Raw genomic sequence first — 57,671 nt, 5'->3', positions numbered from 1 at the left:
AACAGCGTTGGATCCAACAAGAAAGTTGGTATTCTCACCGCAAGTAAGAAGTTGCTGATGCCTTCACCTGCCCTCAAAAACGTTGGAGTAACTGCTGAGGGCATGAAACGAATAGTAGTCTACGGGAACGAAGACGGTGAGCAGATGAAAAGAATCACGGGTGAAACGGGCGCATTTAATCCCAAAGCCTTAGAGAAGGAGTTAGTCGAGTTGACAAAAACAATGATGAAAGAACATCCGGATGTTGGAGCTGTGGTGCTCGAATGTACAGAGTTCCCTCCCTATGCCCACGCCATTCAGGGTGTTTGTCGCCGCAGCGTATGGGATTTCACAACAATGGCAAACTTCATGCACGCCGGGGCCATGAGGGCGCCATTTACAGGATGGATGTAATTGATCAGCGATAATATAATACATTAATACCTCAATGGAAAGTCATAAAAGTGATACCTGCGGGGCTATTTGGATTCCTTAATATAACTATTATGAAAATAAAATCTAGTCGGGAACAAACAATTCCATTTATTTTAAATCGCATAACAAGTAATAAGCTGTTTGGTATCATAACTGGTCATTCAGTAGTTCGAATAGCATCCCTTGCTTGCTGGTTCGTGATCGTATCAATGTTCACGGGATGTCATGTCGGGTCTAAGTTATATAAAACCAGCTTTACCCAATACAACGATGCTGTCCGTACTACACTTGATCAGCAGATGCTGGCCAACCTCGTTCGGATGCGCTACTTACAATCGCCTATTTTCCTGCAGGTTTCGAGTCTAAACACCTCATTTGTTGTTGGAGGGAATGTTGGGGCTTCGGCCGGTAATGGAGGTGCATATGGCGCCAATATTGGTGGTTCGTATGAGGAGCGCCCAACCATTTCGTTTTCTATGCCAGAATCTAGGGCGTATTATGGTCGGCTGTTGGCGCCGCTCAGCGCTGACCAGGTTACTTCCCTGGTGTTAGCAGGATTTGACAGCGAACTTGTGTTCCGAACGGCGGCAAGGGGAATAAACGGTTTGAGGAACATTAACGCCGATTACGGAAATACATCAGAGGAGACTATAATGTATGCTCAATTTAAGGAGGCGTTTGGGCTCATCAAAAAGCTCCGGACCACGGGAATCGTTGATCTGGAGTTGGGAGGTAAGGAAACGTCCTGGTCGAGCCCTGTTAAGGTAGACGCGAAAGGCGAAATGTCCCAAGTCCTTTTACTAGGAGCTGCTAGTTACGCTATGTCGAATGACGCAGAAATTGTCTCTTACCCTGACGGTAAATGGCAGACGCATAGGTATGAAAAACACATGGCTTTGCGGTTTGCTCCTGCCGCGATAAACTCAGCAGATGCACAGCGCTTGAAAAAGCTTCTTGGATTGGATATCCATCGAAATAATTTTTCCATCGTAGAAGCGGAAATGGTCAATGCCGAAAAAGCGCGAGGTGTGCTTGGGCAATCGCCGGGAGCACTGGATTCTAGCGTGGTTTGGACTGAGGTTGGCCTTCGTGGGCGCTCAATGCTTGAGATCATGCAAGTAGCATCAAAGGAAGTACGCGTTCCGCAAACGGATATCGAGCTTGGTATCGCAAGTGCCAACCAATCACGGGACCAATCAAATGACACTGGTGAAGCCGATTGGCTTGTAATTAAAAGTTCAGACTCTAAATCTTCAAGTGGTAGTTTGATGGTAGAATATCGTGGCCATTGGTTCTATATTGATGACAGTGACCTTCAATCTCGGGAAACATTTGCTATGATTACTGCTCTTTTCGCTGTAGTTGGCGGAACAGTACCTGGTGCGCATCCGGTCCTGACGTTGCCAGTGAAGTAGATTTCTGAAAAATGAAACTATGAAGACAATTAAAAAATGGCCTCATTCTTTAAATTTTAATACTAGTAGATCAATATGAGATATCATAGATATGTACTATGGCTTTGTGTGATTTAGAAAATTAATTATGAGTTGCGAAGATGGACCTGAGTTCTCTGGAGCAATCATGGCAAATACTGGTAGGTATAATTCGGCAAAAGCAGAAAATGAGATTATTGCAGTTGCTAAACAAATGGTTAAGGAAAATAAAGATATTGGCACTATTCTACTGGAGTGCACTGAGCTGTCCCCACATGCTGTTGCTGTTCAGCATGCAGTACGCAAGCCAGTTTGAGATTATACAACATTGACAAACTGGATCTATTCGGGCTGTGTTCGCCTACCTTTCACCGGTCATACCTAAATTAATCAAGGAGAATTAAAAATTTTTCTGTAAAAAGCGGCTTGCCTGGATATGTTAGAGAGGTGTTTGTATAAAAGGTTTACTATTAGATTTATTATATACAACAATAGTTGAAAAATCACAAATAATCGATGTTTTATAGATTTAATGAGGGTTAAGTGTAACACTATTATGTGTTGATTACTTTCCTTTCTAAAAACTACTATTCCAAAGTTTGCTGATTCTTAAAAAGATTAAATCCAATTTATCGTTTTATTAGGGTAAATGCGGTCCGTTTCCTATTTTTGTCTCTTAACGAACATAAATTTTATTATGAATCTTCACGAATACCAGGGAAAAGAAATTTTAGCAAGTTTTGGAGTACGAATTCAACGGGGTCTCGTTGCCCATAACCCAAAGGAAGCCGTAGATGTAGCAAAACAACTTACGCGTGAGACCGGTACTAAATGGTTTGTGATAAAAGCACAGGTACACGCAGGAGGAAGGGGTAAAGGAGGAGGCGTAAAGCTGGCAAAAAGTTTAAAAGAAGTAGAAGAAGTTTCTGGTAATATTATAGGAATGAATTTAGTTACCCCTCAAACTTCGGCGGAGGGTAAAAAAGTGCATCAGGTACTGATTGCGGAAGATGTCTATTATCCGGGAGAAAGTGAAACAAGTGAGTTTTATGTGTCCGTTTTACTGAATAGGTCTACTGGAAGGAATATGATAATGTACTCCACAGAAGGGGGTATGGATATTGAAGAAGTAGCGGATAAAACTCCGCACTTAATTTTTACAGAGGAAATAGATCCTGCTGTTGGATTATTGCCATTTCAGGCCAGAAAAATAGCCTTTAATCTGGGGTTATCGGGAATTGCTTTTAAGGAAATGACCAAATTTGTTACAGCCCTTTATAAAGCATATGAGCAAAGTGATTCTAATATGTTTGAAATAAACCCGGTTCTTAAGACATCGGATAATTTGATAATGGCTGTTGATGCCAAGGTTTCTATAGATGATAATTCGCTATACAGGAGAAAGCAATATGCTGAAATGCGGGATTTACGTGAAGAGAGCCCTATTGAAGTGGAAGCACGCGCTGTAGGATTGAATTACGTGGATCTTGATGGAAACGTAGGTTGTATGGTCAATGGAGCCGGATTGGCAATGGCTACAATGGATCTGATTAAAATGGCAGGCGGGGAACCGGCTAACTTTCTGGATGTTGGAGGTACGGCTGATGCCAAAAGGGTGGAAGAAGCCTTTCGTATCATATTGAAAGATACTGCTGTGAAGGCTATCCTTATAAATATTTTTGGAGGTATCGTCAGATGCGACCGGGTAGCACAGGGGGTAGTAGATGCGTATAAAAATATGGGAGATGCTATCAAAATTCCTATTATTGTTCGATTGCAAGGTACTAATGCCGAATTGGCCAAGGAGATAATTGATAATTCTGGATTGGCCGTGCATTCAGCAGTTCAATTCCAGGAAGCCGCTGATAAAGTAAAAGAAGTTTTAGCTGAAATATAAGTTTACTAAGATTCGATTAAAAAGGGCGATGTGATAAACATTGCCCTTTTTTAATTAGGATTGGTTGGTTAATCAGAATGAAATTCTTTATTAAAACTATGTTAAAATGGGACAGTATTTGTAACATCTTTAAGCTAATGGCGTCTATTGTTACATATTCATCAATTATTAAACAAACAAATCATGAGAAAATTCAGTTTAATTTTAGTAGCTGCAACACTGCTTGCTTCAGGAAATCTTTTTGCAAATGACATGGACAAAACAAACCCTCAAAAAAGTCTTGCGACCCAAATAGGGAAACTTTTAAAAGAAAACACATTACTGGCTGAAAATTATGATTTGACAGCTAAAATCCTTTTTACTGTGAATAGTGAAATGGAAATTGTTGTCATTTCTGTAGATACCAAAGATTCGGATTTAGAATCATTTGTCAAAAGTAAACTGAACTACAAAAAAGTTGAATTGGAAGAAGTAACAGAAGGCAAAATGTATATGTTGCCCATACGCGTTCAAGCGTAGTGAAACTTTGTGAAAAAAAGTCCTGAAGAAATTCAGGGCTTTTTTTTGTTTTTGTATTTGACATAACTAAGATCCGGTTTTTTCTTTGTCTTTTCGTATTTCTTGGCAGGAGTGCCTTCCGGTTTTCTTGTTTGTTTTAAAACCTCTATTGGGATTTTCGGATTTTCTTTTGTACCTCTTAAATGAATAACTAAACCATTGAGGAAATTACGCAATACCTGATCTCCGCATTCACGGTATTTAGGATGCCCTTCTTTTCGGCAAAAGGCACCGATCTCACTTTTTGAAATTCGAAAATCAACCAATTCAAGAATTTCTACAATTTCATCATCCCGAAGCATTAATGCCACCCGAAGTTTTTTTAATATATCATTATTGGTCATACCAGGCATTTTATGCAAGGTATTACAAATAACCAAGCCATTCCCCATTTTAGGACTTTTGGGCCAATTTTTATACGAAATTGGGCATTTTGGTGTTATAGATATGATTAAATTAAGGGAGGGATTAACAATTAAGGGTATGAGTTCCTATAAAGAAAAACTTAGCATATTATCCGAAATGATTGCTTTTGCAAAGGCAGATCATGCTTTAAAAGATACTGAATATAATTTTCTGTTCGGTGTGGCGGTTAGTTTGGGTATTGATAAGGAAATATTTAATTCGCTTCTCGACAAACAGGTAAAAATAATCGTGCCTAAAACACAGGCTGATCGTATTCTTCAATTCCACAGACTGGTACTGTTAATGAATGTTGACCAGGAACAACATCAAATAGAAATTGGTAAATTACACGATATTGGATTGGGCATGGGTTTACCTCCATCTGCCATAGAACAGGTACTTACCGTTATGCACGATTACCCTGATATGATAATTCCTCCTGAAGTGCTTATCAATATTTTTAAAGCACATTACAACTAAATTTAAGTATCAATCTTCCATTAAATTCATTCTTCCTTCTAAGAATTTAACATGTAATTTAAAAAAGCCTTTTAGCAACAAAAAGTTTTTGCTTTGTAGTTAAGTTTATGCGCCATAATGGCACTAATATAATTCGTTACCAAGCCAAAAAGGCAGTTAATTGAACTTGGTATATGATTTGACTATTATTAAACAAGTAAATAAGTTTAATAAAAAATATATCACCATGAGTATAGTTAAAAGAAATAATTTGGTTTTTCCTTCCCTAATGAATGAAATCCTTAAACCGGATTGGTTTGGGGGACTGGAAAATTATGGGAACACATTTCCTCCAGTAAACATTCAGGATAATGAAACAAGTTTTGAGTTAGAATTATCTGTTCCAGGAAGAGTAAAAGAAGATTTCAATATCGAAATTGATGAACAGGTTTTGACAATTAGCAGTGAAGCGAAAAAAGAAGAAGTAATTAAAGAAGAGGGTTACACGCGGAGGGAATTTTCTTATTCTTCATTTAAAAGATCGTTTACGCTTCCAGAAACGGTTAATGAGGAGGGAATTAAAGCCTCTTATGAAAATGGTATTTTAAGTTTTAATCTACCTAAGAAAGAAGAGTCACTTCCTAAACCCAAAAGATTAATTGAGATTGAGAAATAAGTATTAAAAATACTATGTGGTGCCCTCTTAAGGGTATTCATAATGGTTGGTTTGTTTAGTTGGTTAGGAAGAGCGCCTTGATTATTCAGGGCGCTCTTTTTTAGCTTTGGTGTTGCAGCATTTTTATTTCATCTCTGAGTTTTGCGGCATGCATAAAATCCAAATCTTTAGCTGCTTTTTCCATTGCTTTTCTCTTGTCTCGGATCAGCTTTTCCCTTTGCTCTTTCGTAATATATTGTAAGTCAGGTTCTGCAGCCCTAATTTCTTCTTTTATAAAATGGTAGGTCGAGACAGAATTCTTGGCCAGTGCATTGTCTAAACTTTTATTAAGCGCCTTAGGAATGATATTATTTGAAATATTATACGCTGTTTGTTTTTCCCGTCTATAATTCGTCTCATCAATCGTCTTTTGCATGCTTGCTGTAATTCTGTCAGCATACATAATTGCTTTGCCGTTTAAATGGCGAGCTGCTCTTCCAACAGTTTGCGTTAATGAGCGGTTACTTCTCAGAAACCCTTCTTTGTCTGCATCCAATATGGCCACAAGGGATACCTCAGGCAAGTCTAAACCTTCTCTTAACAAGTTAACTCCAATTAAGACATCAAAAACCCCTTTTCGTAAATCCTGCATTATTTCAACCCTCTCCAATGTGTCCACATCACTATGAATATATCGACATCGAACATTGATTCTTGCAAGATATTTAGCGAGTTCCTCGGCCATTCTTTTGGTCAGTGTTGTTACAAGGGTACGTTCGTCTAATTCTACCCGTTGTTGTATTTCTTCTACCAGATCATCAATTTGATTTAAACTTGGACGGATATCTATTTCCGGATCTAAAAGGCCTGTAGGACGAATTATTTGTTCAACAAAAACACCCTGACTGTTCTGCAATTCATAATCTGCAGGGGTAGCACTAACATAGATTACCTGATTCTGAATTGCTTCAAATTCTTCAAATTTTAAAGGACGGTTGTCCATGGCTGCCGGCAAGCGAAATCCATACTCCACAAGATTTTCTTTTCTAGACCTGTCACCTCCATACATTGCATGCACCTGAGGTATTGTAACATGACTCTCGTCAACAATCATTAAGTAGTCATCCGGAAAATAGTCCAGTAAGCAGAATGGTCTGGTGCCAGGTTCACGACCGTCAAGATACCTTGAATAATTTTCGATACCCGAGCAGTATCCTAATTCTCGGATCATTTCCAAATCAAAATTGGTACGCTCTTCGAGTCGTTTGGCTTCAAGGGGTTTAGGAATACTTTTAAAGTATTCCACCTGATTTACAAGATCTTCCTGTATCTGATGAATGGCTCCCTGAAGGATGTCGGGTGAGGTCACAAACATATTTGCCGGATATATATTTAGGTTTTCATATCGCTCCAATGCCTTATTTTTATATGGATCAAATGCTTCAATTTCTTCTATCTCATCCCCAAAGAAATGGATTCTATAGGCGTGATCAGCATAGCTTGGAAATACATCTACGACATCCCCCTTTACTCTAAAATTTCCATTTCGGAAATCTGCTGTCGTTCTTGAATAAAGACTCTGTACAAGTTGATGGAGGAATTTGGTTCTGGAAATAACCTGATCTTTCTGAACTGAAACTACATTTTTTTGAAATTCCACAGGGTTACCAATACCGTATAAACAGGAAACGGAAGCCACTACAATAACATCTCTTCTTCCGGATAACAGAGACGAAGTAGCACTAAGTCGCAATTTCTCTATGTCCTCATTTATAGAAAGATCCTTTTCGATATACAATCCAGAGGTAGGAATATAAGCTTCAGGCTGATAGTAATCATAATAGGAAACAAAATATTCAACGGCATTTTCAGGAAAAAACTGTTTGAATTCAGAATATAGTTGAGCGGCTAATGTTTTATTGTGTGCCAAAACCAGTGTTGGCCGTTTAACTTCTTCAATTACATTGGCCACTGTAAACGTTTTACCAGATCCCGTAACTCCTAATAATGTTTGATAACGTTCACCAGTTTCTATACCTTCTGTCAGCTGTTTAATGGCTTCAGGTTGGTCTCCTGTTGGATCAAATTCCGATACTACCTTAAATTTCATTTAGCAAAGTTACAAAAGGGTAATTATTATTCTTAGAAGGATATATATTATGTATGTTTTACCTTTTCAAGGCAAAAAATCCCTGGATTTCGTTATTTAAGTTATCCCTTGCCTTAAACCAATAACTGGAGGCGGGTAGTGGCTGTCCGTTAAATGTGCCATCCCATCCCTTTGAAGTGGGCATAATCTGGGCTAATAATATCCCATACCTATCAAAAACATGAATATAGGAAAGTTGAATTTCATTGCTTTCACGAGGGGAAATATATTGCCAATAGTCGTTGATACCGTCCCCATTGGGAGTGAAAAACTTTGGAAAATCATCAGGGTTCAATTCCCTTTCAATGATCCTCTGCGCAATTCCGCATCCATTCTTATCATTAACATAAATAGTATGGGTGCCTTCAGTAAGCCGGTTAAAGATGGCCCTATCCTGATAAGGACCCTCTATATTGTCCAGCGCATACTCGTAATCCCCAAGTCCGCTGACCTCAATCTGTATTTGTCTTCCATCTACTTCCTGAGAGCTACTAACTGAAGTAATCTGGGCTATTTCAGATAATATTACATTAAAATCTTTAGATATTCCGCACTCAAATGTTTCCCCTCCCTGTAGAACGAAATTATATGCCTCATAGCGATAAGACCCTACTTCAGAAAGTGAAACTTCTGAGGTTGAGGAAAGTAAAGATTCAGTGCCATCTTCATTTATTTTAAACCATCTAAAACCTTCTGCTGCATCATCCGTACTAATCAGTGTTGGGATGTCATTCTTACACAGCCCAATCTGACTTGGAAAATTGCTTTCTGGTTTTCTTGGGATAATTTCCCCACTTACTGCATCAAAATAGGCATTACAATCAACAACAGCATTCCCTGTTGTAAAACTTTCTTCTGCGCAAGATCCGGCATCCCCGTTTTCATTATATGGGGTAATTGTTACAAAGACAGGACTATCCTGTGGAAAATCACCCAAAGGATTAAAGGTTAATACATTCCCTACATCCAAATTATTCAATAAATCGGTAGCTCCTGCCGAAGTGCCAACCGATAATCTATAGCCTGTAGCAGTCGCAGCATAAGCCCATTGGATTTCACTCTTAACAGATACATTTCCTTCATTATTTACTGGTTCAACTAATGAGGTACAGGGCGGAGGTGTCGTTACTTCTTCCGTGGTAAATGATTCACTTGTACATATGATAAGTTCTCCATCAAATAAAAATAAGCTTATAGTTACCCAAATTGTCGTGCTTTCAGGGAGACCTACTTCGGGAGTATAGCTATTGGTAAGACCTGCTGAACGTCTGTTCAAAATGTCCACGCCCCCAGGTGTGGTTCCAAGGGATACCAAATATCCAACGATACCGGGAACAGGTGGCCACGTTATAGTGGTGTTAACTGGTACTGCCAAAGAACCATTAGTAGGACTGGTAATAGTGGGACAGCTCTGTCCCATTGCCAAAACTAAGTGAAATATGAATAGTATGCTTAGTGCTAACTTTTTCATTTGATAAAAACCATTAATCGGAACATTTTTCATAGCTATTATCTTTTTAATGCAAAATGTCCTTGTATTTGACCACTACTCTCAGAAATTGCCTTAAACCAATAATCAGTTGAGGGTAGGGGTCTCCCATTAAAACTTCCATCCCAGCCATTAGAAGCAGGTTCTATTTGAGCCAAAAGCGTTCCATATCTATCAAATATTTGTATTACTTCTATGCTTAGTTCACCTGTGAAAGGGGTTGGAATAAACTGCCAAAAGTCATTAACCCCATCGCCATTGGGGGTAAAAAATTTCGGAAACCCTTCCAGTGTTAAATCCTGTTCTATGCTTTCTTGTGCTATTCCGCAGCCGTTTTTATCTCTAACATATACTGTATATGAACCAGCAGGGATATTGTTAAAAACATTACTGTCCTGATAAGGACCATTTATATCATTTAAAGCATATTCGTAGTCGCCAATTCCACTTACTTCCACCGTAATTCTAATTCCTGTTTCTAAGGTTGCTATTACTACGGAATTAATAGTTGCCAATTCCGATGATATCAGGTTAAAAATTTGAGATGAAGGACATTCCACAGTACCACTGGCTTGCACTACTGTATTGTATGCTTCATAACGGTACTCACCTGTTTCCGTAAGGGTCGCATTAGATGTGCTTGAGATCAGGGTTTCATTCCCAAATTGATCTATCTGAAACCACCTGAATCCTTCCGCTGTATCTGTTGAACTCACTAAAAAAGGAAGTTCATCCTCACAAATAGAAAAAGTGTCGGGAAAAGATATTTCCGGATTTATGATGATAAGTTCCCCTGTAACTGAATCAAAATAGGGACCGCACCCAATAATAGTGGAGAAAGACTCCTGGGTACAATCTATGGCATTTCCAGCTGCATTAAAAGGAATAATAGTTACAAAAAAAGTCAGGTTTGGTTCAAAGTCGATTACAAATGTTGAATTCGTAGTGAATATGACATTGTCTAATACTTCTGCCGTAAAGGGCGAACTTCCAATAGTTACCCTATATCCTTCAGCATCCGCGACTTCTGTCCATTCTATTAAAGGTGTAACGGGAACATTTATGGCACCGTTTAAAGGGTTAGTGAGAGTTGTACAAGCGGGTGCTATGGCTATGGCGCCGGTTGTAAAACTTTGTTCCGGACAAGGTGAAAGATCACCGTTTTCATTGTAAGGCGTAATTTGAACAAAAACCTGAGTACTTGGTGGCAAGTCCAGAATGGGATTATACGACAGGACATTACCTAGGTCCTGATTATTCACAATATTACCTAGTCCCGGTACTGTACTCATGGAAATTCGATAGCCAGTAGCCGTAGGCGAATAATTCCATCTAATGTTTGTAGCTATGTTTACATTGGTGGCACCATCTACAGGGTTTGTAACCACAGTGCAGGCAGGGGGAATGATAACATCTTCAGTCCGAAATGTTGAGCTTGGGCAGACCACATCAGGGATATCGGCATCAAAAAAGAAAAGTGTAAGGCTTACATATAAATCTCTATTTTCAGGTAAACCGAAAGGGGGAGTGTAAGAAAGGGAATTTCCCAGATTTTCTTGATTAACTATATCCACACCCCCCGGCGTGGTGCCAATAGAAATAACATACCCCGGTACACCTACTACGGCGTCCCAGGTAATGGTTGCGTTAACAGGCACGTTCACAGATCCATTGGCAGGAAATGTCAGTACTGGAGAATTACATACCTGTGCTGATAAATAAAATGACCAGCATAGTAATATATATAAGACGGTATATTTCTTATCTATTCCCAATTTGTATTTTCTAGTTCCAAGTTCAAAACAATTTTATAATTACTTTTTATTTACCTTTTTAGGGTAAAGTGACCCTTAATTTCTCTGCCATCCTGCAATCTTAGATTAAACCAATAATCAGAGGCAGGCAATATGTTAGAACTTGATGTGCCGTTCCAACCTTGTTCTTCGGGATTGATTTGTGTAACAAATTTTCCATAACGATCAAAAATAGAGATCATGGCATTAGGTTGAAATTCTTCATTTATTCCTGTAATTTGCCAGTAATCATTAACTCCATCCCCGTTTGGAGTAAAAAATTTGGGATAGCCCATAACAGAAATATCTTTTACTGCTTCTCCACAGCCATTTGTGTCCCTTACTGTAATGCTTAAAAAACCTGGTTCAATGTTGTAAAAAACATTCTCTGGTTGATAGTTAATCCCATCAAGTGAATATTCATAAATACCCTCTCCGATCACCTCAATCTCCACGGAATTAATATCTGAAAAATCAGTAATATTGATATTCTGAATTATTGGCCTACCCGAAGAAATTACAGCGAATTTTGCGCTATTTTCACAGCTTATTTCCACTCCTCCAATCTCATAAATAAAGGTTGTTTCAAGTATATAATCCCCTACTTCTTTTATACTGACCTCTGGCTTTTCAGATAAAAGTTCTTCCCTGTTGTTTATTTGCTGTGACCATCGGTAAGAACTAAAACCTTCCGGGCCATTTACAGAAAGCTCCTCACCCTCACATATTGTATAATTCTCTGCTAGGAATAGTTTGGGAGATTCAGTAACCACTAATTCTATAGCATCCACGCCCAAACACTGTCCGGAGCTTTCCCGCAGGCCATAGATGGTCGACGTTTCGGAAATGTAAAGATTGTCTACTTCATTTTCTTCAAAAGCCACATCCTCAAGCGTTTCATAAAATCTAATTTCTTCATTAGTATATTTTTCCGCAATAGTTTCAAGGTCAAAGCTGCTCAGTAGAATATCGTCTTCCGAAATTTCGTCGCAACTGTAAAACGGACCAAATGGACTTGCCTCAATACTAACCGGGTATATTTCAAGGAGTAATTCCCCTAAGTATGTGCAACCCAAAATGTTTACAGCTTTGTAATATAACCTTTGGTTAAATGCAGAAGTATTATAATACTCTGTAGTATTGGGAATGCTGATGTCATTATCCCTGTTAGAGATACTTTCATAGAAATAAAAAAGTATATCCGGATCATTATTAATTTTTTCTAAATTAATTGCAGCTATACCATCGGTTGAATTGCTAACATCAAGATCACATTTTGTCAGAGTGATAATCGGGTCTGGAACAGGAATTATTTTCACAAGGGCCTCACCAAGAATAGGACATTCAGAAGGATCAGAGGGTATAATATCCAAACTGTAGCGCCCGGAATCATCAATATCTGCATTTGTTATTTCCAAATAATAACCTGTAGGGACGGCAATTGGAGCTCCATTCTTTAACCAGGAATATGTTGCCCCTGGAATTTCTTCGGCTTCCAGTCTAAAAGTTTCCCCTGTACATATTGTTAGGGTACTGCTTCTCGTTCCATCATTGTTTAGAACCAATTGTGTTTTACCAAAAAACGACTGAATAAAAGGGGGTAACCCCTGGGTAGCGTTCTTTTCCAAAAATACGGCATTGTGTTCATAATTGGCAGCAGCTCCCTTTTCATCAGGATTATTGATAGCCCCTAAATAAGGTGTGCCCTGAAAATAAGTATTCGCTATCGTTCGGTATATTTTTCCATTAATTGCTAATTGCAGTGCCCCTCGAAATATTGTTCTTGAATCTAGTATTACCTCTGAAGCAGAAATATCAGCGGCATTCAAGTCATATTGTAGTAAGTTGGATTTATGCCCTGAATCTTGAAGATTATCGTTTGAAGTATGTACATAAAGATAATCTCCTTCGGGGGAAAACTCCACCCCATAGGGAAATTGGTTCTGTTCAGATGTGGTTATTAGTTGTTGATTAGAGAGTATTCCAGTTGATGTATCAAAATCATAAAGATACAGCCCATCTCTAACATTTGCACTTGCTATTTTAGTACCGTCTGATGAAAATTTCAAGTACCCTCTGGGATCTGCAATGGCTATATCATCAAAACTTGTTTTTACCGGGTCATTTAGCACACCTGCTGCATTTATTTCGTAGGAATAATATGTATTTAATATGCCTGAACCCCCTCTGGCGGAGCCAAGTGTTAGTACCCAGACTGAATTATCTGCACAATCCTTTAGTACAGCTGTTATTTTTTCTGAACTGTCTTTTAATAATTTAACATTTTTTTGAATTACGGCTCCATTTCCATTGTTCAGAGAAATATCTACTACGGTATAATTAAATCCAAAATCGGGATCAACTTCGGCAATTGATGTATCTACCGTAAATATGTAGAATTGATTTGGGTCCTCGGGTTTGGGAACAATAAGTGCGGATTGGGTGCTGGTTGGATCCCCTAACAGGCCTTCACCATTTTGCATTATTTCATTTGTCTGATCATAAACCGTAATCCCATCTGTATAGAAAAGTAAATTACCGAAAGTATCAGAAATGGCCGCACAGCCTTCAAAGGTATTGAGTTTACCATTTTTAAGTGCCGTAACGCTGCCGTCATTATTAAATCTTAACCCTGCTTCATTTCCAAAGTACCAATTGGACGCTTCGCCCTGACCTGAGACAAAAAGGGGGCAAATAATCAGAAAGAGCAATAATGTCCCAATCTTTTTCATAGTGTTCTTCCAAACACCACAAGATACTACAAATCCCTCTTTTTTAGTAAAGCATACGATAAATAGACAAAAATGGCTGTCCAACCCGTGACTATAAGAATCTCATAGAATTGAACATGATAGTCCAGTGCAAGTTCTTCACCAATTTGATCGGCTACTGTTTGTACCGCACTCAATCTTGAAAAAGGTTCTTTAATCAGATTAAACATGGAATTTAAAGGGAAAAAACCCATGATGGCATCAGTAGTTTCACCATCAAAAAGTTTCCATCGGATCATACCCCGTACAAACCCTTCGAAAACCTGCCACAAAATTAGAAAACCTAGTGCAAATGCGGAGCGTTTTACAAGTATTCCGAGAAATAAACAGAATGAGAAGAATCCGACGAGTTTTATGAAAAAAGCCAGTAAAAATTCCATATCAGAAAAAATGATGGAGATTTCATTATAATCTGAATAGATAAGCCCAAGTATCATTGAAACTACAAATACAAATACTGTCGAAATTAACGCAAATGAAATAACGGTAAGAAATTTCGAAAGAATAAATTCCTTTTTAGAAAGCCCATCAATTAAGTTCTGCTTTATTGTTTTATTGCTGTATTCATTTGCCATCATAGAGACTATGACTATGGCTAAGAAAAGTTTGAAAAACGCGGTTATAAACGTGTTGAAATGCCAGATATAGGGAAAATTAAATATCCCCTGTTCCGCTAAATGAAATTTCACAGGTCCAATATCAAACTTTATGGCCGCTACTAATGCAATTGAAGTAAGGAGCACAAAATAAGCAAGGATAAGTGCCCTGCTTGCCTTATTATTCCAAAGTTTTATAAATTCTATCTGTAATAACCTTTTCATTGTTTTTCGATTTGGGAATTTAAACAGTTTGATTTTCAGTAAGTGTTAGGAATTGTTCTTCCAGACTTTCTCTTCTTTTGACCAAATGCGAGAGGACAATACCTTTTTTAAACAGGGAATTATTCAATTCGCGGGCGTTCATCTCCTTTTTTAGAAAGGCCGTAATAAGTCCGTTATACGTTTTAATTTCACCAAAATTTGGATGTTCCTCCAGAAAATTTATTAACACCTCGTTGTCATCAGTTTTAAGTTCAAAGAATCCAAAACTCGCCAACATACCGTCCACACTACCAGAATAAAGTTTTTTACCTTTTCTTAGAATGACTACATGACTGCATACTTTTTCAACTTCATCCAATAAATGCGACGCAAGAAGGATAGTTGTGCCTTCAGAGGCAATCTTCTTTATAATTTCCCGAATTTGATGAATTCCCTGAGGATCCAAACCGTTAGTAGGTTCATCTAAAATGAGAATTTCTGGATCATTTAACAAGGCAGAAGCAATGGCAAGACGTTGTTTCATTCCAAGTGAGTATGTCCTGAACTTGCTGTCCTTCCTTTCCCATAACCCTACAAGTTCCAATTTATCTTTTATTTTTTCTACAGGAACGTCTTTAATTTTACAGACCAATTTTAAATTTTGAATTGCGGTCATATAAGGGTAGAAGTTAGGCCGCTCTATTATAGCGCCGACTTTTTTTAACGCTTCATGGGTTGTGGTATTTCCATCAAACCAGGAAAAACTTCCATTTGTACTATTGACCACATTTAAAACGATTCCTAGCGTGGTTGATTTCCCACTTCCGTTGGGTCCCAGAATACCATAAACATTGCCTTTTTCAATAGAAAAAGATAAATCCTGAACTGCGGTAAGATAACCGAATTTCTTTGTAAGATTGCTTACTGTTAGAATCGTTTCCAAATTAGATGGAGTTTTTAGGTTGTGTTTAGTATACTTGACGAAGAAATCGTTATTTTGTTACAAAAGCAACAAAATTAATATTTAACGTATGTCCGGAGAAAGATTAATGTCGAAGAAGAAACCCGCCTATCCTGTAAGCCCAAAATTGGATGCCTATTTGGACCAGTATAACAGAAAAATTGAAATACCTATTTTTTATGAAGACCTATTGCGTTTTGCGGGTTCGGTTGTAGTGTATGATGATGATGGGAATGATACCCTATGGGTTAGAGTTTATTATTCTGATTCTGAAAGACTTGAGATTGATCAAAGTCTTAAACAGGTATACTCTATTTTACACTCTGATGGCAGTGATAGGATCTTCCAATATTTGAATATTGATGCGGTAGACTATTGTACTTTTGGTAATTCTAAACCCTTCCGTATCAAAGTCAGGAACATTCTCAATGATAACTTTCTGTATTTCTATATCAAGAAAACAGATGCGTCCCGTATTTACGGCCTGGAACTGGAGCATATGTTATCGCCCTATAATTTAAATTTTCTGGTACATAGGGATACCCTGATAGAGGAGCACATTGCCGGTATTCCCGGGGATGTATTTATTAAAGATATGTTACCTAATTGTACAGAATCTGAAAAGGCTCAGCTTGCAAAAGAATTTGTAAAATTTAATGAGCGCTGTATGATCAGGCTATTGGGGGATATGAGATCTTATAATTATGTAATTGTTCCCATGCATGATTTCGATCATGTAGTTTACAAAATAAGGGCTATTGATTTTGACCAACAGAGTTTTGAAGGTAAACTCAAAGTATACCGTCCGCAGTTTTTTAAAGAGAATTACATAATGGTTCAAATGGTACAAAACAAATTACAACGTGATTCTGTTGATCAATATAAGATTGAAGAGCGCTCTATAGTCGCGAAGAGGATTATAAGTTCAGGAGATAGAATTAACCAATTGGTAAATATTTGTAAAGCTGATAACATATCACTGCCAGAAAACATTGAAGCGCTTAGCAAGCAGATTTATGAACTTACATTAGACGTTAACTTTAAGAAATGCAAAACCATGGGGCAATTATTGGATCTTGCTCTCGATTTTGTAAAGCGTAATTACGAAGATGTGAGTATGAAGCAAATTATTGAGAAAAAGATCAAAATGCCATAAAACTTATGTTTTCTGTTCCTTATTAAAATATACAAGGTAGTAATACATTTGCCGTTCCTCATCCCATCCCTTTTCCACGAATTTTTCTGCTGATTCAGGATTAATAAAATCCATCTTAATCTGAATATTCGTGTCCAGCTGAATGATATTTTTTATTTTTTTACGAGTATCAGACACAGCTTTATTCGCTATATCAAAATTGGAAATATCTTCTATACTATATTTTGGTCCTTTCTCTGTTTTATAATGCTTAAATTCGGGGATCAAATCCGGATTCTCTATTACTTCATTCAGGAAATTACTTTCCTCGAAAGCATCATTTTTAGCAAAATGGTTAACAGCCCTGTTCATGAACATAACTTCCTGTTTTTTGTCTTCTGCAGGCAGTACGACATCTTTCGCAAAGTTTTGACAAAATTTCAGATAGTTTTTGGTGTAAAAATTATCGTCAGCCAGGGCATCTACTCCAAGAAAACTCTCTAACCAATATTTCGTATCATACCTATTGCTATCAACAGATAGTACCTTATAACCGTCAGACTTATTTACATTAAAGATTAGGCAGCCTTTATCCAGTTTATTGATATTGATTCCTTGTTGTACAATTAAATCGAGATTGGTTCCATTTTCTGAAAACTGTAAAAAATCCTGTTTTATTTCGCTTTTAAAGATCCCGATCGCATCCGTTTTCTCATTATCGAGAAGTATATCGGTCAGATATGTAATATATATCTCACCACTTTTTATATGAGGATGATTGGATTGATCATATAAATGTTTAGTCAGATTTAGTGATATCTCATGAGTCCGCTCCGGCTTTTCAAAAATATCAGAAACAAGCTTATACACCTCATTAAATTCAATATCAATCTCATGCGTAAGACGATAATAATTTTCCTCTTTTTCTCGAAAGGGCTTAAAAAAGTATTCCTTTAATAAACTATTAGTTTCGTCGTCAAGGATAAAAGGTTCTTTAGAGAGAAACATTGGTTCTGCTTTGCTTTTATTTCCTATACGGTGCAGTGATACACCTTCAATTTGGGTGGCATAGAGATTGATCATAGTAATTCTTTGGGATTAGTCTTTTGGTTTTGTTCGATATTTATTGTGGGGAAGAGATTAGGCATTGATTAAATAGGCATCTGCTTTTTTATTTAAGTCAAATAATATTAATTCCAATTTTCATCAAAATCCATATCATCATAGTTTTCCAGAGGTTCATCAAAATCCAAGGATGGATCCGACTCAAATTTCTTTTCCGGAGGAGCTTCAGGCAATTCACCAAAGCTGAATAAAACATTGGGATAAGGCCTTCCATCTTCTTTTTCAGCTACATCAGCCAATTCAACAAAAAATGTCCACATACTTAAAAAATCATATACATAAATGAGCTTAGGGGTTTCTTCCGTCAGAATATCCTCTAATGAAATCTCGTTCATTAAGCGAACATTGGAACCATTTTCACTAGTGTCAAAAAGAGGAATTTCTTCATCCTGGTTCCACAGCTCATCGCAGGTGTAAAAAGAGGCCATCTCATTTCCTAAAAAACCAAAGGACTGAGTAATAGTATTGTGTAAATCTTCCAGAGTAACATGGCGTTCTATTTCTATATCCCTAAAGATGTCTTCTTGAGTATCCAGGATTATCCTGATTTTATAAATCATTAACTCTAATTTATGCGTGGGGGCAAAGTTACAAAGTTTTCTGACTTATTTTTCCTTTTGTGGCTTCCAAAACTAAATAGAATTGTATCCCAAATAGAAATGCGGCCAATATCAAATGCAGTGGTTGACTGGCAAACGGGAAATCGAAATAATACATTACAATCCCTGTAATTACTTCAAGTAAAAGAAGACCTAAAACCCATTTTATTTTTGAATACCCCAACCTTTTTTGAGATATATAATATGCTAAGTAGAGATTAATGAATACTACTAAAATTGAAAAAGAGCGATGGATATAAAATTGCAATGATGGATTGACGAGCCAAATATCTTTGGCATTTTCCCCAAATAAATCTATTTGGTGGTCTACAAACTGTCTTACTTGTGTTCCTAAAATAATTTGTATTAAGGTAAGACCTAATGCGATCCATATGATTAATGTTGCTTTTTTATCATATTTCTCATTTTGAGAAATGGGATCAGTTTTAAAAATAAGATAGACCAGCAATGCTACAATGAAAAGGGCCATAACCATATGCACCGTTATTTTTACAGGTTCAAGAACGGAATAAACCACTGTTGCACCCAACCAGGCTTGAAAACCCATAGAGAACACAACCAGCCAGGATATTATAGTAATTCTTTTCTTTTTTTTCCAATATCCGAATGAAGCGATAGCCAGCACCAAGGTGCCGAGACCGGCCAGGGCGCCAAAAAGCCGATTTATAAATTCGATCCAAGTATGCCAGGGATTAAATTCCGCATAATCGTGTTTGGTATAGGTTTCCCAATTATTGATTTCGAAGAAATCAGAAGTCTTTAAATCATTTTTAGCTACCTGGAGGGTTTCATTCAGAATTATAACTTGTCCCTTTTTATAATCTTTGTTCGGTTGCCACTGTAGTTCAGATTCATTGGTAGGAGGTATATAATGACCGAAGCATTTTGGCCAATCGGGGCATCCCATACCGCTTCCTGTCATGCGAACCACAGCTCCTGCTATGATTACCAAATAAACAAGTACCAATGAAATTTTGGAAATTTTTCTAAAATTCTTTTGCATAGGAGCTTAAAATTCTAAGCAAAATTACTACTCTTTTATTCAAATACTTGCATAATCCTTTTAAGAGAAATAATAAATATTAGTAATTAAACTCATTGGATTAAAACAAAAGTTCTCATTTACGCTTTACAACTTTTCTAAAAATTTGTCCTAGTTATTTTTCGTGAAAACCTAATTCTGTGCCTTTTTTGATCATAAATTTATAAGCGGGTTCGTATTCATTTAGAATCTCACCTTCCAGAATAGCCTCTTTTATTGCATCTTTTATGATGCCAATTTCTTTAGAGGGTTTAAGGTTAAAAGTTTTCATAATTTCCTCACCACTTATTGGGGGTTGAAAATTTCTTAAATGATCACGTTCTTCTACTTCAATTATTTTTTGTCTTACAATCTTAAAATTGTTTTTATACTTTTTCTGTTTATAAGAATTTTTTGTAGTAATATCAGCCTCACATAGGGTCATAAGATCGTCTACGTGCTCTCCGGCATCAAATACCAATCGTCTTACTGCTGCATCAGTTACATTATCCTGTGAAAGAATTATCGGCCTTGAACTCATTCGTACCATTTTCTGGACAAATTTCATTTTGTCGTTTAATGGCATATGCAATCTTTTAAATAATTTAAATACCATTTTAGAACCTACAAATTCATGTGCGTGAAAGGTCCAACCTATCTTATTATCAAACCTTTTGGTGGGTGCCTTGCCTATATCATGCAGCAGTGCTGCCCATCGTAACCATAAATTTTCGCTAGTCTCAGCAATATTATCAACAACTTCCAGAGTGTGCCAAAAATTGTCTTTATGGCGTTGTCCCTCAATTTCTTCAATACCTTCCAAAGCTGTTAATTCAGGTAGTAAAAAGGGTAATAATTCGGTATTATGTAAAAGTTTTAGACCAATAGATGGCTGATTACATGCTAGAATTTTATTTAATTCATCAACAATTCGCTCCTGAGAAATTATTTCTATTCGTTCCTTATTTTCTATAATAGCTTGAAGCGATTTTAATTCGATGTTAAAACCCAGTTGTGTAGCAAAACGAATAGCTCTCAACATTCTCAAAGGATCATCAGAATAGGTTACGGAAGGATCTAATGGGGTCCGAATTAATTTATTATTCAGGTCTTTAACTCCATCAAACGGATCTAGTAGTTGGCCATAATCTGATTCATTAAGTGATATAGCCATGGTATTTATAGTAAAGTCACGTCTTTTCTGGTCATCTAATAGTGTTCCATCCTCAACAACAGGCTTTCTACTATCTCTTGTATAACTTTCTGTTCTGGCGCCTACAAATTCTATTTCCCAATTATGATGTTTTATCATCGCGGTCCCAAAATTCTTGTAGACCGAAACATTGGGTTTTCCCTTGAGTTTTGAGGCTACCTTTTTAGCGAGCTGAATTCCACTACCTACAGCAACAATATCTATATCCTTAGATTTACCCCTTTCCAATATAAGATCTCTAACATATCCACCAATTACATAGCTGTCCATAGAAAGCTCCTTCGCAGAGCTTGCAATAATTGGGAAAATGGAGTCTTGTAAGCTTTTTTTGTAATTTGTCAGCGTCATAATTTAGATCACTTCTGAATCGAGTTGCCAAGGTGGGTAGAAATCCGGAATAATAAAACTAGGATTTTTTGTTGTTCTACTTACGGATAATTTTTACAGTTCCATCATTACCCAATTTAATAATGGAAGAAGGTGATTTAATAGTTGTTTTCTGCTCCAAATTTACCACATAGTCCACACCTTTTAAAATCAAATCACTTATTTCTGTAAAATTCTCCGGTGTAGGTTCCCCACCTAAATTTGCAGAAGTAGAAACAATGGGTCTTTTGAAATTTTGAATTAAGCGTTGACAGAACTGATCAGACGCGACTCGTATAGCGAGCGTGTTATCCTCGGCAATAAGATTCCGAGCAACACCTATTGGGTTATCATAAATAATAGTAACTGGTCTTTCAGATAGATCCATGATATCATAAGCTGCTTCAGGAACTTTTTCTACATATTGTTCCAGCATAAACTGATTAGAAACCAGGCAGATCATTGTTTTTTTATCCGATCTTTTTTTGAGTTTGTATATTTTCTCTACTGCACTCTTATCTGTAGCATCGCAGCCAATACCCCAAACCGTATCGGTCGGATACAGTATAATTCCTCCCTCTTTTAAAATTTCTATTGCTGCCGCTATTTCTTCTTTGATCATTACTGTTTAAAAAGGGATAAAGTTTTTTTCGACTTAATTCAGTCCTAATTTATGGCAAAATACGTTGTTCTTGTTTTAACGATTTTCCCATTGGAAGTCCAATTAATATACGATGGAATAATTTAAAATATTTAGGTTTTACAATAGAAACCAGACCATAGCGCAAAATAAAAAACAGTCTTAATATTTGATAATGAAAATACCCGTAGTTCTTTCGTATAACATAGAACATTGACGTTTTAAGTTCAATTTTTGTTCGGATATTCCAGGCGGTTTTTTGAATACTCACTCCTTGATAATGAAGATATGAAGCAGAGGGAACAAAATATGTTTTTCTATTTTTCTTCTTTAACCTATAACAGATATCACTCTCCTCAAAATACAAGAAAATAGTTGTATCAAATCCCCCTACGGAATCAAAATCCTTAGCCCTAAAGAACATAAAGCTACCATTTACATAATCAACTGATAATGGTGTTGCATACTGTTTTCGTCTGTTAGGCTTCGTTCTTGGAAAAACTAATTCCAACATTTTTTTACCAAAAATTTCCCTTCCAATAGAAGTGAAATGATCAAAGCTAACTTCTTTCTTTTGGTGCTCATTAAAAATTTGAGGTCCGCATAATGCTGCATCCTCTGTTTTTTCCATAAAATCAAAACATATTTTTATAGGATCTTTTATAAGTAAAGTATCATTATTTAAGAATAGGTAATAGGTGGCATTAGCATACTGAACCCCATGCATATTACCACCGCCAAAACCAGTATTTATCCTGCTTCGGTATAGACTTATATTGGTGTTTTTTAACTCAGAAATATAGTTTTTCAATACTTCATAATCTTCATTTTTGGAGGCATTGTCTACTACAATAATTTCGCACGAAATTGTACCTGTCGTATTTTCCAAAACGCTTTGAATACACTTTTTGGAAAACTCAGAAGAATTGTAATTAATAATGATTATGGCTAAATCAAATTTAGTACTTCTCATTCAACGAGTTATCTGTTATTGCTCTATTGCAATATTTATTTAGGAAAAGAAGTAATTGATCTTCAAAAAGAATAGGTGTAAAATATTCGTAGAGGGATCTTATTACTTTTTTAATTTTCTTTTTATTCATATTTACAAATAATTCCGGATGATAGTCATTTAGATGGATGGCAATATTCAACTCAGATGAACTATCATGCCACGCCTCTTTAACAATAAAAGGACTAAAGAGGCAAAATGTTGGCACCCCCAGGGCTTTAGCTATATTAGCGGCCCCTCCTTCATTTCCAATTAGGGCATCACACTGTGAAAGTATCAGAATAAACTCCCTTAAAGAATTTGCGTAAAAGTCAAAATTTATTAATGATTTGGACACTTCGTTACACTGTTCATAAATGGCCCTGGCCTCATCTCTTTGATTCGGTAAATAATTAAAAAGGACCATACCGTCATTGTTTGAACAAATTATGTCAACAACTTCGGACATATATTCAGAGGGGTAAGTTTTTAAGGCACTACTCCCCAAAATACTTATCATGATCAGTTTCTGGTCAGAGTTTCTTTTTAACTCCCCAACTTTGTGTTTAGCGAAAGAAATTTCTTCCTGGCTAAGATATAATTTAGGAGAGATAGAATAATCATCAAATTCAGATGCGATAGGATTAAGTAATTGCAATCTGATTTTATTAGCAAGTGAATTCTTGTTATCAGCTATTTGGCTTTCTATTACCGTATCAGTATATATCCAGGAAGTGTACCATCTATGGTGAGCAATTTTCTGTTGGGATCGGGCAAAAATAGAAATCAGGTTGCTTTCCAATTTCCCATAAGCATCTATAACTGCATCGTAAGATTGCGTTCGGATCGATTTTAAAAATGAATAAAAGGCCATTTTATTCTCGCTATATTCTTGTTTAAAAACGATGATATGGTCTATATTTGGATTATTATTCAATACCGCTAATGTATTTTCATTTGCAACATAATGCACGGTACATTCAGGGAATAATTGTTTTAAAGTACCACAAATAAGGGTACTTGCTAATACATCCCCTATCATTTTTTGTTGAATGACAAGAAATTTCATTTTCCCCCCATTCCTACTAATAACTTCAGGTGTTTTTGACCTGCTTTTATGATCTAAATGCACACAGACGGAACTATATCGAAGTTGTTTAGACTTAATCCCGTAATTGTGTAAAAGTTCTCTAAGTTCCCTGTCTTCAACTTCATCTCCATTTCCTTCGTCAAAACCATTAACTTTGAGAATATCTCTTTTCCATCCCGAAGAATTGTACTTGTTCCAACTGTATTTTGTGGGTGCGAAAGAATTAAGGACTTTTGAAACTAATCCTCTTGAGGATAGCCTTGAGTTAATGAATGATTTTTCTATTCCTTGCTCTTTAAGCCAGTTGATTTTAAAGCAATTTTGTTCTTCAATGTCCTTTTGTGTCAAAGTCCTTGATATATTCAAAGGCAGCAAATAAGAGACTCCTGAAATAAATGTTTTGGGTTCCTTATTTATATAGTGAACCTGCACAAAATCCTCTCTTGGAATACAGTCACCTTCAGTCATAATTATGTAATCCGTATGGGATGATAAAATGGCTTTATATAATATTTTGCTTTTCTGAAAGCCATGATCCTCTTCCCAAATATGACTTATTGGAAACGATAACCTGGTCTTTATACGATTAATCAATTCCTTAGTTTGGCCCCCCGATCCATTGTCGGCAATGATCAATTCGAAATTCATGAAAGTCTGGCAATTGAATCCCCATAGAACCTTTTCCAACAATTCAGGTTGGTTGTAAGTACTTACTATTACACTTACTAAACTCATTTGAGATTATTTATTTTCACCATTATTACAAATGTAGTTTTTTGCATACCATATCCAATATGCTTTCCTAACTAATACGGGATTAATGCAGATAAAAAGGTCATAAAGTTCAATAAAACAAAGATATCTGCTAAGTATTTAAAATGCGAATATGATGGAATATAATTAAAGGGGTTACGATGTGGATTTGCGCTAAAATAAGTAATAATAATAGCGAAAATTAAAAAAATTGACGCTATTAGCCAGGTTAATATTATTCCTTTCCGGTAATTAAGTAATGAAGTAAGAGAAAAGTGGAGTATCTGTACTTATTCTGGCATAACCAAATAATAAGCAAGGTTATTCTTAGTCTCCAATCTCTTTAATTCCCGAAAACGCTCTAGAACGCCTAGTGAATCGAGATAGCAGATAATAATTCCTTTTTTGCCATCAAGTATACCTAATCGAAGGAAATAACGATGTATAAATTTCCAACTTGGCTTAAGGACCATGTATGCGTAATTGAATTTTTTCTCTTTGAAAAATGACTCTTTAGCCTTTAATCGACCATAACTTATCATTTTCTCTTTGTATTCCTCGAAATTTTTGTAGCAATAATGAATTAGTTTTTCATTTAAGATTCCCGAAGACCCTTTAATATCCAAGGTCTCATGTACCAATTTTTCTTCAGAAAATTTAACTCTACTCTTTCTAAACAGCCGATAGTTCTTATCCGTTTGCCATCCGCTAAAGAGTAAAGTTTTATTCTGGAACATAAACTTCCTATAAAACCAGTACGCTGAGTGTTCAGGGTTGGAATTTAGTGTTTCTAAAATCTCATATTTAAGATTTTCGGAAACAACCTCATCTGCATCTACAAAGAGAACCCAATCATTTGAAGCTTGTTTTAAGGCAAATGATTTTTGTAAGGTAAAGTTATCAAAGGGATGTTGCATTACCTTTACATTATCCAGATTGGCTAAATATTCATATGTCCCATCTGTACTAAAAGAATCAACAACGATTATTTCATCGGCAAAAGCTATAGATTGGATACATTTTTCTATGTAACCAATTTCATTATAAGTAATAATTAATGCTGATATTTTCTCCTTGGAACTCTTCATTTCAAAAATGATATGTAGGTATTATTCCTAAACAATTAACAAAGTTATAACTATTAATTAGAGAAAATATTATCCCAAACAATATTTTTAAAAAAATTATACAGCTACGTTATACTCCCTGAGTGCTTCATTTAAGGAAGTTTTTTTGTTTGTGCTCGCTTTGCGTACACCAATAATAAGAGCACAGGGAACCTGAAATTCTCCCGCAGGAAAATTCTTCGTATAACTACCGGGAATTACTACAGATCTTGCGGGGACCAGACCTTTTCGCTCTACTGGAGTAACACCGGTTACATCAATAATCTTTGTGGAAGCAGTTAACACAACATTTGCTCCTAAAACTGCCTCCTGCTCAACTCTTACACCTTCAACGACAATACATCTGCTGCCAATAAAGGCATTATCTTCAATTATAACCGGCGCGGCCTGTAAGGGCTCTAAAACCCCTCCTATACCAACACCACCACTTAAATGTACGTTTTTTCCAATTTGCGCACAGCTCCCAACGGTGGCCCAGGTATCAACCATAGTACCTTCATCTACATAGGCACCAATATTTACGTAACTGGGCATTAGGATTGTGCCTTTTGAAATGTACGCACCATGTCTAGCTACAGCGTGAGGAACCACGCGAATCCCCTTTTCCTTGTAGCCTCTCTTAAGAGGAATCTTATCGTGATATTCAAAAATCCCTGCTTCCAGAGTTTTCATTTTTTGAATAGGGAAGTAAAGTACAACTGCCTTTTTCACCCATTCATTTATCTGCCAATCTCCCTTCACAGGTTCAGCACATCGTAATTTCCCATCATCAATTAATTGAATTACTTCCCTTATAGCATCTTGTGTTTTAGTTTCTTTCAGGAGTTCTCTATTTTCCCAGGCTTTTTCAATAGTATTTCGAAGTACATTCATATTATCAGAATAATTTGCGCAAAGATAGGAGGTAACTATTAATAAATCTTTAATTTTTATAGGCGTAACAATTTATCCCTTATTTTTGCAAAAAAATTTGATTTGGCAAGAATTATTGCACTAGATTTTGGCAAACAGCGAACGGGGATAGCAGTTACAGACGAGTTACAGCTTATTGCCTCTGGATTAGCTACCGTTAACACCAAAGATCTTTTACAGTATCTGAAAGATTATACGGCCAATGAAAATATTGCAGGGATAGTTGTTGGTGAGCCCAAGCAGCGAGACAATACACCATCTGAGTCAGAAGCTTCAATTCAGGTATTTTTGAAAAAATTAAAGACTTCTTTTCCATTAATTCCAATTGATCGGCAGGATGAGCGATTTACATCAAAAGTTGCATTTCAATCCATGGTAGAAGCAGGGCTTAAAAAAAAGCAACGGCAGAAGAAGGAATTGATAGACGAAATAAGCGCAACCCTGATTTTACAGTCATATTTAAACAGAATACAGTAGAATGACTTTATCTATATTAGCATACGGAGATCCAATTTTAAGAAAAGTAGCGAAATCTATAAACAAAGACTATCCCCAATTAAAGGAATTAATAGTCAATATGTGGGAAACTATGTATAATGCAAATGGCGTGGGATTGGCTGCTCCACAAATTGGACTGCCAATTCGATTATTTATAGTAGATACAGGACCTTTTGCAGATGATGATGAATTAACTCCGGAAGAACAGGAGGCTCTTAAAAATTTTAAAAGAGTATTTATTAATCCTAAAATTGAGGAGGAATGCGGCACTAATTGGGCTTTTAATGAAGGTTGTCTTAGTATTCCTGATATCCGTGAGGATGTTACCCGTTTGGATACGATTGAAATTAGCTATTTGGATGAAAATTTCAATCCTCATAAAGAGACTTATGAAGGTCTTTTGGCTAGAGTTATACAACATGAATACGACCATATTGAGGGAATTCTCTTTACGGATAAACTGTCCAGCCTCAAAAAAAGATTGCTGAAAGGCAAGCTTACTAATATCTCAAAAGGTAAAATTAATGTGGAATATAAAATGCGTTTTCCAGATTTAAAAAAAGTACGTTAAACCGGTGGATTAATTCCATAAAGAGTAAGATTTATTGTTTTAAAAATACATATGAGTTTAGATAAAATACTATCAATTGGCGGTAGGCCAGGACTATACAGAATGCTTACCCAAACCAGAACAGGGCTTGTCGCGGAATCCCTGATGGATAATAAAAAAGTTACTGTGGGTATGAGTAGTAACGTGAGCGTGCTTTCCGAAATTGCTATTTATACTTTAGAGGAAGAACTTCCATTAAGAGCCGTATTTCTAAAAATTCAAATCAAGGAAAATGGAGGTAAAACCTCCGTTAAGCATAAAGATGATAAATTAAGCCTTGAGGAATACTTTTTTGAAGTATTACCTAATTACGATGAAGACAAGGTCTATGTAAGTGATATCAAAAAAGTTATTCAATGGTATAATATTTTACATGATCATGGAATTACAGATTTTACTTCACCAGAAGAAGATTCGGATAAAACGGTGAAAGAAGAAAAGCAATAACAGGTTTTTAAAACTAGTCTTTTTGGATGGTTTTATATGTAAACTTACTTTCCTTCCAATCAATTAAGTTGGACCTATAAAACTTAACATTCATTCTGTCCATATAAGGTGCCTGGTTTGCAAGGCGAACTTTGAAATTGTCCCAATTTCTGTTTTCTTCCGTACTCCAGCTCAGTTCAGAATACCCGATAACCCTTGGAAATGCCAGATATTCTAATTCATCAATATTGCTTATAGTTTCGGACCAAAGTGGTGCTTCTACGCCTAGAATGTTTTCCTTTGGAATACCTGCATAACCCTCCGGTGACCATACATATGCCGTATCAACAGGAATATATGCTGCCCAATCGAGCCCGTATTTGGAAAGAGTGTCGTATTGCATATCTAAATACGCTTTGGTTGCAGGTGAAAGAATTACTTTCATACCTTTTTGAACCGCTGTAGTAGCATTTTCTGTACTAGCCCAAAACTGAGCTATAGACGTACTATCCAAATCTGCTGTTGCCACTTCATCCCAGCCAATCATTTGCTTCCCATATTTCTGAACAATCTTTTCTACTTTATTTACAAAGAAGTTATAATCATTCTTTTTGGTAACATGGCTTTCATCCCCGCCAATATGGAAATAAGGACCGGGTGTTATCTCCGAGATCTCACGTACCACATCATCAATAAAAGCATAGACCGTATCTTTTCTAGTGTCAAAAGTGCTAAACCCTACAGCGGTTCCCTCATACAATTTCGGGGTTTTTCCATTTCCATTTAGGATGGGATAGGATACTGAAGCCGCATTAGTATGTCCGGGCATATCAATTTCTGGTATTATCATCATATATCTTTGTTGTGCATAGAATACAATATCTTTATAATCTTCTTGAGTAAAGAAGCCACCAGCTTCTCCACCAACTTCGGTGCTACCCCCAACTTCGGTCAGCTTTGGCCATGATTTGATTTCTATCCGCCAGCCCTGGTCATCTGTCAGATGCAGATGCAGCACATTTATTTTATAGTAGGCCAGGATATCAATATATTTTTTTACATCATCAACACTAAAGAAATGACGGGCAACATCTAACATAGAACCCCTGTATTCAAAATTAGGTTCATCTAAAATTTTTCCTGTGGCTATCGGCCATAACGACGTTTCGGCAAGTGTATCATTACTGCTTTCCGGGATGAGTTGTCTCAGGGTCTGTACTCCACGAAATGCCCCTTCAGATGTCTTTGCATTAAGTATAATTGAATCTTTAGAAATATATAATTGGTAAGCTTCCGGGCCTTCAAGCTCGTCGCTATGAGATTGATTTATATAGATCATTCGGGTAATCTGTCCGGGATCTGTTTTGTTTACCGCAAGTCTTAAATTCGTTTTCGATTTTATTTTTTCGGCAAGAAAAGAACCTACCTCTTCAAAACCCTTGTCGGTTTGTGATGTGAAAATCGCGGTGGTATGATCTAAGCCAAAGGCGCCATGGGTAGGAACTATCTTCAGAGGTTTTGGAATCAGATTTTCTGAACTCAGGTCTGTTGGGGGAAATGCAATTTCTCTCATCTTATTTCCTTGACATCCAATAAAATTGGCTATTACGAAAAGTAGTACAAACGATTTTAAAAGAGTTGATTTTATCATTATTACAAATTTTATTGAACATAATTACTAATTATCTGATACCATAATTCATATCCTTTTGAATTAAGGTGAAGACCGTCCTCAATAAAGATATCTTGTCTTAATTTCTTCCCATCGAGCATGATATCCCAAATATTGGCATAATCCAGGTCTAGTTCGTTTCTACACAAACGATTAAACCTACGATTAAGGCCTTTATATTTTCTTTTTAGATGCCAGCGGGCCAAACTGGGTTTGGCAGAAATAAGAACAATCCGGGTGTCCGGATTATAGTTCCTTATTTTGGCTATTATTTCTTTAGTCACCTGAATAATTTTCTTAGGTCTTTTATGATCACTCAAGTCATTATCTCCCTCATATATAAAAACTTTTTTTGGATTGTATTGCAATATCAATTCATCTGTATAAGCTAATAAATCCGATGCCTGAGAGCCACCAAAACCCGAATTAACTATCTGGTATTCAGGAAAAATTTCCTGCAGATTATTCCAAGTTCGTATACTGGAACTACCCGTAAAAACTATAGTCTCTTTGGTACTGTCCAATAGTACCTCGTATTTCTTTTGAATTGCCAGAATATCTTCCTGAAAACGGGAAGCATCCTGGGCCACAGTTTCAAGGCCCATGAACATAAAGAAAACAATTAAGGGAATTCGCATGCTCTATAAAAGAAAGCAATATACTTTTAATTAAGGGAATGTTCAACAATTTTGGAATAATAGAAAGTAGCCCTTTCCTCAGAAAAATGGTCCAGCACAAATACATAAAATGATAAAAGCATTAATGATATACCAATTGCTCGGATATTTGGGGCATGTGATAACAGCAAAAAAAGCATACCCAGGATCATAATACCAAAAAATATTTTTTGTGTAATTGGATACCATCTTATAAAATCTGCTGTCCTTTTTTTTTCACTCTCTAAAAAATGTTGTGGATTTTCTTTAAACCGTATTTCATATGTCGGCATACGTTTCTGGTTTGTACTCACAAGGTAGATTCCTGCGCTAATGGTCAGGATGGCAATTACAAGCAAAGGCAAAATCATGGCCCGTGCAGCAGGGGTACTTCCCCATTTAAAATAAGCCAGACTGATTATTAATACGGACACTCCAAATAAAAGACTCATTTTGCCTTCAAAAATTTCTCCTTTGCACCAGTTGATTGTGTCATTAATGACTTCCATCTCTTAAATTCAATTTATTCAGTATTAACGGAAACTGTAATTCCTTCAGCAACAGACCAGTCATAAAATCTTGAAATCCAATTATCTGAAGGTAACCCTTGTTTTCTCATCCCAAAACCATGTCCGCCTTTGGCATACATATGAAGTCCAACCTTCTTGCCTGCATTTAAATAAGAAGAATATAGTTCAATACTACCACCTGCCAATCCTAATGGATCATCAGTCGCACAAATAATTAGCATGGGTGGTGCATCACTTGGGCACTCCATTACTGGCATAGCAGAAGTCCATGGATATACCGGAACCAGAAAATCTGGTCTGTTATCCTCAGAATAATTATAACCTACTCCCATTGTCACCGCGCCGCCTGCAGAGAACCCCATGAAACCTATTTTTTTAGGGTCAACACCCAAGGCCTCTGAATTTTCCCTAACATATGCAAGGGCGGACAATCCGTCCTGAACAGACAAGGGCAGCACTGGTGCTACTGTTTCAATAATCTTTTCACCAATTTGCATTGCTTCCTGAACCCCATCCTCACCGGTGGGCACAAGCCTATATTTTAAGACAAAAGCCGTTATACCTTTTTTGTTTAACCACTTCGCTACTTCATTTCCTTCACTATTAATACTTAAGGCATAAAGGCCACCGCCGGGAGCAATAATTACGGATGTACCATTGGATTTGGCCGCATCAGGTTTAAAGACTTGCATTGTTGGAATGGAGACATTAGTCACAACCTGTGTCTGCCAGATCTTTGAAAAATATTCCTTTTCGTCACCAATCCATTCAACTTGCCCGGCCTCGTCGAAGGGTAATTCAATAATTTCCTGTGAAAAGGCAATTCCAATTTGTAAAAGGCATAATAATGCCGTGAAAGTATTTTTCATAAAATTATTTTATATGGTTATATAACTTTGCTTAGTTTTTATCTACCAAAGCCTGGTATACAAATTGTGAAAATTTGGAACCATAATAGTTGCTATATGGCTGAACCTGAGTCATTAAGATGGCTATTAAATCTTCCTTTGGATCAATAAAAAAGTAGGTGCTATAAGCGCCACTCCAATAAAATGCTCCTTTTGAACCAAGAGCTTTACTTTTAGCGACATCTGTGGTTATTCCAAAACCAAGACCAAATCCCTGTCCAGAATATAAGTCTCCCACCTGATTCATAGTCATTATTTCTACAGTCTTGGGACTTAAAAGTCGCTTTCCATTGCCCTCACCTCCATTGAGAATCATATGACAAAATTTCATATAGTCATCTGCTGTAGAAAAAAGTCCGTGAGTTCCACCGTAGACCATATTCCCTTCAATAGGGAGTTGTTGTTCTGAGTTGACTAGTTTACCATCTTCGTTGAAATTATGAACAGGAACCCATCTATCCTGGTCATCAGCAGGAATATTATACCCGGTATCTCTCATTTCCAAAGGATCAAAAATTCTAATTTGAAGGAATTCAGCGGTAGTCATGCCGGAAAAATGCTCAATTAGTAGCGATAGTACATCTGGGGAGGCGCTATAATGCCATTGCTCTCCGGGATGTCCTATAAGGGGTAAACCTATAAGAGTGTTTACCCTGCTTTCAATGGAAGTTTGAGGCTCAAAATATATGGCCTGAGCAATTTCATTGTCCAAAGTTGTACCCCCAATACCGTGGGTAAAGCCTGCAGTATGTGTTAGCAGTTGATGAATAGTTATTTCAGATTTTGCAGGCTCGGTAGTACCATCTATTCCATTATTTACATCAAGAGCTACCTTAAAGTCTTTAAACTGTGGGAGGTATTTGGAAACAGGGTCGGCGAGGAAAAAATGTCCTTCCTCATATAACATTAAAAAGGCAGCGGAGATTATTGGCTTGGTCATAGACATTATATGAAAAATATTGTCTTGTTGCATAGGTTTCTTGGCTTCCCAGCTGCTGTATCCCAAAGCTGCTTTGTGTACTATCTGTCCGTTCCGATATATATAGGAAACAGCCCCGGGTATTCGTCCTTCAGTTATTTCAGTATTCAAAAAAGTTGAATACCTATCGAGGCGTATTTCTGAGAATCCAGAGATTACTTCATTGGAGGCCGTTGAAGACTGCCCGTAGGTGAATACCAGAGAAAACAAAAGAAATAGAAATGGAAACAGAGGGTAAAAGCGCTTTTTCATAATTATAGTTATAATGGTCCTTAAATATAAAAATTTTAAGTTGGTTTACTGAAGAACTAAATTGTTTTGTCAGCTTAATTTAAAATATCACAATGACAAATAATACTTCAAACAGGTTTAATCTATTTACTAAAATAGTATTACTTTTATTTTACCTGATTAACCACCAGCACATGCGGGCAGCTTACATTATATTTATTATTTTATCAATTCTATCCAACACAACATACCTATATTGTCAGGTTACTGAATCTACTTATAACACTGCAGATCGTCCAATAGCCAGGGCAATACCTATTAAAAAGGAACCAATAATAGATGGTGAAGTAATGGACGATGAAATATGGAAAGAAATAACTCCCTTTGGCGACCTTTATCAAGTTCAACCTAATTTTGGAAATCCCGCATCTGAGAAAACTGAGATTAGAATCGCATATACAGATGAAACGTTTTATCTCTCTGTTATTTGCTATGATGCACAACCCGATAGGTTGGTGGTCTCTGATCCGCGAAGAGATGCAAATTTGGATAACACTGATGCCTTTATTTTTGTTTTGGACACTTATAAAGATGGACAGAATGGTTTTGTGTTTGGAACAAACTCGCTCGGAATTGAATATGACGCCCAGGTAGATAATGAAGGACAAGGCAATAGAAATGTAAACAGACAACAATCAGGGACTATAGGAGGTTTTAACCTTAATTGGGATGCCTCTTATAGAGTAAAGGCACAGGTCAAAGAATATGGTTGGAGTGCCGAGTTTGCGATTCCTTTGCGAACAATTCGATTTCAGGCCGGCAAAGACTGGGGAATCAACTTTCGTAGAAATATTCGCAAGACTAATGAAATTGTTTATTGGGCACAGATGCCTATCGGAATTACATTGTATCGTCTTTCGCTTGCCGGGACATTAACCGGATTGGAACTTAGAAGCCCCGGGAACCTTAAAATAATACCCTACGTTTTAGGTAGGTTGGACAAGGACTACACTTCCAGTGAGCCTAAAAATGAATTTACACCCGAAATTGGTGGGGATATAAAATACAGCATTACACCAAGCCTCACTCTTGATCTGACATATAATACAGATTTTGCCCAGGTTGAGGTGGATGATCAGCAGGTGAACCTGGATAGGTTTAACTTGTTTTTTCCTGAAAAACGACCTTTCTTTTTGGAAAATGCCGGTTTATTTACGGTAGGTAGCCCGGGGGAGGTAGATCTGTTTTTTAGTCGGCGAATAGGTATAGGAGACGATGGAAATATTGTGCCAATCATTGGTGGCGCAAGACTTTCGGGTAAATTAAACAGAACCAATGTTGGTTTACTTACCATGTTTACAGATGACGTGGACGAAGAAGGTATCGAAAAAAATAATTTTACAGTAGCCAGAGTTAATTACGAGTTTAAAGGAAGAAGTGCTTTAGGCGCCATTTTTGTAAATCGTTCAGGTTTGGAATCGAACGATGATTATAACCGAACTTATTCTATTGACGGGAAACTTGGTCTGGGTAGAAAGGCTAGATTATCCGGATTTTACTCTAAGACTTCAGGTTCGTACGATTCCATAAATGAACATGCTTTTAAACTACAGGCAGACTATAATTGGGATAATTGGGAAATGCGTGCGGCATATACAGAAGTTGGCCAGGGTTTTAATCCGGAGGTAGGATTTCTTTTGCGTTCAGCATTCAGAAAACCAGAGGGCCTGGTGCTCTATCATCTCAGGCCTCAAAATGAAAATTCAAAGATTTTGGAATTAAGGCCACATGTATCCTACAGAGGATATTGGAATTTTGATGGATTTCAGGAAACCGGTTTTTTGCATATAGATAATCACTGGGAGTTTAAAAGTGGTACGGAAATACACACAGGTTTAAACTTAACTACAGAGGGCCTTCTTGAGCCGTTTGAGATTAGTGAGGGGGTAATTGTGGAGCCCGGCACTTATAAACATGCAGAGGGACAATTGGTATTTTTTACGAATGGCTCTAAACCAGTATCTGTTAATGTCAGGTCTGTATTTGGAGGTTCATTTGGTGGTATGCGATCCCTGAATACCCTTGCTTTGCAATTTAGAGCAGGTGAAAAATTTAATGCAAATCTTTCTTATCAATACAACAAATTCGAACTACCCGGAGGTGATTTTACCGCAAATGTTTTTCAAACCAGACTGACCTATGCTTTTAAACAAAACGTCTTAATTCAGGGACTTGTACAAAATAATACGGTAAACAATCTTTGGGCATTCAACTTTAGATTTAGTTGGCTACAACGGGCAAATACAGGTTTATTTATTGTGTATAATCATAATTTGCAGGATAACGATCCCTTGAACAATAGTATAATTGTAAAATATACCCGAATGTTTGATTTGGTTAAATAGACATCATTAATTAGATTTGATGGAGTTTCTATTATACCTATTTGGAATGAGATTTAATGCCTATACATTCTCTTCCAAGATCAAACATCTTTAATTTTATGTATTAATTTCAAATGTTTATAATTATATCAACTTAATACTACTAATTATGATTAAAAGTTTTACATGCTACTTGCTGTTTGGATTAATTCTAATATTTAATGCATGTGGTTTAGGTGAGAGTGCGGAGACGGATATTTTCGTTAAGGATTCAAATGATTGGTTTCAGAAAGGAAGGGCATCCTGGAAATTTGATGGTGATCAGTTGGTTGGGACCTCATTAGGTGGATCGGGATTTGTTATGACGAATAAGAAATATAAAAGTTTTACACTTTCACTTGAGTTCTATCCCGATACAGGGATTAACTCTGGAATATTTGTAAGATGTAAAAACAAAGAGATCTCAAACAAGGATTGTTATGAAATGAATATTTGGGATTACCACCCAGACCAGGAATCGAGGACGGGATCAATTGTTACCAGGGCAAAACCATTGGTAAATGTACAAACACTGGGAAAGTGGAATAGCTATAAAATAACTTGTGAAAGTAACCATATCCGTACCTGGATAAATGGTAAACTTACAGCAGATATTTACAACGATGATTTATCTGAGGGTTATATTGCGCTTCAGGCTGCTGAAACTGGCAGAATCAAATTTAGAAATGTAAAAATAAAAGAGTTTTAAAATAATTACTCCAGAAGATAAATATTGCAGCTTTAATAACCTTGATTAATTTTTCACGATTGATTATGAATAATTATAGGGAGGATATTTCACACAAATGTGTTATTCATCTTCTGAACTGCCAGGAACTTCCTTTGATTGAATTTCTTCTTTATTAAGATTATGTTGCAGAATGTTCAGATTTTTCAACTTGGCTTTCCACGTTGCCAAGGTTTCTTTCTGACGGTCAATGTTCTTTACAACATCTTTAACAAGAGGATTGTCTCCTGAAGTATTTGAGAAGAATAGTAAATTGTTTTCTAACTGACGAATTTCATTAAAGCTTTCATCTATCTTTCTTCGGATGAATGTTCGCTCATTGATCAGGGCTCTTTCATTATCTGCGTTTGCAAGTTTTTTAAGCTTGTCGCCATATTTCATTAGCTCCGATTCTTGTCTACTAACATCAAGTTTTTTGAAAATAGCATCCAGAATGGTGTTAAACTTGACATTTATATTCTTTTTATTAAAAGGAACCCTGCCATAAGACTTCCATTCTTCAATAAAAGACTTCACTGTAGTCAAATCTTTGTCTTTATCACCACTCAGTTCAAATGCTTTAAGTTTTTCCAGACAAGCGAATTTCTTATCAAAATTTGCAGACTCTTCACTGTGAGCTTTATTTTTTATAGCGTGCAGCCTGTCAAAATAATGATTGCATGCATTTTTGAAATCATTCCAAATTTTATCAGAATATTTTCGGGGTACATGCCCTATAGTTTTCCATTCCCTCTGAATTCTTTTCATTTCAGAGGTTGTAGTATCCCAGTCTTCACTATCCTTTAAAGATTGTGCTAAGCTTAGAAGGTCTCTTTTTTTGTGTAGATTCTCCTGCTGATCTTTTTTGAGTTTTTTATAATAGGCATTTTTATTTCTGTTAAACCCTCTAACTGCTTCTTTAAACTCTGCCCAGGTTTGTTCATTCACATTTTGAGGTACTTTTCCCGCTTTAAAGAAAGCTTCTCGTTGCTCCTCTATATCTCTTATTTGTTGTTGCAAATTTTTATGGTGGCTGGCAACATGAGACCCTATTTCGACAATCTTTTGAATAATGCTTTTTTTCTTTTCTAAGTTTTGCTCATAGACTTTGTCAAGATCCTTAAAATAATCCTGCCTCCTTTGATGCATGACTTTGGTAGCATTGCTAAAGCGTTCCCAAATTTCTTCTCGGTGTTTTTTATCAACTGGCCCAATATCTTCTTTCCAAACCTTATGAAGAGTTTGTAACTCCCTAAATGCTTTATTGAGGTCTTCTTCTTCTGCTAAGGCTTCAGCACATTCAACTAGTTTTAACTTTTCCTCTAAATTATGCTTAAAATCCAGATCTCTTAATTCCCGGTTAAGATGTAGAAAGTCGTAAAAAATCTCAATATGATGATGATATGTTCTCCATACATCATTGTAGTTATTTCTTGGGATTGGTCCGGCATTTCGCCATCTTTCCAGAATGTTTTTAAAATTTCTGTAGGTGGTATTTATATCTTCTTCAACATTCACGAGCCCCTTAAGTTCAGCAATAATTTCCAGTCTGTTTGTAAGGTTTTCTTTTAGATTTTGTTCGAGACTCTTATAGTATGTATTTCTTTTATCACGGTATTCAGAATAGACCTCATTGAATTGCCGTTTGGTAACAGAATTATATCTGAAATCAATTTCGTTACCACCCTTGGCAATGAAATCTTCTTTTTTATGTTCTAAAAAATCAAGGAATTTTAAGTCAAATTCGTGTTTTATGCCATCAACATGTTTTTTAATGGCCTGCACTTTCTCATTTCTAACCAATCTCTGTAATTCCCCAACCAGATTTTCCATAGACATGGCGTGATAGTCCAGGATGGGAATATGATGCCTCCGATGATTGTCTTTGTCTTCTGCGTCTTCAGCATTAGATTCATTTATTTCTTCATGGACATTCTCTTTAGCAGTTTCCTTTTTATCGGCTGTTATTACTTTCTGGGATTTATCTTCTGGTTCAGTGCTTTTCTCTGTTTCCTGTTTAGATTCAGTAGTTTCTGATTTTTCTTCTCCCTCTACAATATCCTGTAGTTTATGGTCTTTATTTTCCAACATTTTATTTAATGTTACTTCGGATTTGTTAGATCCTACATTGTAAGATACTAACAGCTATTATAACTACAAAGATAATCAAACTAGATTTATGCATCAATTTATACCTCATATGTTATGAGGTTTGCCTTATTTTAAAACTTCAGGTTCAGAATATTAGGAATTCCATATTTGCCAAGCCTTTTCGGCTTGTAGTTCCAGCATCTTTGATCCATTACAAATAATAGCGCCTTTGCTTTCTCCCGATAACAGAAATGGAGTTTTTACCGGATTATAGATAAGATCAAAAAGTAAATGGTTTGAAGTAAGAAATTTATATGGAATATTTGGTTTGGCATCAGTATCCGGGAAAGTACCTAATGGGGTACAATTAATAAGGACAGTGTGCGAACTAATAATCTTCTTATTTAAATCTGTATAGCCAATCTGATCTCCTATTGGGTTTCTTGAAACGTATTTGAATGAGATACCTAATTCTTTTAAAACAAATGCAACAGCTTTAGAGGCCCCGCCCGTGCCAAGAATCAAAGCTTTATTGTGCGATTCTTTTAAAAATGGTTGGAAAGATTTTTTAAAACCGTAAACATCCGTATTATAGCCTTTGAGACCTTCCTTTGTAAATTTTATTGTGTTCACAGCACCGATGCGCTCCGCTTGTTCATTTAAACTATCCAAATAGGGAATTATCGCCTCTTTATAAGGGATTGTAACATTTAAACCTTTTAGCGTGTTATGCTTTTTTATAAGAGCAGGAAATTCTTCAATTTTCGAGAGGTCAAAATTTTCATAGCCATGGCTCACGAGGTTCATTGAAGTGAACTTGTTGTTAAAATATGTTTTAGAGAAAGAATAGGAAATATTCTTTCCAATTAGTCCAAAACTATGTATTTTTTGCTCTGTTTTTGCCATATCTTTCTAACCCTATTAACAGGCCAATTCCTAATACTATAAACATCATTGCCCACCAGGTTTCACCAATGTTAAAATCCGGAATGTATCTTTCATAGTTCATTATTATTTTATCGCCATTTGAATCGATTGCTATTTTTCCGGCTTCATCTTTAACATAAAGAGCATTTTTCCAGGGCCATACCACACCCAGAGAACCGGTAATAAACCCTATTATAACTGCAGAAGTAATATGTTTGTAATGTTTTAACACATACCCAAGGAGATGGGATAGAGTAACCAATCCTGTAGCAGATCCCATCGTAAATACGGCAAGAATTTTCAAAGTTCTTAACCGCGTCTGGTTCTCAATGAAGCTAAAATCACCTTTTATCATTTCAGCCATAGTATCGTATAAGGAATTTACAGAATCTACCAATAGCAATACGTAATTACCCAATAATATCAGGATAAATGATCCAGATAAGCCCGGAAGGGTCATTCCAGAAACGCTTATAATGCCACAAAGAAAGATGAATAACAAATTGTCATTTTCCTTGGCGGGGCTTAAAAAACTAATGGAAATGCCTACTATAAATCCTAGCAGACCAACCGTGATGGTTCCTCTATTCCAATGCTTAAAGTCGTTGGCAATGAAATAAATGGAGCCTATTATCATTCCAAAGAAAGTAGCCCAAACAAACAATTCTTGTCGTTCAAGAAAATAGTCCAGTATTTTAGAGACGCTAAAATAGCTAACTAACATTCCAAATATCAGAAGCGATAAAAATTGTCCGTTTACGTAACGGTAAAAACTTTTAAACCTGCCATTAAATAGCAATTTAAGAGCTTTTAGATTGATTTTTCGCAGTGAATAAATAAACTCTTCATAAAAGCCCGCGACAAAGGCTACAATACCGCCTGAGACACCGGGAACTTTATTAGCGGCGCCCATTCCCAATCCCTTAATAATCAGAAATAATTTATCAAGAAAAGTTCTTGGTTTATGCATTAGAGTTATTTTTTACTTTTTGTAGCTATTTTTTCAAGTACAAAAATAACGCAAAATCCAAGTAAAGCTAATAGGATGGCATAGTGTAACTGGTTATCACCTTCATATTGAAAAGGAAATACGTTTACTTCCTTTACAGGTATTACTTTGTCACCAAATGTCTTTGTCTCCAAAACTCTTTTCCATGGCCATATTTTGCTTAGTGATCCCAAAATAAAACCTGTTAAAAGTGCCAAAGTAGTGTTCTTGTAATTTTTAAACATCCATTTTAAAAGTCTTGCAAAGCTTAATATGCCAAATATAGCCCCAGCAGCAACTGTAGCAATAATATAGAAGTCTTTTTGGTGAACAGCATCCAAAATGGTTTTATAGGATCCGAGAAGTACCAAAATGAATGCCCCTGAAATTCCTGGTAAGATCATTGCGCATACAGCAAGAGCCCCGGATAGAAATAAAAAAGGCAGACTTCCGGTATTTTCTGAAGGTGGAAGGTTCGTAATATAATACGCCAGAATGGTTCCCAAAACAAAGGCAGTTATAGTACCTAAATTCCATTTCTCAATGGCCCGGGCAATAAAAAAAATACTGGCAAATACCAGCCCGAAAAAGAAGGACCACAACAAAATAGGTTGGTTAACTAAGAGCCAACTAATAATCCTGGCTAAAGAAAAGACACTAATGAAAATACCTAAAAAAAGAGCAAGCAAAAAATTTCCATTAATAGCTCGCCAGAAGGGTTTGAATCCCTCTTTTTGTAAGATTTTAAACTGAGAAAAATTTATGCCATTTATGGAGGTAATAAGTTCTTCGTAAATCCCTGAAATAAACGCTATAGTACCACCAGAGACTCCCGGTACTACATCTGCAGCACCCATGGCGACTCCTTTAAGAGAAATAATAATATAACTTAATAAATTGCGATGACCCATTAAAAAAATAAAAAAACAAAAATAGTTCTTTTATTCGGAAGCCTTTTTAATATTACTAATTATGTTTTGGGTCCAAATAGAGTTGTAATATTCGGGATATGCTTCTTCAAAAATGGAAAGTTTAGAGATGTCTAATTTTAGTGCATTAATGAATCTGAATCTTGCTTGTTCAGAATCACTTAACATAAGATATAAGCCAGTCATTCTATATTCAATTTCAGCTTCTTCAGGGTAAAATTGGAGTCCCTGGATCAAAATTTGAACAGCAGAATCAATATCACTATTCTTTGTAACCACTTCTGCCCAATTCAACCAGGTGTCTAACTCATAATTTCCAAGATCTACTGCTTGTTTATATGAAAAATCAGCTTCGTCAAGGTTTTGAAGGGCGTAATGAATTTTGGCGCATTTTTTCCAATAAACGGCATTTTCACCATCAATATTGATCGCCTTATTTACATAATACAGAGCCCTTTCATAATTATCTTTACGAAAGTAAAAATCAGTAATTGCCAACCAACCTTTATCGAGCAGTGGATCCTCATGTACAGTCTGGTAGAAATAGAATTTTGCAAGCTCGTCGTTGTTTAGTTTTTCATGACATTTTCCAATCCTCAAGTAAGCATGTGAGGTAGGGTCCTCTATTTTTATTGTTGTTTCGTAATTTTCAATTGCCTCGTTGTGTTTTCCCATTTTTTCCAGAACCTTTCCTTTCTCAAAATAAGCCCCTATAAAGGAATCATCTGCAATTATGGCAAAATCGAATGCCGCTAAAGCCTCGGGAAGCATCTCTTTAGTGTAGTATTGTTTTCCCAGTTGATGCCAAGCCACCTGGCAATATGGATTTCTTTCAAGAAAATCGTTCAAAAAAGTTATGGCACCTTCATAATCCTCCATGAATTCAAAACAGTAGACCACATTATAAAGAGAAGAATAATCCTGTTCATCAAAAGACACACATTTAATAAAATTATCTTTAGCCTTTTCAAAATTATCCATGAATAAGTATTCCATGCCCAATAATGAGTAAATGTCAAAACTATCTTCAGATAGGTCCAAAGCTTTTTTTAACATGTCTACTGCCGCTTCATGATTGTCTTTTTTTGAATAGATATTAGCGCGTTGAATATAAATTTCTTCATTAGTGCTATCCATCAATTGGAGCTCATCTAGCAGCTTCTCAGCAACTACCAAATTATTTTCAAATACGAGCACTTCTATATCCAAAAGCCTTAAATTCATGGCCCCCGGATGCTGTTTAAGGCCAATTTTAATAGCCTTCTTAGCCAAAGATATCTTGCCGTTGTTTAGGTAGTGATGAATTATGTCTTCGAAATCTTCTGCGTCAAAAAAATAGACGTCATCCGTCTTAAGCATGGACTCAAACTTCGCTATTGGTTGATTTTGACTTTCGTTAGGATCTAACGCCATAGGAACGTGCTTGGTTAATCTATGGATTTAAAAATAGTCTTTTGGAACTACCTTTAATTCCACTTTAGGGCTATATTATTAACAAAATAGTTAACAAATTATTGCTATAACTCATTTAAAGTTTGCATTATAATATCGCAGCCACGGTCAATTTCCTCTGCGTTTATAGTCATTGGAGGAGTAATTCTAACACCTTTTGATTCAAAAAGCAGCCAAAAAAGGATTAAATTCTTTTTTGCACAAGAAAGAATAAGTTTATTGGCAAGTTCTTTATTTTTCATGATAAGAGACAGCATTAGTCCCTTTCCTCTAATCTCTTTTATATATGGGTGTTTTAATCTGGATCTGAAATGTTTTTCCTTTTCAATAGTTTCCGGAATCAAATTGCTATTGGTCAATTCCTTGAGTGTTGCCATGGCAGCGGCGGCTATAACTGGGTTGCCTCCAAAAGTCGTTATATGGCCTAATTTGGGAGAATCACTTAAAGAATTCATCATTTCATGCGAAGCCGTAAATCCGCCAATAGGTAAACCCGAAGCCATACCCTTACCCATAACGAGTATATCCGGTACGCATTGGTAGTGCTCAAATGCAAATAAATTACCAGTGCGCCCAAATCCAGGTTGTATTTCATCAAGGATTAATAAGGCACCCACTTCTGTGCAACGATCCTTCACTTTTTTAAGATACCCTTCTTTTGGCATAATAAATCCGGCACCACCTTGAATAGTTTCAAGTATGACCGCCGCTGTATCCTTAGAGATTTTATCAAGATCATCTTCAGAATTAAATTCCAAAAAAGAGATATCCGGAATTAATGGACGGAAAGGAGCTTTTCGTTCTTCAAAATTCATTAAACTTAAGCTGCCTAAAGTATTTCCGTGATAAGCATTCTTGGCAGCTATGAGGCCGGAGCGACCGGTAAAGCGTCTTGCCAGTTTTATTGCTCCTTCAATTGCCTCCGTTCCGGAATTTACGAGATACGTTGTTTCTAGTTTACCTGGTAATAGTGCTGCTAAATATTTACTGAACTCCACTGCGGGTTGCTGTATGAATTCACCATATACCATAACATGCATGTACTTCCTGGTTTGTTCAACTATCGCATCAACTACTTTTGGATGGCAATGACCTAAACTACAGACCGATACTCCTGCAACAAAATCCAAATGAGCATTTCCCTGCTTGTCATAAATATAGCTACCCTTGGCATGTGAGACTTCCATTGCCAGAGGATGGGGAGTGGTTTGAGCCTGATATGTAAAAAAGTCTTTTTTCATAGCTACTTCATTCGCCCATTACCCGAAAAATCCATGTTTCATCCATGTATTGACCATTAAGCTGGTTATCTCTGGCCTTTTTTGCTTCTTCTAATGTATCAAAACGCTCCAGATACACATATGTATACTGGTTCAGTTTTCTAAAGAAAGATTTAGGTTGTAATCCGTGATCTGATAAAATGCCCATGAACCTTTCAAAGTTCTGCTGGTTTTCAAACACATTGGCAATAAGATAATAGCCCGGAATAAGATCTTCTTCTCCTTGATCTTCTTCAAATCGTTGTTCGGGTACTGGACCCGCGGTCTTTTCTAATGATTTATCCAAGAGATCTTTTTTATATTGTGTTTTCTCTCCTGTACCGTTAGAAGAATTAACAAAATCCCGCGCTTTTTTTTCCACCAATGAAGTAGCCAAATCAATATCGGTATCAATAGGATGGTCAACTCCACTTATTTTTACTAATTCAATATTGTTGTCATCTTCATCAAAAAGATCATCCTTACTCCGGATTCGTTCATCTCCTCGCCAGATAAACCCCTTTAACTTTCTACTGCTTTTCGGAAGATCTTCTTCCGGAAAAATGTCTCCATCCGGATTGGTATAAAAAGTTATATCCTCAATATCATTTTCGGCTAAGGTCAACCGAATTTCACTGCATATTGTTTTATTAATACCGATGAGTTCATCATCATCATTGTACATGTAGTAAATTACTTCAGTATTTTTAACCAGGTCTACAATTTTCAGTGAATTATCGATAAACTTTCCGAAGAGATCTTTGCCTTTGGCCTGGTTATAACCTTCCATACTTATGCTATCTAGAGAGATTATAAAGGCGTTGTTTATTACTTTTAATGAATCCAATTTTTCAGTTTCCATATCAGAAATCAGATGGATACTATCACCGGTCATTTGGTTTTCTACATTCCACAAAATAGGTTCTTTTATAAGCTGAGTTATTCCGGAAGATTGATCAAAATGAATAGAATCACATTTGCCACTTAAATCAGTTTTATAGAATTTGGCATTTCTGAAAGCCCTTAAAATTCGTTTTTCCGGCTTTCCAGTGAGTAGTAAGGTATCCCCATGCATATAGAGCGAATCCTGCTCAACCAAACTTATAGATACGGCTCGTTTTGTAGCAAATACAGAATCTTTAGCTTTAAATACCTCAGCATAGTGGGCCCTAATTACCCCATTATTAACAGTATCTGTAACAACAATGTTATTTGTGGCCGAAGCAAATTGAGAAGCTTTATCAAAATAAACACTATCTCCTTCAATAATCCGGTTATTGTAATCTATTCTTGTATTTTTTATGCCATAACCACTTTCTATCTTGGTGTCGTAGAATCCACGTTCACAGTATATTTTATAGGTCTTACCTGTTATAGTGGAAGGCCCATACATATAGGCGTTCTTAGAATTCTGATAATAATCCAATTGCTTGGAATCTATGGTGTATTCGGGATTTAAAATATGTACATTGTTTACGAACTGAAATTTTTCAGGTACCATAAAGTATCTTCCAATTTGGCTGGTAAGTGTATTGGCAGAATCTACAATGGTACCGGAACTTGTATAATAAGATTCCTGTTTTTCACGGTCAAAGTATAGGGTGTCTGTGCGAAGGGTCATGCCGGAACCGGTGCCAGTACCAGAACCAGTATTTTTTAAGACTACTTTTTCCCAAGCCTTGGCAATCCTGGTGTTGCCATCATAATTAATTTTTCCACCGGTCATTTGAATAGAATCACCCTGTTTCATTCGGATGTTGCCAATTGCCCTTAATTTATTTTCTTTTTGATAGAATATAGCTATATCGCACCAAAGATCTGCCCCTTGGTGTTCAAACTGAACTTGCCTCTCATCTTTACTAAATATGGATGCACCTGGAAACTGAGTTTCGTCTTTTGTGAAATTTGCACCATATACAATATTAATCTGTTTAACCTCTTCTTCAGGCTGTTCCTGAGCAGTAACTAAGCAAAGGGAAAAAAGAAATATATTAAGTAGTATTAATCTGTTCAAGACCCAAATTTTTGTTCAAAAATAGAATAAATTAAAAGAGAAGCGCAAGTATTGGCACGGTTTTAGGATTTCATTTAAGCGAAACTCCGATTTCTACTACGAGGTCTGGATTTTCTTTCTGTAAGGCCCTGGCTCTATCAAAACTAACCTTGGAATTCCACAAGTAAACCCTCTTTAAATGGGGGATATCTCTAATTACAGATAGGCAAGAATCCGTTACATTGGTTCCATATAAATTCAAAGACTCCAAATGTTCCAATTCTTTGAGATAGGCCACTGAATTATCTGATACCTCAGTTTTTTGAAGTTCTAATCTGGTCAGATTAGGAAACTGTGAAATTATTGAAACCCATTCGTCTTTTACATTTGTCCCCGCAAGTGAGAACCAAGTTACGTACTCCTTTATTTTCAAAAGTTCTGAAAGTGTCTCTCTTGTTAGGGAATTTCCCGAAAATCTAATATCTAGCAATGAATTTTCCGATCCTATATTATTTATAACAAACCCTTCCTCCCTCAGTTTGTTAACCATTAGGGAATCCGCCGGGTTTAATTCAACTGTTTCATACCAAGGTTTTATTTCTAAATCGATCCCGTAAACTCGCTTTACCACCGGTTTTAATTTATCAGTCACCGTTAGATCAGAAATGAGTTTATCCATTTCTGCTCCTTGATCAATCCACCATTCAAGTACTTGAATTTCATCATAGGTTAGTGGCTCGCCCCTGGGAGGCATGAACTTGTTGTTTTTGCCGGGAAGTGTTACTCTTTTGAACAACTCACTTTCCAACGCACTGCCTGCAGTGATTGTAGGGCCATTTTCTCCACCTTCAGAGAAAAGAGTTAAGTCTTCCAGATTAAGCCCTCCTCTTTGAGTTTCATTACTATGACAGGCAAAACATTTGGATTCTAAAAAGGGAAGAACCATATTTTCAAACACTTTCACAGAATCTTTTTGACTCAGGTCCGACCCTGTATTATCCTGAGCGGATGTCATTAAAAACTCTTGAAACGGCTTTGGAGCGTATTCAACTAAATAATTTGCTCCATGGGTTATACTTCCCCCTAAATGCCCTTCAACAAGCAGCAATAGCATAACCAGAACAGAGATGATATTGCGTAGTGACTTTTTGTATTTCTTTGGTTCCTTTTTAATCCACCAGCCCAGACTGGCAATAATAGCCAATCCAACTCCCAGCCATCTATGCCAAAAAATTTCATTTTCCGGATAAATTCCTGTATTTGCCAGTAACCAACCACAGAGAGCTGTAATCAAAGCGCTTAAAGCGCCCAGCAGCCACATATAATTAATGATTTGATGCCAAGAATTTACATGTTTTCTAATTTGAAACCATTCCATTAAAAGTGCCAATATCAGAAACCCAATAGGGAGATGAACAAATAGGGGATGGAATCGGCCAAGAAATGTAGAGAAGTCTAATGCAATCATTAAAAAATTCGATTATTTTGGGAATTATACTTAAACCCTATGGAGTTTCACCGGGAATGTTTTCCCGGAATACCACTGAGGTACATATAGGTTTTCATCATTATCCACCAACACATCATGGGGATTTAGAAATGTCCTTTCATCATATATAGGTTCCTCGAGTTTTCCATTTTGGTATTTTGGTTCACAGCCTCCCGGAAAGGATATTACCCTGTTAGATTTATCTAATATGGCCAACATTCCGTCATAAGCTCCCCAACTTTTGGTTACAATAACTGCAAAAAATAAATTATCACCATGCAACACTGGCCGGCAAATGGAACAACCCGGTAGAGGAATGGTCTCTATGTACTCACCATCTAATGTGAATCTTTTGAATTCCTGTTTGGCCCGGGAAGTAATGAGCATAGTTGGGTTTTCAGGATTCCTGTTGTCTAAGGTAATTCCATGACAGCAATCAAATTCTGCTGTGCCATTGCCTTTGCCTCCAAAATGCCTGATATACTCTCCTTTTTCTGTGTATTGAATAATAAAATTTTCACCATAGCCATCCGCAACATAGATATCGCCATTAGGACCTATAGCTGTTTCTGTAGGTTTAAAGAGATCATCACTTGTATATCCTCCAAATTCTTTTGGAGTGTTGATTGTCATCAGAATATCCCCGTTCAAAGTTGTCTTAAAAACCTTGTGCGTTTCAGGATCTGTTATAAAAAGAAATTGCTCTTCAGCTGCATTACCAATAGTTAATCCATGAGCCCCCGGAAAGTTCTTACCCCATGAATCAAGTACTTTTCCACTGCGATCATAAATAATTATATTATTATTATGAACACCTGTAGTAGTCATAAATATTCTACCCATATTGTCCAAAACCATCTCATGGCAGTCATTAACCGGAATTCTTGACGGGTCTTGAATTGCCCAATTTTTATCAACCTTATATTTGTAGTCCCCATGCCCAACAACGGCATCTGATTGAATCTGATAATTGTTATTGTTTGCTAAAGACAATCCCGGTGTAATTACACCAGCCCCTGCAATTAGTAATGACTTTTTTATAAATTCCCGGCGTTTTTTATTTTTAAAGTTCATATATATTCTTTACCATGATTATTAAGCTAATATTTCATTTATAACTTTCCCGTGAACATCGGTAAGACGAAACCTTCTTCCCTGAAATTTAAAGGTAAGTTTTTCATGATTTACTCCTAACAAATGCATTAAAGTGGCTTGAAAATCATGTACATGAACCGGTCTTTGTACCACATTGTAGCCAAAATCATCTGTGGCACCCAAAGTAATTCCTTTTTTTATTCCTGCTCCGGCCATAAAAATTGTAAAACATTTGGGATGATGGTCTCTTCCAAAATTATCCGGGGTTAGTTGCCCTTGTGAATAATTAGTGCGCCCAAATTCTCCACCCCATATTACCATGGTATCCTCTAACATACCTCTTTGTTTAAGGTCAGTAATTAGAGCCGCTGTAGCCTGGTCAGTATCCTTGCATTGAACTTTTATTGCGTTGGGTAAATTTCCGTGTTGGTCCCAACCCTGGTGGTACAACTGAATAAACTTAACATCCTTCTCAGCCATTCTTCTCGCCAGGAGACAATTGGCGGCGAATGTGCCAGGTTTTTTGCTGTCTTCTCCGTACATGTCGTAAATGTAATCGGGTTCATTTGAAGTATCCATGATTTCTGGTACTGATGTTTGCATCCGATAGGCCATTTCGTACTGAGCCATACGGGCTAAAATTTCTGGATCACCTATGTCCTGATGATTCAATTTTTCAAGTTGCTGCAAATGATCTAATTGATCTCTTCTTATTACTCCATCAACTCCAGGAGGATTTGTCAAATACAATACAGGATCCTTACCCGATCTAAATTGAACACCCTGATGTTGAGAAGGAAGAAATCCATTACCCCATAATCTGGCATATAAAGGTTGTCCCCCGGTTTTACCTTTGGTAACCAAAACCACAAACTCCGGTAAATTCTTATTGTCAGTTCCCAAACCATAACTTACCCACGAACCAATTGAGGGTCTTCCCGGAATTTGTGAACCGGTTTGCAGGAAGGTAATTGCAGGATCATGATTAATGGCTTCGGTATACATTGACTTAATGAAACATAGTTCGTCAACTATTTTAGCAGTATGTGGCATTAAGTCACTCATCCAAGCTCCACTATCACCGTGCTGCTTAAAATTAAAAAGTGTACCCGCCAATGGAAAAGAAGCCTGTCCGGCCGTCATTCCTGTAAGTCTTTGTCCACCACGTATGCTCTCAGGTAAATCCTGACCATTCATTTTATTCAAAAGAGGTTTATAGTCAAAGAGATCTAATTGCGAAGGTGCTCCGCTCTGAAAAAGATATATTACACGTTTAACCCTCGGTGGGAAATGAGGAATTCCCGTTAGACCTCCGCCCATAAGCTGTGGTGCTTGCAATTTTTTTTCTTTTGCAAACAATCCCATGGGGTCTAACATAGAGGCCATAGAAAGGGCTCCCATGCCTAATGACGTCTTGGTCAGAAAGTCGCGTCGCGTATAATTTTTATTATGATGGTGAGTACACATAGTTAAATCTTATCTCTTCATATAAGTTTCGTCATGGTTTAAAAGTGTATTTGCAACCATTGCTAATGCTGCAGTTTTGCTATTAAGATACCCCTCTTCCAATTTTTTATTACCAACCTTTAAAAATTTCAATGTTTCACTTTTATTAGAAGTAAACCACTGAGATTGTGAATTATATAAATCCTTTAAGACTTTGGTTTCTTCCTCTTTTGGATGCCTGCTTGTTGTTAGTCTAAAACCGTATCTAATTTGTTGATCCAAAGAATCTCCACCTTCTTTTTGCATTCTTACGGCAAGCATTTTTGAAGCTTCAACAAATTGTACGTCATTCATTAATACTAAGGCCTGTAGCGGTGTATTCGTATTTTCACGCTTAATAATACACACTTCTCTATTGGGAGCATCAAAGGCAATCATTGCAGGATGTGGGGATGTCCGTCTTATAAAAGTGTATAATCCTCGTCTATACAGACTGTCACCGCCAGATTCCTTATAATTCATTAATTTGTGGGAAAAGCTTGATTTTTCTATCCATAAGCCTTCGGGCTGATATGGTTTTACACTTTCACCACCGATATCTCTAACTAATAAACCACTGGTTTTCAGTGCATTATCACGGATCATTTCTGCAGGCAGCCTGTAACTGTTACTTCTCGCCAAATAATAATTATAAGGATCTTTCTCCAGCATGTCTTTAGTAAATTGAGAAGACTGTTTGTACGTATGGGAAAGAACAATTATCTTAATTAGTTTCTTTGTATCCCATCCACTTTCTACAAAAGTAGTTGCTAGCCAATCTAATAATTCCGGGTGGGAGGGAAGTGCCCCTTGTACACCAAAGTCTTGAGGTGTATTTACCAACCCTTTACCAAAAAGCATCTGCCAAAGTCTGTTAACCGTAACTCGAGCCGTTAGTGGGTTTTCCGGTGCAAAAATCCATTGTGAAAGCCCTAAACGATTTTTTGGATATTTTTCAGAAAACTCTGGCAGTATGTGTGGAGTGTTGGCATCCACCTTGTATATAGGTTGTTCATAGTCACCCCTGTTATATGCATATGCTTGTCTTGCTTCAGGCATTTCTTCCATGACCATTACTTCCATTACTGGAATCATCTTTTTAAGCCACTCGCTTCTTAGTTCTTGTAATTCCTTATCTAATGATTTGACCTCTGATGCCTGTGTAACCCAGTATTCGGGAGCGATTATAAAATCCTGATTTTGATCATAAAGCTTTGCTATTTCTTTTGAAGTTAGAACTCTTGAAAATAGGTGAACATCATCGATTCTACCTAAAAATATACCATTTTCTCCAGTAAAGGCCCTATAGCTTTTAGCTACCATAACAGGCCTATTTGTTAATTTCTGAGCGCCACCAGTAATGGTCTTAATAGATTTGTATAGATTATCAAAACCTACACTTTGCTCTGTTTCCCTGCCATTAATAAATAGTTTTAGACCTTTAGCTTTTCCGGAACCGTTATAAGTAAATGCCACATTGTACCATGAATTGGTTTGTAATGAATCCTTAGACCTGACATGTATGTAATTATGAGGAAGGGAATGAATTAATCTTGCGTTAAGATAATTAAGGCTATCCAGATAAAATTCCCAACCACGCCAATAGTTGTTTTTGTCACCTGCGGTTCCCAATAACGTTTGTGTTCTTCCGGCTTCTCTTTTGGTAGTGTTTATCCAGAGGCTTGAAGAAAATGCATTTGTCCATTCAAAATTCGGAATATCCTTTAGATAAACTTCATCATATTCTCCAGTAAATTCCAGGGCATTTCCCGTTACACCTTTTGTAACGGCTGGAGCCTCGGTTGAAGTAACCATCTTATTCCCGTCTATTATATGTTCTCTTTGTTTATCACTTTTTTCAACTGAATTCATTGGATAATATCCCAAAAGGCCTCTTTTGTTGAAATCGCCTGGTAATTGCCGCATATAGGTTTCCAAGGCCATTAATTCTTCTATGGTTAGTTCTAATTGCCTTTCTTTTTCCTGAATTTTATAATCGAGAGACTTTAATTCATCTTCTGTTTCCTTTTTGGGAAGCGCCAGCATAGGTCCGTAATTGCCATCATCACCTGTCATGCCTAATTCCTTTACATTGTTAAAAAAGGCCGTTAATTCATAATAATCTTTCTGGGTAATGGGATCAAATTTATGATCATGACAGCGAGCACAATTAATAGTAAGCCCAAGTAAAGCTGTACCAACGGTTTCAGTTCTATCCCAGACATAGTTCAGTCGAAACTCTTCTTCAATAGCCCCGCCCTCTGCGGTCATGGGATGATTGCGATTAAAAGCAGTAGCTAATTTTTGGTCTTTAGAGGCATTTGGTAATAAGTCACCCGCTAGTTGCCATGTGATAAACTGGTCATAAGGCATATTTTCTTTGAAAGCGTTTATGACCCAATCACGCCATGGCCACATCAAACGCCATCCATCGGCATGAAGGCCATGTGAATCTGCATATCTTGAGACATCCATCCAATCTACCGCCATGCGCTCTGCATAGGCATCCGTATCTAATAATCTGTCTACTACTTTTTCGTATGCGTTAACACTAGTATCGGAGAGAAAGGCATCAATTTCGGGAATTGTCGGTGGGAGTCCTGTAAGATCCATGGTTATTCTTCGAATGAGCCTTTCTTTGTTAGCTTCATGAGTAGGTTCAAAACCTTTTATCGCTAATTTCTTTTGAACAAATTTATCTATGGCATTATTTGAAGGCCATGTTTTATTGATTAGGATAGGGATGTCTGGTTTTTCAGGACTTATAAATGCCCAATGATCCTTCCATTGGGCCCCCTGTTGTATCCATTTGATTATGATGGCTTTTTCTTGTGCATTTAAAGTTAAATGAGAATCAGGGGGAGGCATTTGAATTTCAGGATCTGCATTTAATATGCGGTATACACTTTCACTTTGTCGAGCATTTCCTGATACAAACGCATAATTACCACTGCTTAATTTGGCAAAGGCATTTTCCTCAATATCCAATCGCAAGCCTGCCTTTCTCGTATTTTCATCAGGACCATGGCAAGAATAACACCTGTCCGACAAAATTGGTTTAACATGAAAATTAAAGTCAATAGATTCCGGAAGATTATTAAAGGCAATTTCCACCTCTTTTGGCATATCTACCGAACAGGAGGATAAAAATGTTATTAAAAGGATTAAACTGTAAGAATATCTATGCATTCTATGCAAATAATATTCTTAAAGATAGGATTTTTTACCTTAGCCTATAGTTGTTTGGACCGATTGATAATATTATATCCATCTTTGATAATATCCTGTATTTATTTGAAGTTAATGACAAAATAATAACAACTCGATTCTTTCGATCCTTTGATTATTTCGAATATGTAAAGAGTTGCAAACTAATTTCTATTGAATGGTAATTACCTGTGAATAGTTTGTTTTCGATCCGGGCCTACGGATACAATTTTAATCGGAATTTCTAACTCAGCTTCAAGGTAATCGATGTATTCGTTTAACGTTTCCGGAAGTTGCTCAGCTTTGGTCATTTTGGTTAGATCCTTCTCCCATCCTTTCATTTCTTTATAAATAGGAATAACATTTTCAGCTTCAATATTATAGGGGAGGTGACTTACTTTTTCCCCTTTGTATTTGTATGCTATGCAGATTTTTACCGTTTTAAATCCACTAAGTACATCTGCTTTCATCATCATTAATTCTGAAACTCCATTAATCCTAACTGCGTATTTTAGAGCCACAAGATCTAACCAACCACAACGACGTGGTCTGCCCGTAGTAGCTCCAAATTCATTGCCAACTCTTCCCATAGTTGCGCCAACTTCATCAAAAAGTTCTGTAGGAAAAGGTCCGCTTCCCACCCGGGTTGTATAGGCTTTAAAAATGCCAAAAACCCCTCCTATGTTACCCGGAGGCACACCAAGACCTGTACATGCTCCTGCAGCGGTTGTATTTGAGGAAGTGACATAAGGATAAGTTCCAAAATCAATATCCAAAAGGGAACCTTGAGCTCCTTCAGCCAGGATTTTTTTTCCACTTTTCTGAGCCTGGTAAAGATACTCTTCACTATCGATAAAGGTGAGTTGTTTTAATTCCTTTATAGCATTAAAGAAATCTGTTTCCAATTCCTGAAGATCGTATTGTATATCTACATTATGAAAATCTATCATGGTTTCATGCTTATTAGCCAAAGCACGATATTTATCCTTCCAGTTATTTAATTCAAGATCTCCCACCCTCATTCCGTTTCTTCCTGTCTTGTCCATGTAAGTAGGTCCTATACCCTTCAGCGTTGAACCTATTTTTGCTTTGCCTTTTGAGGCTTCTGAGGCTGCATCCAGCAACCTGTGGGTAGGTAAAATCAGATGAGCTTTCCTGGAAATTAGGAGTTTGGATTTTATATCCAGATTAAACTTGTTAAGATTATCAAGTTCTTTCTTAAAAATAACCGGGTCAATAACTACCCCGTTACCCACAACATTGATTGCATTGTCATGAAAAATACCAGAAGGAATAGTGTGTAAAACATGTTTTATACCATCAAATTCTAAGGTGTGTCCTGCATTTGGCCCACCCTGAAATCTGGCTATGATATCATAGTTTTTGGTAAGTACATCAACGATTTTTCCTTTTCCTTCGTCTCCCCATTGAAGACCTAGTAGTAAATCTACGGCCATGCAGTAAGTTATTGGTTAGTTATTAGCTTTTTCTTTGCGGTTTCTTGTACCGTAGAAGTACAGCGAATGATTATTTATTTTAATGTCGAATACCTCTTCAATAGTTTGTTTTATTGTTTGTATTCTCGGGTCACAAAATTCAACCACTTCTCCGGTATCCGTAAGAATTACATGATCATGCTGCCTGTCAAAATAAGACTTCTCGTACTGTGCCTGATTCTTTCCAAATTGGTGCTTGCGAACTAATTTACAATCCAATAAAAGTTCTATTGTATTGTAAAGTGTTGCCCTGCTTACCCGATAGTTTTTATTCTTCATATTGATATAGAGTGACTCTATATCAAAGTGTTCATCACTTTCATAGATCTCCTGCAGGATAGCATAACGCTCGGGAGTTTTTCTATGCCCATTTTCCTCCAAAAAGGCAGTAAATACTTTTTTAACGATTTCTTGGTCCTTATTGGTCCCCATAATTACGTCATCATCTTAATGGCAAATGTACATCTAAAAATACGAATATAGATATTTTATGACCGCAAGATTACGCTAAAAGCATTCTGGGAAATCTCTATACCCGAGTCACTTTTTCAATGCCATTTATCCGCTTTAAATTATTGATAAGTTTTTTGAGAATGGCATTATTTTTTACTACAACCGTGATTTTACCTGTAAAGGTACCTCCATCAGTACTGAAATTGAGATTCCGCATATTAACATGCATATTATCTGAAATAATTTCTGTAATCTCGTTCATCAGGCCTAAATTATCAATCCCTGTCAGTTTAATTTCTGAAGTGAATTCTTCCTGGGTTGAATCAATCCACTTGGCACTGATAATCCTATAGGCATAGTTGGATTGCAAAGAAATAGCATTGGGACAGTTTTTCTTGTGAACTTTTATGCCTTCGGCCACACTTACAAAACCAAAGACTACATCTCCGGGAATTGGGTTACAACATTTGGACAGAGTGTAATTTAATTTTTCCTCCTCCTTACCAAATACAAGCATATCATATTTGGAAGTTATTTCGGCCTTATCAATATCTTCTTGTACTGGTTTGCGCCGAATCTTATTCTTGAAAAAACTGATAAATGCATTATTATAAGATGATGCGAACTCTTTGATCATCTGATTATCAATTGCTCCGATACCTATGCGATAGAACAGATCCAAACTGGTCTGGAGCTTAAAGTGAACCACCATCTTATTGATGGAATCCTCGTTCAGATTTATTTTTTGAGACTTAAGTTTACGTCTTAATGTTTCCTTACCTTCCTTGGCAATTTGTTTTTGTTCTTCTCGCAAAGACGAGCGAATTTTTGCCCTGGCTCTTGCTGTAGTAGCATAATCCAGCCAATTTTGATTGGGTTTGGCTTTATCTGATGTAATGATCTCAACCTGGTCACCGCTATTTAACCTTGTGTTAAGAGGTACCAACTTGCCATTTACCTTAGCACCCCGGGTCCTCATTCCTACTTCGGTATGGATATTAAAAGCAAAATCCAGGGGAGTGGCGTCTTTTGGCAACGATTTTAATTCACCTTTTGGTGTAAAAACAAAGATCTCTTTCGAATAAAGATTTAATTTAAATTCCTCCACAAAGTCCACGGCATTGCCATTTGAGGTTTCGAGGGCTTCCTGTAAACGGTTGAGCCACATCTCGATTCCCATTTCTTTTTGTGCTCCGTGTTTATATTTAAAGTGAGCGGCATATCCTTTCTCGGCTATTTCGTGCATTCTCTCACTTCGTATCTGAACTTCAACCCATTTACCTTCCGGACCCATTACAGTTATATGAAGAGCCTCATAACCCGTTGACTTTGGAGAAGATATCCAATCGCGAAGACGTATTGGATTGGGCGTAAAATGATCTGTTACAATAGAGTATATTTTCCAGGCAAGGAATTTTTCATTCTGTTTATCAGATTTATAAATGATTCGAATAGCAAACTTGTCATATATTTCATCAAAAGCAACATTTTGAGATACCATTTTCTTTCTGATGGAATAGATAGACTTCATCCTTCCTTTTATATGATATTCAAGACCTTCTTTATCTAAAGAATCTCGAATAATATTGGTGAATTCGTCAATATAATTCTGTTGTTCTTCTTTAGTTTGCTCAATTTTTTCTTGAATATCATTGTATACTTCCGGCTCTGTATATTTCAGACTTAGATTCTCTAGTTCTGTTTTAATATTATAGAGTCCAATTCTATGAGCCAGGGGAGCATAGATATATAGGGTTTCAGAGGCCATTTGCACCTGCTTGTGCTCTGGCATGGCGTCCATGGTTAGCATATTGTGATATCTATCTGCTATCTTAATGATAATTACCCGAACATCATCGTGCAGCGTTAGTAACATTTTCCGAAAATTCTCTGCCTGCTGGGATATGTTCATATCCTTTTTAAGATGTGCAATTTTCGTAAGACCGTCCACAATGCGAGCTATTGTTTCACCAAACATTCGCTCAATATCATCTAATGTATACTCGGAATCTTCAACTACATCATGGAGTAATGCAGCTGCAATAGATATGGCATCGAGACCAATTTCTGAAGCTACTATTTTAGCTACTGCTATAGGATGAAAAATAAAGGCCTCTCCTGATTTTCTTCGTTGATTCTTATGGGCATCAACGGCTATGTCAAATGCATTGCGTACTAGTTTCTTATCTTTGGCAGTTAATGCCTGATAACTAATTCGCAGCAATTCCTTGTATTGCTTTGCAATTTGCTTGTTCTCCTGCTCTAAGGCCGTTTCCACGCTCATAAATTAAATTTACCACAATCTTTTCTAGTAACCAACAAAAATCATGCCTTAAGGTTACGTATTCTTTGAATTAAGGGTGGATGAGA

The 57,671-nt window shown here is 36.7% G+C and carries 48 protein-coding genes and 1 pseudogene (2 of these 49 only partly in view); 13 read left to right on the top strand and 36 right to left on the bottom strand.

The window, feature by feature from the left end:
- The 5 genes from ABJH90_RS09380 to ABJH90_RS09360 form a co-directional block, all read left to right on the top strand.
- Positions 1-393: the final stretch of a hypothetical protein gene (locus ABJH90_RS09380; protein WP_348138662.1), read on the top strand. The gene continues 594 nt to the left of window position 1, outside the view; the window shows 393 of its 987 coding nt (coding positions 595-987); its start codon lies off the left edge, out of view; it ends in the stop codon at positions 391-393.
- A gap of 92 nt (positions 394-485) precedes the next feature.
- Positions 486-1,829 (top strand): hypothetical protein, encoded by a 1,344-nt coding sequence (locus tag ABJH90_RS09375; RefSeq protein ID WP_348138660.1) that lies wholly within the window; start codon positions 486-488, stop codon positions 1,827-1,829.
- A gap of 127 nt (positions 1,830-1,956) precedes the next feature.
- Positions 1,957-2,163 carry a hypothetical protein gene (locus tag ABJH90_RS09370; protein WP_348138658.1) on the top strand — a complete coding sequence of 69 codons (207 nt, stop codon included), beginning with the start codon at positions 1,957-1,959 and terminating at the stop codon, positions 2,161-2,163.
- A 381-nt stretch (positions 2,164-2,544) separates the two neighbouring features.
- Entirely contained in the window at positions 2,545-3,744 is a 1,200-nt protein-coding gene (gene sucC / locus ABJH90_RS09365; protein WP_348138656.1) for an ADP-forming succinate--CoA ligase subunit beta, read from the top strand.
- Between the two features lie 183 nt (positions 3,745-3,927).
- Positions 3,928-4,263 (top strand): hypothetical protein, encoded by a 336-nt coding sequence (locus ABJH90_RS09360; protein WP_348138654.1) that lies wholly within the window; start codon positions 3,928-3,930, stop codon positions 4,261-4,263.
- 32 nt (positions 4,264-4,295) lie between these two features.
- Here the strand turns inward: ABJH90_RS09360 and ABJH90_RS09355 are convergent, their stop codons facing one another.
- A complete protein-coding gene (locus ABJH90_RS09355; RefSeq protein WP_348138652.1) occupies positions 4,296-4,646 on the bottom strand; it encodes a DUF1456 family protein in 351 nt (116 codons plus the stop codon).
- Between the two features lie 139 nt (positions 4,647-4,785).
- On the opposite strand from ABJH90_RS09355, the gene ABJH90_RS09350 reads away from it, so the two are divergent.
- Together ABJH90_RS09350 and ABJH90_RS09345 are read left to right on the top strand one after the other, a co-directional pair.
- Complete coding sequence (locus tag ABJH90_RS09350; protein WP_348138650.1) at positions 4,786-5,187, top strand: TerB family tellurite resistance protein; 402 nt, start codon at positions 4,786-4,788, stop codon at positions 5,185-5,187.
- 226 nt (positions 5,188-5,413) lie between these two features.
- A complete protein-coding gene (locus tag ABJH90_RS09345; RefSeq protein ID WP_348138649.1) occupies positions 5,414-5,842 on the top strand; it encodes an Hsp20/alpha crystallin family protein in 429 nt (142 codons plus the stop codon).
- A 100-nt stretch (positions 5,843-5,942) separates the two neighbouring features.
- Here the strand turns inward: ABJH90_RS09345 and uvrB are convergent, their stop codons facing one another.
- From uvrB to ABJH90_RS09315, 6 genes are read right to left on the bottom strand one after another with little or no spacing between them, the layout of a single operon-like run.
- A complete protein-coding gene (gene uvrB, locus ABJH90_RS09340; protein WP_348138647.1) occupies positions 5,943-7,931 on the bottom strand; it encodes an excinuclease ABC subunit UvrB in 1,989 nt (662 codons plus the stop codon).
- 58 nt (positions 7,932-7,989) lie between these two features.
- On the bottom strand, positions 7,990-9,474 hold the full coding sequence (locus ABJH90_RS09335) for a T9SS type B sorting domain-containing protein (protein ID WP_348138645.1): 1,485 nt from the start codon (positions 9,472-9,474) through the stop codon (positions 7,990-7,992).
- Between the two features lie 5 nt (positions 9,475-9,479).
- Positions 9,480-11,234 (bottom strand): T9SS type B sorting domain-containing protein, encoded by a 1,755-nt coding sequence (locus ABJH90_RS09330; protein ID WP_348138643.1) that lies wholly within the window; start codon positions 11,232-11,234, stop codon positions 9,480-9,482.
- 50 nt (positions 11,235-11,284) lie between these two features.
- Positions 11,285-13,984 (bottom strand): T9SS type B sorting domain-containing protein, encoded by a 2,700-nt coding sequence (locus ABJH90_RS09325; RefSeq protein WP_348138641.1) that lies wholly within the window; start codon positions 13,982-13,984, stop codon positions 11,285-11,287.
- Between the two features lie 26 nt (positions 13,985-14,010).
- The gene (locus tag ABJH90_RS09320) at positions 14,011-14,844 is read right to left on the bottom strand and encodes an ABC transporter permease subunit (protein WP_348138639.1); all 834 of its coding nucleotides are present in this window, start codon (positions 14,842-14,844) and stop codon (positions 14,011-14,013) included.
- Positions 14,845-14,863: 19 nt separating this feature from the next.
- Positions 14,864-15,766, bottom strand: a complete 903-nt coding sequence (locus tag ABJH90_RS09315; protein ID WP_348138637.1) for an ABC transporter ATP-binding protein — start codon at positions 15,764-15,766, stop codon at positions 14,864-14,866.
- Positions 15,767-15,854: 88 nt separating this feature from the next.
- Between ABJH90_RS09315 and ABJH90_RS09310 the strand changes: the two genes are divergently transcribed.
- Positions 15,855-16,940: a hypothetical protein gene (locus tag ABJH90_RS09310; protein WP_348138635.1), complete on the top strand. Its 1,086-nt coding sequence runs from the start codon at positions 15,855-15,857 to the stop codon at positions 16,938-16,940.
- A 3-nt stretch (positions 16,941-16,943) separates the two neighbouring features.
- Here ABJH90_RS09310 and ABJH90_RS09305 read toward each other — a convergent pair whose 3' ends face one another.
- From ABJH90_RS09305 to ABJH90_RS09265, 9 genes are all read right to left on the bottom strand, one after another.
- Positions 16,944-18,002: a nucleoid-associated protein gene (locus ABJH90_RS09305; protein WP_348138633.1), complete on the bottom strand. Its 1,059-nt coding sequence runs from the start codon at positions 18,000-18,002 to the stop codon at positions 16,944-16,946.
- Positions 18,003-18,109: 107 nt separating this feature from the next.
- Positions 18,110-18,604, bottom strand: a complete 495-nt coding sequence (locus tag ABJH90_RS09300) for a hypothetical protein (RefSeq protein ID WP_348138632.1) — start codon at positions 18,602-18,604, stop codon at positions 18,110-18,112.
- A 28-nt stretch (positions 18,605-18,632) separates the two neighbouring features.
- The gene (locus ABJH90_RS09295; RefSeq protein ID WP_348138630.1) at positions 18,633-19,667 is read right to left on the bottom strand and encodes a COX15/CtaA family protein; all 1,035 of its coding nucleotides are present in this window, start codon (positions 19,665-19,667) and stop codon (positions 18,633-18,635) included.
- 154 nt (positions 19,668-19,821) lie between these two features.
- On the bottom strand, positions 19,822-21,246 hold the full coding sequence (locus ABJH90_RS09290) for an HD domain-containing protein (protein WP_348138628.1): 1,425 nt from the start codon (positions 21,244-21,246) through the stop codon (positions 19,822-19,824).
- A 76-nt stretch (positions 21,247-21,322) separates the two neighbouring features.
- Positions 21,323-21,886, bottom strand: coding sequence for an L-threonylcarbamoyladenylate synthase (locus tag ABJH90_RS09285; RefSeq protein WP_348138626.1), 564 nt, complete (start codon positions 21,884-21,886; stop codon positions 21,323-21,325).
- 49 nt (positions 21,887-21,935) lie between these two features.
- A complete protein-coding gene (locus tag ABJH90_RS09280; RefSeq protein WP_348138624.1) occupies positions 21,936-22,877 on the bottom strand; it encodes a glycosyltransferase family 2 protein in 942 nt (313 codons plus the stop codon).
- Positions 22,864-24,720 (bottom strand): glycosyltransferase family 9 protein, encoded by a 1,857-nt coding sequence (locus ABJH90_RS09275; protein WP_348138622.1) that lies wholly within the window; start codon positions 24,718-24,720, stop codon positions 22,864-22,866. The genes ABJH90_RS09280 and ABJH90_RS09275 overlap by 14 nt, the downstream gene beginning before the upstream one ends.
- Before the next feature lie 308 nt (positions 24,721-25,028).
- Positions 25,029-25,826 (bottom strand): glycosyltransferase family 2 protein, encoded by a 798-nt coding sequence (locus ABJH90_RS09270; protein WP_348138620.1) that lies wholly within the window; start codon positions 25,824-25,826, stop codon positions 25,029-25,031.
- A gap of 96 nt (positions 25,827-25,922) precedes the next feature.
- Positions 25,923-26,738: a 2,3,4,5-tetrahydropyridine-2,6-dicarboxylate N-succinyltransferase gene (locus ABJH90_RS09265; RefSeq protein WP_348138618.1), complete on the bottom strand. Its 816-nt coding sequence runs from the start codon at positions 26,736-26,738 to the stop codon at positions 25,923-25,925.
- A gap of 102 nt (positions 26,739-26,840) precedes the next feature.
- Between ABJH90_RS09265 and ruvX the strand changes: the two genes are divergently transcribed.
- Genes ruvX through ABJH90_RS09250 form a run of 3 tightly spaced genes read left to right on the top strand, consistent with a single transcriptional unit; the run spans position 26,841 to position 28,332 of the window.
- Complete coding sequence (gene ruvX, locus ABJH90_RS09260) at positions 26,841-27,254, top strand: Holliday junction resolvase RuvX (protein ID WP_348138616.1); 414 nt, start codon at positions 26,841-26,843, stop codon at positions 27,252-27,254.
- Between the two features lies 1 nt (position 27,255).
- Complete coding sequence (def, locus tag ABJH90_RS09255) at positions 27,256-27,846, top strand: peptide deformylase (RefSeq protein WP_348138614.1); 591 nt, start codon at positions 27,256-27,258, stop codon at positions 27,844-27,846.
- 51 nt (positions 27,847-27,897) lie between these two features.
- Positions 27,898-28,332 carry a DUF5606 domain-containing protein gene (locus tag ABJH90_RS09250; protein ID WP_348138612.1) on the top strand — a complete coding sequence of 145 codons (435 nt, stop codon included), beginning with the start codon at positions 27,898-27,900 and terminating at the stop codon, positions 28,330-28,332.
- Between the two features lie 13 nt (positions 28,333-28,345).
- Here ABJH90_RS09250 and ABJH90_RS09245 read toward each other — a convergent pair whose 3' ends face one another.
- From ABJH90_RS09245 to ABJH90_RS09225, 5 genes are read right to left on the bottom strand one after another with little or no spacing between them, the layout of a single operon-like run.
- The gene (locus ABJH90_RS09245; RefSeq protein WP_348138610.1) at positions 28,346-29,962 is read right to left on the bottom strand and encodes a family 20 glycosylhydrolase; all 1,617 of its coding nucleotides are present in this window, start codon (positions 29,960-29,962) and stop codon (positions 28,346-28,348) included.
- Positions 29,963-29,973: 11 nt separating this feature from the next.
- On the bottom strand, positions 29,974-30,621 hold the full coding sequence (locus ABJH90_RS09240) for a GDSL-type esterase/lipase family protein (RefSeq protein WP_348138608.1): 648 nt from the start codon (positions 30,619-30,621) through the stop codon (positions 29,974-29,976).
- A gap of 26 nt (positions 30,622-30,647) precedes the next feature.
- The gene (locus ABJH90_RS09235) at positions 30,648-31,148 is read right to left on the bottom strand and encodes a hypothetical protein (RefSeq protein ID WP_348138606.1); all 501 of its coding nucleotides are present in this window, start codon (positions 31,146-31,148) and stop codon (positions 30,648-30,650) included.
- A gap of 14 nt (positions 31,149-31,162) precedes the next feature.
- A complete protein-coding gene (locus tag ABJH90_RS09230) occupies positions 31,163-32,038 on the bottom strand; it encodes an alpha/beta hydrolase (protein WP_348138604.1) in 876 nt (291 codons plus the stop codon).
- Between the two features lie 31 nt (positions 32,039-32,069).
- Positions 32,070-33,308, bottom strand: a complete 1,239-nt coding sequence (locus ABJH90_RS09225; RefSeq protein WP_348138602.1) for a serine hydrolase domain-containing protein — start codon at positions 33,306-33,308, stop codon at positions 32,070-32,072.
- A 92-nt stretch (positions 33,309-33,400) separates the two neighbouring features.
- Between ABJH90_RS09225 and ABJH90_RS09220 the strand changes: the two genes are divergently transcribed.
- Positions 33,401-35,692, top strand: a complete 2,292-nt coding sequence (locus tag ABJH90_RS09220; RefSeq protein ID WP_348138600.1) for a DUF5916 domain-containing protein — start codon at positions 33,401-33,403, stop codon at positions 35,690-35,692.
- A gap of 148 nt (positions 35,693-35,840) precedes the next feature.
- Positions 35,841-36,419, top strand: a complete 579-nt coding sequence (locus ABJH90_RS09215) for a DUF1080 domain-containing protein (protein WP_348138598.1) — start codon at positions 35,841-35,843, stop codon at positions 36,417-36,419.
- Positions 36,420-36,521: 102 nt separating this feature from the next.
- Here ABJH90_RS09215 and ABJH90_RS09210 read toward each other — a convergent pair whose 3' ends face one another.
- The 15 genes and pseudogenes from ABJH90_RS09210 to ABJH90_RS09140 form a co-directional block, all read right to left on the bottom strand.
- On the bottom strand, positions 36,522-38,528 hold the full coding sequence (locus ABJH90_RS09210; RefSeq protein WP_348138596.1) for a DUF349 domain-containing protein: 2,007 nt from the start codon (positions 38,526-38,528) through the stop codon (positions 36,522-36,524).
- Between the two features lie 153 nt (positions 38,529-38,681).
- Complete coding sequence (locus ABJH90_RS09205; RefSeq protein ID WP_348138594.1) at positions 38,682-39,434, bottom strand: shikimate dehydrogenase; 753 nt, start codon at positions 39,432-39,434, stop codon at positions 38,682-38,684.
- Complete coding sequence (locus tag ABJH90_RS09200) at positions 39,406-40,425, bottom strand: DUF368 domain-containing protein (protein WP_348138592.1); 1,020 nt, start codon at positions 40,423-40,425, stop codon at positions 39,406-39,408. Before ABJH90_RS09200 ends, ABJH90_RS09205 begins: the two co-directional genes overlap by 29 nt.
- A 5-nt stretch (positions 40,426-40,430) precedes the next feature.
- On the bottom strand, positions 40,431-41,354 hold the full coding sequence (locus tag ABJH90_RS09195) for a DUF368 domain-containing protein (RefSeq protein WP_348138590.1): 924 nt from the start codon (positions 41,352-41,354) through the stop codon (positions 40,431-40,433).
- Between the two features lie 30 nt (positions 41,355-41,384).
- Positions 41,385-42,785: a tetratricopeptide repeat protein gene (locus ABJH90_RS09190; RefSeq protein WP_348138588.1), complete on the bottom strand. Its 1,401-nt coding sequence runs from the start codon at positions 42,783-42,785 to the stop codon at positions 41,385-41,387.
- Between the two features lie 104 nt (positions 42,786-42,889).
- Entirely contained in the window at positions 42,890-44,065 is a 1,176-nt protein-coding gene (locus tag ABJH90_RS09185) for an aspartate aminotransferase family protein (protein ID WP_348138586.1), read from the bottom strand.
- 415 nt (positions 44,066-44,480) lie between these two features.
- Positions 44,481-46,097: pseudogene (locus tag ABJH90_RS09180) on the bottom strand (OstA-like protein); the annotation flags it as partial.
- 70 nt (positions 46,098-46,167) lie between these two features.
- A complete protein-coding gene (locus ABJH90_RS09175; protein ID WP_348138584.1) occupies positions 46,168-47,544 on the bottom strand; it encodes a DUF2231 domain-containing protein in 1,377 nt (458 codons plus the stop codon).
- A 30-nt stretch (positions 47,545-47,574) separates the two neighbouring features.
- Positions 47,575-48,639, bottom strand: coding sequence for a 6-bladed beta-propeller (locus ABJH90_RS09170; protein ID WP_348138582.1), 1,065 nt, complete (start codon positions 48,637-48,639; stop codon positions 47,575-47,577).
- Positions 48,640-48,660: 21 nt separating this feature from the next.
- Positions 48,661-50,061 (bottom strand): DUF1501 domain-containing protein, encoded by a 1,401-nt coding sequence (locus ABJH90_RS09165; protein WP_348138580.1) that lies wholly within the window; start codon positions 50,059-50,061, stop codon positions 48,661-48,663.
- A gap of 75 nt (positions 50,062-50,136) precedes the next feature.
- Complete coding sequence (locus ABJH90_RS09160; RefSeq protein WP_348138578.1) at positions 50,137-53,334, bottom strand: DUF1553 domain-containing protein; 3,198 nt, start codon at positions 53,332-53,334, stop codon at positions 50,137-50,139.
- Between the two features lie 203 nt (positions 53,335-53,537).
- Positions 53,538-54,809 carry an adenylosuccinate synthase gene (locus ABJH90_RS09155; RefSeq protein ID WP_348138576.1) on the bottom strand — a complete coding sequence of 424 codons (1,272 nt, stop codon included), beginning with the start codon at positions 54,807-54,809 and terminating at the stop codon, positions 53,538-53,540.
- 15 nt (positions 54,810-54,824) lie between these two features.
- Positions 54,825-55,280: a transcriptional repressor gene (locus ABJH90_RS09150; protein WP_348138574.1), complete on the bottom strand. Its 456-nt coding sequence runs from the start codon at positions 55,278-55,280 to the stop codon at positions 54,825-54,827.
- A gap of 97 nt (positions 55,281-55,377) precedes the next feature.
- Positions 55,378-57,585 carry a RelA/SpoT family protein gene (locus ABJH90_RS09145; protein ID WP_348138572.1) on the bottom strand — a complete coding sequence of 736 codons (2,208 nt, stop codon included), beginning with the start codon at positions 57,583-57,585 and terminating at the stop codon, positions 55,378-55,380.
- A gap of 41 nt (positions 57,586-57,626) precedes the next feature.
- Positions 57,627-57,671 carry the 3' portion of a M48 family metallopeptidase gene (locus ABJH90_RS09140; RefSeq protein ID WP_348138570.1) on the bottom strand. Its footprint extends 1,188 nt past the window's final position, so only the last 45 of its 1,233 coding nucleotides appear in the window; the start codon falls outside the window, past its right edge; its stop codon occupies positions 57,627-57,629.

Source organism: Eudoraea sp. (genome assembly GCF_039969275.1).
Taxonomy (GTDB): Bacteria; Bacteroidota; Bacteroidia; order Flavobacteriales; family Flavobacteriaceae; genus Eudoraea.
This window is presented reverse-complemented; position numbering and strand designations above follow the sequence as displayed.

Coding starts and splice junctions, on each gene's coding strand:
- ABJH90_RS09375 (WP_348138660.1), top strand. CDS start 486: ATGAAAATAAAATCTAGTCGGGAACAAACAATTCCATTTATTTTAAAT.
- ABJH90_RS09370 (WP_348138658.1), top strand. CDS start 1,957: ATGAGTTGCGAAGATGGACCTGAGTTCTCTGGAGCAATCATGGCAAAT.
- sucC (WP_348138656.1), top strand. CDS start 2,545: ATGAATCTTCACGAATACCAGGGAAAAGAAATTTTAGCAAGTTTTGGA.
- ABJH90_RS09360 (WP_348138654.1), top strand. CDS start 3,928: ATGAGAAAATTCAGTTTAATTTTAGTAGCTGCAACACTGCTTGCTTCA.
- ABJH90_RS09355 (WP_348138652.1), bottom strand. CDS start 4,646: ATGACCAATAATGATATATTAAAAAAACTTCGGGTGGCATTAATGCTT.
- ABJH90_RS09350 (WP_348138650.1), top strand. CDS start 4,786: ATGAGTTCCTATAAAGAAAAACTTAGCATATTATCCGAAATGATTGCT.
- ABJH90_RS09345 (WP_348138649.1), top strand. CDS start 5,414: ATGAGTATAGTTAAAAGAAATAATTTGGTTTTTCCTTCCCTAATGAAT.
- uvrB (WP_348138647.1), bottom strand. CDS start 7,931: ATGAAATTTAAGGTAGTATCGGAATTTGATCCAACAGGAGACCAACCT.
- ABJH90_RS09335 (WP_348138645.1), bottom strand. CDS start 9,474: ATGAAAAATGTTCCGATTAATGGTTTTTATCAAATGAAAAAGTTAGCA.
- ABJH90_RS09325 (WP_348138641.1), bottom strand. CDS start 13,984: ATGAAAAAGATTGGGACATTATTGCTCTTTCTGATTATTTGCCCCCTT.
- ABJH90_RS09320 (WP_348138639.1), bottom strand. CDS start 14,844: ATGAAAAGGTTATTACAGATAGAATTTATAAAACTTTGGAATAATAAG.
- ABJH90_RS09310 (WP_348138635.1), top strand. CDS start 15,855: ATGTCCGGAGAAAGATTAATGTCGAAGAAGAAACCCGCCTATCCTGTA.
- ABJH90_RS09305 (WP_348138633.1), bottom strand. CDS start 18,002: ATGATCAATCTCTATGCCACCCAAATTGAAGGTGTATCACTGCACCGT.
- ABJH90_RS09300 (WP_348138632.1), bottom strand. CDS start 18,604: ATGATTTATAAAATCAGGATAATCCTGGATACTCAAGAAGACATCTTT.
- ABJH90_RS09295 (WP_348138630.1), bottom strand. CDS start 19,667: ATGCAAAAGAATTTTAGAAAAATTTCCAAAATTTCATTGGTACTTGTT.
- ABJH90_RS09290 (WP_348138628.1), bottom strand. CDS start 21,246: ATGACGCTGACAAATTACAAAAAAAGCTTACAAGACTCCATTTTCCCA.
- ABJH90_RS09285 (WP_348138626.1), bottom strand. CDS start 21,886: ATGATCAAAGAAGAAATAGCGGCAGCAATAGAAATTTTAAAAGAGGGA.
- ABJH90_RS09280 (WP_348138624.1), bottom strand. CDS start 22,877: ATGAGAAGTACTAAATTTGATTTAGCCATAATCATTATTAATTACAAT.
- ABJH90_RS09275 (WP_348138622.1), bottom strand. CDS start 24,720: ATGAGTTTAGTAAGTGTAATAGTAAGTACTTACAACCAACCTGAATTG.
- ABJH90_RS09270 (WP_348138620.1), bottom strand. CDS start 25,826: ATGAAGAGTTCCAAGGAGAAAATATCAGCATTAATTATTACTTATAAT.
- ABJH90_RS09265 (WP_348138618.1), bottom strand. CDS start 26,738: ATGAATGTACTTCGAAATACTATTGAAAAAGCCTGGGAAAATAGAGAA.
- def (WP_348138614.1), top strand. CDS start 27,256: ATGACTTTATCTATATTAGCATACGGAGATCCAATTTTAAGAAAAGTA.
- ABJH90_RS09250 (WP_348138612.1), top strand. CDS start 27,898: ATGAGTTTAGATAAAATACTATCAATTGGCGGTAGGCCAGGACTATAC.
- ABJH90_RS09245 (WP_348138610.1), bottom strand. CDS start 29,962: ATGATAAAATCAACTCTTTTAAAATCGTTTGTACTACTTTTCGTAATA.
- ABJH90_RS09240 (WP_348138608.1), bottom strand. CDS start 30,621: ATGCGAATTCCCTTAATTGTTTTCTTTATGTTCATGGGCCTTGAAACT.
- ABJH90_RS09235 (WP_348138606.1), bottom strand. CDS start 31,148: ATGGAAGTCATTAATGACACAATCAACTGGTGCAAAGGAGAAATTTTT.
- ABJH90_RS09230 (WP_348138604.1), bottom strand. CDS start 32,038: ATGAAAAATACTTTCACGGCATTATTATGCCTTTTACAAATTGGAATT.
- ABJH90_RS09225 (WP_348138602.1), bottom strand. CDS start 33,308: ATGAAAAAGCGCTTTTACCCTCTGTTTCCATTTCTATTTCTTTTGTTT.
- ABJH90_RS09220 (WP_348138600.1), top strand. CDS start 33,401: ATGACAAATAATACTTCAAACAGGTTTAATCTATTTACTAAAATAGTA.
- ABJH90_RS09215 (WP_348138598.1), top strand. CDS start 35,841: ATGATTAAAAGTTTTACATGCTACTTGCTGTTTGGATTAATTCTAATA.
- ABJH90_RS09210 (WP_348138596.1), bottom strand. CDS start 38,528: ATGTTGGAAAATAAAGACCATAAACTACAGGATATTGTAGAGGGAGAA.
- ABJH90_RS09205 (WP_348138594.1), bottom strand. CDS start 39,434: ATGGCAAAAACAGAGCAAAAAATACATAGTTTTGGACTAATTGGAAAG.
- ABJH90_RS09200 (WP_348138592.1), bottom strand. CDS start 40,425: ATGCATAAACCAAGAACTTTTCTTGATAAATTATTTCTGATTATTAAG.
- ABJH90_RS09195 (WP_348138590.1), bottom strand. CDS start 41,354: ATGGGTCATCGCAATTTATTAAGTTATATTATTATTTCTCTTAAAGGA.
- ABJH90_RS09190 (WP_348138588.1), bottom strand. CDS start 42,785: ATGGCGTTAGATCCTAACGAAAGTCAAAATCAACCAATAGCGAAGTTT.
- ABJH90_RS09185 (WP_348138586.1), bottom strand. CDS start 44,065: ATGAAAAAAGACTTTTTTACATATCAGGCTCAAACCACTCCCCATCCT.
- ABJH90_RS09175 (WP_348138584.1), bottom strand. CDS start 47,544: ATGATTGCATTAGACTTCTCTACATTTCTTGGCCGATTCCATCCCCTA.
- ABJH90_RS09170 (WP_348138582.1), bottom strand. CDS start 48,639: ATGAACTTTAAAAATAAAAAACGCCGGGAATTTATAAAAAAGTCATTA.
- ABJH90_RS09165 (WP_348138580.1), bottom strand. CDS start 50,061: ATGGGAGCCCTTTCTATGGCCTCTATGTTAGACCCCATGGGATTGTTT.
- ABJH90_RS09160 (WP_348138578.1), bottom strand. CDS start 53,334: ATGCATAGATATTCTTACAGTTTAATCCTTTTAATAACATTTTTATCC.
- ABJH90_RS09155 (WP_348138576.1), bottom strand. CDS start 54,809: ATGGCCGTAGATTTACTACTAGGTCTTCAATGGGGAGACGAAGGAAAA.
- ABJH90_RS09150 (WP_348138574.1), bottom strand. CDS start 55,280: ATGGGGACCAATAAGGACCAAGAAATCGTTAAAAAAGTATTTACTGCC.
- ABJH90_RS09145 (WP_348138572.1), bottom strand. CDS start 57,585: ATGAGCGTGGAAACGGCCTTAGAGCAGGAGAACAAGCAAATTGCAAAG.